The sequence below is a fragment of the Desulfosporomusa polytropa genome (assembly GCF_055380075.1).
The window spans coordinates 349,577-407,247 of the sequence record NZ_AP042400.1 but is presented as its reverse complement, the minus strand read 5'-3'; the positions used below and the strand labels follow the sequence as shown (position 1 = coordinate 407,247).

At 41.7% G+C, this 57,671-nt stretch carries 45 protein-coding genes (2 of these 45 running past the window's edge); 14 read left to right on the top strand and 31 right to left on the bottom strand.

What is annotated here, in order from left to right; all coding sequences use genetic code 11:
- The 5 genes from ACZ449_RS03480 to ACZ449_RS03460 all read right to left on the bottom strand — a co-directional run.
- Nucleotides 1-420 carry the 5' portion of a cobalamin B12-binding domain-containing protein gene (locus ACZ449_RS03480; protein WP_464259676.1) on the bottom strand. Its footprint begins 210 nt before the window's first position, so the window shows 420 of its 630 coding nt (coding positions 1-420); it begins with the start codon at nucleotides 418-420; its stop codon lies off the left edge, out of view.
- A gap of 56 nt (nucleotides 421-476) precedes the next feature.
- On the bottom strand, nucleotides 477-1,280 hold the full coding sequence (locus ACZ449_RS03475; protein ID WP_464259675.1) for a methyltetrahydrofolate cobalamin methyltransferase: 804 nt from the start codon (nucleotides 1,278-1,280) through the stop codon (nucleotides 477-479).
- An 83-nt stretch (nucleotides 1,281-1,363) separates the two neighbouring features.
- Nucleotides 1,364-2,785, bottom strand: a complete 1,422-nt coding sequence (locus tag ACZ449_RS03470) for an S-layer homology domain-containing protein (RefSeq protein WP_464259674.1) — start codon at nucleotides 2,783-2,785, stop codon at nucleotides 1,364-1,366.
- Between the two features lie 169 nt (nucleotides 2,786-2,954).
- On the bottom strand, nucleotides 2,955-4,271 hold the full coding sequence (locus ACZ449_RS03465) for an MFS transporter (protein ID WP_464259673.1): 1,317 nt from the start codon (nucleotides 4,269-4,271) through the stop codon (nucleotides 2,955-2,957).
- A 64-nt stretch (nucleotides 4,272-4,335) separates the two neighbouring features.
- Nucleotides 4,336-5,442: a uroporphyrinogen decarboxylase family protein gene (locus ACZ449_RS03460; protein WP_464259672.1), complete on the bottom strand. Its 1,107-nt coding sequence runs from the start codon at nucleotides 5,440-5,442 to the stop codon at nucleotides 4,336-4,338.
- A 294-nt stretch (nucleotides 5,443-5,736) separates the two neighbouring features.
- Between ACZ449_RS03460 and ACZ449_RS03455 the strand changes: the two genes are divergently transcribed.
- The gene (locus ACZ449_RS03455; RefSeq protein ID WP_464259671.1) at nucleotides 5,737-6,636 is read left to right on the top strand and encodes a LysR family transcriptional regulator; all 900 of its coding nucleotides are present in this window, start codon (nucleotides 5,737-5,739) and stop codon (nucleotides 6,634-6,636) included.
- Nucleotides 6,637-7,141: 505 nt separating this feature from the next.
- Here ACZ449_RS03455 and ACZ449_RS03450 read toward each other — a convergent pair.
- Nucleotides 7,142-8,035 (bottom strand): LysR family transcriptional regulator, encoded by an 894-nt coding sequence (locus tag ACZ449_RS03450; RefSeq protein ID WP_464259670.1) that lies wholly within the window; start codon nucleotides 8,033-8,035, stop codon nucleotides 7,142-7,144.
- 388 nt (nucleotides 8,036-8,423) lie between these two features.
- Between ACZ449_RS03450 and ACZ449_RS03445 the strand changes: the two genes are divergently transcribed.
- Together ACZ449_RS03445 and ACZ449_RS03440 are read left to right on the top strand one after the other, a co-directional pair.
- On the top strand, nucleotides 8,424-9,773 hold the full coding sequence (locus ACZ449_RS03445; RefSeq protein WP_464259669.1) for a hypothetical protein: 1,350 nt from the start codon (nucleotides 8,424-8,426) through the stop codon (nucleotides 9,771-9,773).
- A gap of 113 nt (nucleotides 9,774-9,886) precedes the next feature.
- Nucleotides 9,887-11,458 carry an L-lactate permease gene (locus tag ACZ449_RS03440; protein ID WP_464259668.1) on the top strand — a complete coding sequence of 524 codons (1,572 nt, stop codon included), beginning with the start codon at nucleotides 9,887-9,889 and terminating at the stop codon, nucleotides 11,456-11,458.
- Nucleotides 11,459-11,610: 152 nt separating this feature from the next.
- Here ACZ449_RS03440 and ACZ449_RS03435 read toward each other — a convergent pair whose 3' ends face one another.
- Entirely contained in the window at nucleotides 11,611-11,949 is a 339-nt protein-coding gene (locus ACZ449_RS03435) for a hypothetical protein (protein WP_464261802.1), read from the bottom strand.
- An 871-nt stretch (nucleotides 11,950-12,820) separates the two neighbouring features.
- Here ACZ449_RS03435 and ACZ449_RS03430 point away from each other — a divergent pair.
- On the top strand, nucleotides 12,821-13,447 hold the full coding sequence (locus tag ACZ449_RS03430) for a HutD/Ves family protein (RefSeq protein WP_464259667.1): 627 nt from the start codon (nucleotides 12,821-12,823) through the stop codon (nucleotides 13,445-13,447).
- A 74-nt stretch (nucleotides 13,448-13,521) separates the two neighbouring features.
- On the opposite strand, the gene nifJ is transcribed toward ACZ449_RS03430, so the two are convergent.
- Nucleotides 13,522-17,058: a pyruvate:ferredoxin (flavodoxin) oxidoreductase gene (gene nifJ / locus ACZ449_RS03425; RefSeq protein ID WP_464259666.1), complete on the bottom strand. Its 3,537-nt coding sequence runs from the start codon at nucleotides 17,056-17,058 to the stop codon at nucleotides 13,522-13,524.
- A 469-nt stretch (nucleotides 17,059-17,527) separates the two neighbouring features.
- Between nifJ and ACZ449_RS03420 the strand changes: the two genes are divergently transcribed.
- Nucleotides 17,528-18,622, top strand: a complete 1,095-nt coding sequence (locus ACZ449_RS03420; RefSeq protein ID WP_464259665.1) for a sugar diacid recognition domain-containing protein — start codon at nucleotides 17,528-17,530, stop codon at nucleotides 18,620-18,622.
- Between the two features lie 9 nt (nucleotides 18,623-18,631).
- On the opposite strand, the gene ACZ449_RS03415 is transcribed toward ACZ449_RS03420, so the two are convergent.
- The 3 genes from ACZ449_RS03415 to ACZ449_RS03405 form a co-directional block, all read right to left on the bottom strand.
- On the bottom strand, nucleotides 18,632-19,927 hold the full coding sequence (locus ACZ449_RS03415; RefSeq protein ID WP_464259664.1) for a (Fe-S)-binding protein: 1,296 nt from the start codon (nucleotides 19,925-19,927) through the stop codon (nucleotides 18,632-18,634).
- Nucleotides 19,928-19,929: 2 nt separating this feature from the next.
- Nucleotides 19,930-21,312 (bottom strand): FAD-binding oxidoreductase, encoded by a 1,383-nt coding sequence (locus ACZ449_RS03410; RefSeq protein WP_464259663.1) that lies wholly within the window; start codon nucleotides 21,310-21,312, stop codon nucleotides 19,930-19,932.
- 222 nt (nucleotides 21,313-21,534) lie between these two features.
- A complete protein-coding gene (locus ACZ449_RS03405) occupies nucleotides 21,535-22,191 on the bottom strand; it encodes a response regulator (RefSeq protein ID WP_464259662.1) in 657 nt (218 codons plus the stop codon).
- 441 nt (nucleotides 22,192-22,632) lie between these two features.
- On the opposite strand from ACZ449_RS03405, the gene ACZ449_RS03400 reads away from it, so the two are divergent.
- Nucleotides 22,633-24,288, top strand: coding sequence for an L-lactate permease (locus ACZ449_RS03400; RefSeq protein ID WP_464259661.1), 1,656 nt, complete (start codon nucleotides 22,633-22,635; stop codon nucleotides 24,286-24,288).
- A 180-nt stretch (nucleotides 24,289-24,468) separates the two neighbouring features.
- Here ACZ449_RS03400 and mutY read toward each other — a convergent pair whose 3' ends face one another.
- Nucleotides 24,469-25,524, bottom strand: a complete 1,056-nt coding sequence (mutY, locus tag ACZ449_RS03395; RefSeq protein WP_464259660.1) for an A/G-specific adenine glycosylase — start codon at nucleotides 25,522-25,524, stop codon at nucleotides 24,469-24,471.
- A 171-nt stretch (nucleotides 25,525-25,695) separates the two neighbouring features.
- Here mutY and ACZ449_RS03390 point away from each other — a divergent pair, with 171 nt between their 5' ends.
- Together ACZ449_RS03390 and ACZ449_RS03385 are read left to right on the top strand one after the other, a co-directional pair.
- The gene (locus tag ACZ449_RS03390; protein ID WP_464259659.1) at nucleotides 25,696-26,601 is read left to right on the top strand and encodes an RluA family pseudouridine synthase; all 906 of its coding nucleotides are present in this window, start codon (nucleotides 25,696-25,698) and stop codon (nucleotides 26,599-26,601) included.
- A 113-nt stretch (nucleotides 26,602-26,714) separates the two neighbouring features.
- Complete coding sequence (locus ACZ449_RS03385; RefSeq protein WP_464259658.1) at nucleotides 26,715-27,815, top strand: glycerol dehydrogenase; 1,101 nt, start codon at nucleotides 26,715-26,717, stop codon at nucleotides 27,813-27,815.
- Between the two features lie 105 nt (nucleotides 27,816-27,920).
- Here the strand turns inward: ACZ449_RS03385 and ACZ449_RS03380 are convergent, their stop codons facing one another.
- The 3 genes from ACZ449_RS03380 to ACZ449_RS03370 all read right to left on the bottom strand — a co-directional run bounded on the left by ACZ449_RS03380 (nucleotide 27,921) and on the right by ACZ449_RS03370 (nucleotide 31,961).
- Nucleotides 27,921-28,754 carry a methyl-accepting chemotaxis protein gene (locus ACZ449_RS03380; RefSeq protein ID WP_464259657.1) on the bottom strand — a complete coding sequence of 278 codons (834 nt, stop codon included), beginning with the start codon at nucleotides 28,752-28,754 and terminating at the stop codon, nucleotides 27,921-27,923.
- A gap of 123 nt (nucleotides 28,755-28,877) precedes the next feature.
- Nucleotides 28,878-30,209, bottom strand: a complete 1,332-nt coding sequence (locus ACZ449_RS03375) for a short-chain fatty acid transporter (RefSeq protein WP_464259656.1) — start codon at nucleotides 30,207-30,209, stop codon at nucleotides 28,878-28,880.
- Between the two features lie 216 nt (nucleotides 30,210-30,425).
- On the bottom strand, nucleotides 30,426-31,961 hold the full coding sequence (locus tag ACZ449_RS03370; protein WP_464259655.1) for a sigma-54 interaction domain-containing protein: 1,536 nt from the start codon (nucleotides 31,959-31,961) through the stop codon (nucleotides 30,426-30,428).
- A gap of 269 nt (nucleotides 31,962-32,230) precedes the next feature.
- Between ACZ449_RS03370 and ACZ449_RS03365 the strand changes: the two genes are divergently transcribed.
- A complete protein-coding gene (locus ACZ449_RS03365; RefSeq protein ID WP_464259654.1) occupies nucleotides 32,231-33,055 on the top strand; it encodes a beta-keto acid cleavage family enzyme in 825 nt (274 codons plus the stop codon).
- Nucleotides 33,056-33,068: 13 nt separating this feature from the next.
- Nucleotides 33,069-34,019: a 3-hydroxyacyl-CoA dehydrogenase family protein gene (locus ACZ449_RS03360; protein ID WP_464259653.1), complete on the top strand. Its 951-nt coding sequence runs from the start codon at nucleotides 33,069-33,071 to the stop codon at nucleotides 34,017-34,019.
- 217 nt (nucleotides 34,020-34,236) lie between these two features.
- Here the strand turns inward: ACZ449_RS03360 and ACZ449_RS03355 are convergent, their stop codons facing one another.
- The 13 genes from ACZ449_RS03355 to ACZ449_RS03295 form a co-directional block, all read right to left on the bottom strand.
- The gene (locus tag ACZ449_RS03355) at nucleotides 34,237-34,389 is read right to left on the bottom strand and encodes a hypothetical protein (protein ID WP_464259652.1); all 153 of its coding nucleotides are present in this window, start codon (nucleotides 34,387-34,389) and stop codon (nucleotides 34,237-34,239) included.
- A gap of 140 nt (nucleotides 34,390-34,529) precedes the next feature.
- A complete protein-coding gene (locus ACZ449_RS03350) occupies nucleotides 34,530-35,315 on the bottom strand; it encodes a short-chain-enoyl-CoA hydratase (RefSeq protein ID WP_464259651.1) in 786 nt (261 codons plus the stop codon).
- A gap of 36 nt (nucleotides 35,316-35,351) precedes the next feature.
- Nucleotides 35,352-36,548 carry an FAD-binding protein gene (locus ACZ449_RS03345; protein ID WP_464259650.1) on the bottom strand — a complete coding sequence of 399 codons (1,197 nt, stop codon included), beginning with the start codon at nucleotides 36,546-36,548 and terminating at the stop codon, nucleotides 35,352-35,354.
- 13 nt (nucleotides 36,549-36,561) lie between these two features.
- Nucleotides 36,562-37,347, bottom strand: a complete 786-nt coding sequence (locus ACZ449_RS03340; protein ID WP_464259649.1) for an electron transfer flavoprotein subunit beta/FixA family protein — start codon at nucleotides 37,345-37,347, stop codon at nucleotides 36,562-36,564.
- A gap of 19 nt (nucleotides 37,348-37,366) precedes the next feature.
- Entirely contained in the window at nucleotides 37,367-38,506 is a 1,140-nt protein-coding gene (locus tag ACZ449_RS03335; protein WP_464259648.1) for an acyl-CoA dehydrogenase, read from the bottom strand.
- A 228-nt stretch (nucleotides 38,507-38,734) separates the two neighbouring features.
- On the bottom strand, nucleotides 38,735-40,702 hold the full coding sequence (locus ACZ449_RS03330; protein WP_464259647.1) for a methyl-accepting chemotaxis protein: 1,968 nt from the start codon (nucleotides 40,700-40,702) through the stop codon (nucleotides 38,735-38,737).
- Between the two features lie 73 nt (nucleotides 40,703-40,775).
- Nucleotides 40,776-42,527, bottom strand: coding sequence for an NADH-dependent [FeFe] hydrogenase, group A6 (locus tag ACZ449_RS03325; protein ID WP_464259646.1), 1,752 nt, complete (start codon nucleotides 42,525-42,527; stop codon nucleotides 40,776-40,778).
- Between the two features lie 2 nt (nucleotides 42,528-42,529).
- Nucleotides 42,530-43,831 (bottom strand): complex I 51 kDa subunit family protein, encoded by a 1,302-nt coding sequence (locus ACZ449_RS03320; protein ID WP_464259645.1) that lies wholly within the window; start codon nucleotides 43,829-43,831, stop codon nucleotides 42,530-42,532.
- A complete protein-coding gene (locus ACZ449_RS03315; protein ID WP_464259644.1) occupies nucleotides 43,819-44,340 on the bottom strand; it encodes an NADH-quinone oxidoreductase subunit NuoE family protein in 522 nt (173 codons plus the stop codon). Before ACZ449_RS03315 ends, ACZ449_RS03320 begins: the two co-directional genes overlap by 13 nt.
- Nucleotides 44,341-44,477: 137 nt before the next feature.
- Nucleotides 44,478-45,431, bottom strand: a complete 954-nt coding sequence (locus tag ACZ449_RS03310; RefSeq protein WP_464259643.1) for a 3-hydroxyacyl-CoA dehydrogenase family protein — start codon at nucleotides 45,429-45,431, stop codon at nucleotides 44,478-44,480.
- 154 nt (nucleotides 45,432-45,585) lie between these two features.
- Nucleotides 45,586-46,908, bottom strand: coding sequence for a TIGR00366 family protein (locus ACZ449_RS03305; protein WP_464259642.1), 1,323 nt, complete (start codon nucleotides 46,906-46,908; stop codon nucleotides 45,586-45,588).
- 427 nt (nucleotides 46,909-47,335) lie between these two features.
- Entirely contained in the window at nucleotides 47,336-48,736 is a 1,401-nt protein-coding gene (locus ACZ449_RS03300) for a sigma-54-dependent transcriptional regulator (RefSeq protein ID WP_464259641.1), read from the bottom strand.
- Between the two features lie 5 nt (nucleotides 48,737-48,741).
- Complete coding sequence (locus ACZ449_RS03295; RefSeq protein ID WP_464259640.1) at nucleotides 48,742-50,217, bottom strand: ATP-binding protein; 1,476 nt, start codon at nucleotides 50,215-50,217, stop codon at nucleotides 48,742-48,744.
- A 399-nt stretch (nucleotides 50,218-50,616) separates the two neighbouring features.
- Here ACZ449_RS03295 and ACZ449_RS03290 point away from each other — a divergent pair, with 399 nt between their 5' ends.
- The 4 genes from ACZ449_RS03290 to ACZ449_RS03275 all read left to right on the top strand — a co-directional run bounded on the left by ACZ449_RS03290 (nucleotide 50,617) and on the right by ACZ449_RS03275 (nucleotide 55,101).
- A complete protein-coding gene (locus ACZ449_RS03290) occupies nucleotides 50,617-52,167 on the top strand; it encodes an acyl CoA:acetate/3-ketoacid CoA transferase (protein WP_464259639.1) in 1,551 nt (516 codons plus the stop codon).
- A 31-nt stretch (nucleotides 52,168-52,198) separates the two neighbouring features.
- Nucleotides 52,199-53,380, top strand: coding sequence for an acetyl-CoA C-acetyltransferase (locus ACZ449_RS03285; protein ID WP_464259638.1), 1,182 nt, complete (start codon nucleotides 52,199-52,201; stop codon nucleotides 53,378-53,380).
- A gap of 32 nt (nucleotides 53,381-53,412) precedes the next feature.
- A complete protein-coding gene (locus tag ACZ449_RS03280) occupies nucleotides 53,413-54,270 on the top strand; it encodes a 3-hydroxybutyryl-CoA dehydrogenase (protein ID WP_464259637.1) in 858 nt (285 codons plus the stop codon).
- Between the two features lie 201 nt (nucleotides 54,271-54,471).
- Nucleotides 54,472-55,101, top strand: coding sequence for a YigZ family protein (locus ACZ449_RS03275; RefSeq protein WP_464259636.1), 630 nt, complete (start codon nucleotides 54,472-54,474; stop codon nucleotides 55,099-55,101).
- 29 nt (nucleotides 55,102-55,130) lie between these two features.
- On the opposite strand, the gene ACZ449_RS03270 is transcribed toward ACZ449_RS03275, so the two are convergent.
- From ACZ449_RS03270 to ACZ449_RS03260, 3 genes are all read right to left on the bottom strand, one after another.
- Complete coding sequence (locus ACZ449_RS03270) at nucleotides 55,131-56,285, bottom strand: HD-GYP domain-containing protein (protein ID WP_464259635.1); 1,155 nt, start codon at nucleotides 56,283-56,285, stop codon at nucleotides 55,131-55,133.
- Nucleotides 56,286-56,560: 275 nt separating this feature from the next.
- Nucleotides 56,561-57,505 (bottom strand): magnesium transporter CorA family protein, encoded by a 945-nt coding sequence (locus tag ACZ449_RS03265; protein WP_464259634.1) that lies wholly within the window; start codon nucleotides 57,503-57,505, stop codon nucleotides 56,561-56,563.
- Between the two features lie 9 nt (nucleotides 57,506-57,514).
- Nucleotides 57,515-57,671: the 3' portion of a EutN/CcmL family microcompartment protein gene (locus ACZ449_RS03260; protein WP_094605010.1), read on the bottom strand. Its footprint extends 146 nt past the window's final position; only the last 157 of its 303 coding nucleotides appear in the window; its start codon lies off the right edge, out of view; it ends in the stop codon at nucleotides 57,515-57,517.

Genomic DNA, 57,671 nt, shown 5'->3' with positions numbered 1-57,671 from the left:
GTCCGGATTGTGAGTTTTTACTGCTTCAATAAAGTTTTCGATCGGGGCATCTACACCAATATCAACTACTTTAAAGCCGTTGCAGCTAAGAATTGTTGATACAATATTTTTTCCAATATCATGGATATCATCTTTAACAGTGCCCAATATAACAGTACCGAGTGTTTTACTGTCTCCACCCTCATTGAGGGAAGAGCCAAGTTGAGCGGCTGCGTTAGAAAATATCTCAGCAGACATGATCAACTCTGATAGGTAATACTCCCCTGCCTCATAAAGCTTACCTACGCCTTCCATACCCTCTTGCAATTGAGCAAGCACTTCGATAGCTGGCACTCCCGCCTCCATTTGTTCTTTAACACCCTCATGCACCAAATCTTCTTCTAATTCGGTTACGGCCTTTGCAAGATCTACTTTTGACATACGATCTCCTCCCAATTCATAAAATAATTTATATAACGGTTCTTCGAGTTCACTCATTATTCATAAAGACCTTTTCTATGAGCTTTAAGATAGTTTTTACAAAATCTATCATTGCCTAACAAAGCTTGTCCTGCGTATACCACGCCCATCATAGCTTTATCTGTTGGGTTAAGAATATAGCCATCCATTCCTACAGTCATGGTTTGAACTACGAATAAGCGATTGAGAACAGCCCGATTAGGAAAACCGTAGGAGATATTGCTCAAACCACAAGTCAGGTGTACTGCGGGATATTTTAGCTTAATAGCATAAATAGCATCCAATACCGATTTGCCATATTTATCGTTAGTGCTTAATGGTTTAATCAACGGATCAAGGTAGATATCATCTTGCTGAATTCCTTCTTTCTCCATATCGTCAACCAGCTTGCTGGCAATCCGCAAACGGTCTTCAGCAGTTTCCGGCATACCGGCATCTTCAATACAAAGAGCAACAATTTTAGCGTTGAACTCTTTTACCAGTGGGATAACTGCTTGGTAGCGTTTTTCTTCGGCAGTTGTGGAATTGATCATTCTTTTTCCATTAGTAGTTTTTGCCAGAAGCAAACCCGCTCTCAAAGCATTTTCATCAGGACTATCAATGCAAAGCGGCATATCGGTTACCTCTTGGATGGTGTTTACCAGCCACTCCATGCATTCAATCTCCTGACCAACCATTGTTCCACAGTTTACATCCAGGTAATTTGCACCAGCAGCCTCTTGTTGTTTAGCCACTTCTTGAATATAGGCTGCATTTTTTGTTTCAACAGCTTCGCGAATAGCTTTGCGGCTGGTGTTAATGAGTTCTCCAATTATTAGCATTTAATTTTTTTCCTCCCATCTACATGGTAGGATGTAAATCATACACCCACGTAGAAGATTCATAATACTAGAGTTAATTTATCCTAGTAGAAGAACTCTAGCTTAGTCATGTAGGTTTTGCCCAGGTCGTTAGAAGATAAACCGGTTATGTTTCTATTTTTTATTTTTAGGTCCTGACCTTCAATCGTCCAAATTACATTCTTACTTATCGTACTTTGCAAAGCAACAAATAGTCCTTTGATATTATCAGTTCCTTTAGCTGCTGTTGAGTAAGGATCTGTTCCATAACTCATCGCTTGAGCGTCAAAGCCACCTACACCGGACGGAACTGCACCTGCATCTAGGCTCCGATAGGAAACAGACCAGCCGAATTGCCCCTTAACCTTGGGATCTACGAGATTTTTTTGTCCATAGAATGAAGTCGGTGATTTTGTAGCGTTAGTTAATTCTACAGCCCATCCTTTTGGTGACTTGGGAAGATTGCTCGCACCTTTAAGGCTTGTAGAAACATAATCAGCGATTAATAGGCAGTCGCCCACTTTTGCATCTATGCCAACTGTCCAACCATCAGATTGTGTAAACGAACCAATATTGGTATTCATTGAACCTTTTCCTTCAGCAGTACTGCTACCCGGAACATCAGACCAGTAATAACCCGCTTTCCACCCCAGGTTATCACCTGCTTTGCCTGATATTTGAGCAGTTGTAAGAGTGTTAGCATTACCACTGTTTTCGGTACCGGTACCTTGGTCAGCCACTGAAAGTGACTTAACATTGTTTACTGAACCTGTGAACAATACCTTCCCCATAGTTTTATCCAATCGAATACCATCTACCCCTATCGGTTTTCCGAATAAGCCATGCGTAAATGGATCAAAAGGGAACCGACCTATACGAACCTTGTCCAATCCAATAACATCTTTGGCTGTTACTGCAAACATATCAAATGAGGCATTACTGCCGTCATTACCGTTGTTATAATTACCGGCTTTACCTGTTGCTTGAGCGCGCGCCACCCAAGAAATATCCTCGTTAATAGTTCCTTGAAACTTTACACGCTGCCTAAAATCAAACCTGTCTGACCCTTTCAACTCATGACCGCCAGCTTTAGGATCATTGCCCATGTACCGAAATCGAGTCTCCCCGCTCACCCAAGTATTGGTTTTAGCTTCTACCTTAGCTACCCGCACACCCATTGTATTTAGTTCTTTAGCAAACTCTGCCGAAAGTTTATCAATAACTTGTTTAGTATTATCATCGGCTTTTTCATATTGATCAATGGCTTTGGCTACAATGATTGCCACCTCATAACGGGTGAGATTTTTATCGCCCTTATAGCTTCCATCCCCATAGCCGTCAATAATTCCAGCTACAGCAAGCTTTTTTACAGCATCATATGCCCAATGTTTTTCCGGTACGTCACTCAAAGAGGTTGCAGCATATGCATTTACTGAGAAGGCCATCGCTATCGCTGTGGTTAATATCCCTTTGGCTTTTTGACGCATTTTTACTCTCCTTCATCCCAGTATTAAGGCTTATAATGTCAACATTCCCTAATATGAAACAGGTCTAATTCAAACATATTTTTTATTTGCACACGAGAGATGTCCCAGATAAAATAATCAGCCACACTTGTAATGTCTATGCTTATTGACTGTTAAAAGAAATAGATGCTTAACTTCCCACCTGAGCACTGGACGCAGATTTTTTTAAATATCTGCTTAAGTATATTGCACAAATGAAGCTAACAACTAGAGTAACTGCCTGAACCCACATGGCAACTTCAAAAGCCTCTACTGGATACGGTGTAACACCCTTGGAAACATTTTTAATAATAATGCCCCAAACCTGCTGGAAAAGCCCTGCTCCTGCCATCCAAGTAAGGGTATTTGCAAACCCAACTGCAAAGCCTACGTTCGCGGCGGGAACTGACATTCTTACAACGGTAAATCCGGCAACTACTCCATACATTTGAACAAAGCCAATTATGCCAAAAATCACTTTAAGCTCTATGATACTGAGATTACGAATGTTAATTGTCATATAAAGCCAAGTCACCAAGAATAGAATAGCTGCAGACAACATTACCCCTGAACTTCCTATCCGCTTGTTGAGCCATCCTGCTGCGACACTCCCAACTACAAGACATACCGCTGCTATCGTCAAAATCTCAGTAATAACAGGCTTACTTAATGCGTATGCATTTGCAAGGTATACGCCCCCCCAAAGAGACACCATAACTTGACCACTGGCATTTAACCCTATAAAGTATAGAGCTATTAGCCAAATGACAGGCATTTTTACGATTTGCTTTACTGCTTCCCAGGAACTTCCTTCTGCCACGGTCGGCGCTTTATTGATTACTTCACCCGCGATCTCATCAGGTGAATCGAGTCCGACATCTGCAGGGCGCGACCGCACGATGATGTAAGACAGTACCGCGAAAACAATGCATGCAGCAGCGATTAAAGCAAAGGAATAACGCCAACCAAGATTACTCATCATGAATTGCAGAGGGGCCGTGGCAAATACTCCACCTAATGCACCTAAGCCCATCCACAAACCATATAGTTCGGGAAACTGTTTCGTTGTAAACCAGGCTGTTATTGTTTTTATCCCAGCAATCGTCATGCCCGCTGCTCCAACGGCAACAATCATACGGCCTATTATTAATGGAGTTATTGACCCTGCAAAACTAAAAATACTACAACCAACTGCAATAAGCACTAGATTAAATGCAAGACCCAGCCTTGTACCAATTTTATCCATGAGTATTCCTATTGGAGCATTAGCTAGAGCATATGTCCAAAAAAAAGTTAAACCCATGAGACCGAATTGCGCAGCATCCAACCTTAAATCTCGGACCAATTCTGGTCCCATGATTGCGGGTGCCCCTCGAGAAAACGGAGTCAACAGATAGGCAACCACCATCACGATATATATAGGCCATTGATATTTTTTCAGCTTGTTACGCACAGCTTCTTTATCCATAGCAATACCGACCTCCATTATTTATAGAGATACTTATATAAATATCATTTCGGCATTACCTATACTATGCCAGATGAACAGATTCTACCATTGCCCGGACATTTTCAATCTTAGCGTTAACTGGAATATCACAGCCTTGAGCAAGGATAAACCCGGATGGGCCAATCTCCCGTATAAGACGCTTGCAATATTCTGATACATCCTTGGCGTCTCCTATGGTCAATAACCCCGCTGGTACGTCACCCATGATGCACATGTGATCTCCGAGGACCTCTTTAGCCTTAAAAATATCCGTCGCTCCATCAAGTGCCAAAACACATTTAGCTTTAGGGTATAAATCCTTCATGAGGTGCAAATCTCTGCCCCAGTCTGAATCAAAGTGAAATACCGGTACAACATTTTCTTCTATACAAACCTCAACCATTTTTTTCAGGTAAGGATACACAAAGCGATTTGAAATCTTGGGCGATAATAATTCTGGAGCAGAACGCCAGCCACCAACCCATGCCCCAAATGGTTTTAATCGTCTGAAACTTTGGCGGGTATTTTCTACTATATCAATCATTGCTACGTCCATTGCTTCTTGCACTTTATCTGGAATTCTCCGCAAATCCATAACAAATTCTTTTAACGAGCGGCCACCGCAAAAATATTCAAAGGGTATAACAGCAGATCCAGGACACATAGGTAATATTCCGGCATCTTCCCAGTCTTTGATAGCTTGCGGCATAGTTGCTTGGGTATCTTTTATTTTAGAAGCCACATCGCCTAACCGATTTTTCCAATATCCGGCAACAAAGTTATTAAAGCCTTTGGAAAGAACCTCATCATAGTCTTCTTTTTTCATTATTTCTGCTTCTGCAACTTGATACAGAGCATCTTCAGGCAAATCAATACCTGGGAGCTTTAATTTAGATAGCCACATCGCACTCAAACTGTAAACATTAAAATTCAGACGTTGATGACCATCAATTTCACCGATTTGGGCCCAACAATCAATCATCGCTCTGTTGGTTCCCTCTCCGTAAATAAATTTTGTCATCGGAATCCCCAGTACAGTAGCAGCATAAACGTCAGATAGCGGTACTACGGGTACCCGATCTGGCTTTTCAAGGCTAATCGCAGCCTTAATCCTGTTAGTACGTTCTTGCAATAATTTAACTTTATCCACAAAACTTCCCCCTTTAAAACTTTTCTCGAATAGTCACCATAATTAAACTTTTTATAAATCACCTCTACTTTCTTAAAGTAGCTTTTTGCCAATGATTTAAATATTAGGTGTTTGACTATTTTAATTATTAACCTTTTTTTGAAAATTGTGAAATACTCATATCCTATACAGCTATAAGTAAATCCAATAGCCCAATCGTCAGATTATTAGGAATATAGTTGATAATCTTTTCATAGCCTTATATAATATGTATAGATATATAAATCAACAATGTTCTGTACGACAGGAGGAACTATGGATATTCGTCAGTTACGATATTTTATAGCTGTAGCCGAGTGTCTAAGTTTCACTCAAGCAGCCAAGCAACTGTTTATTAGTCAACCTTCACTCAGTCAACAGATCGCAGATTTAGAACGTCATATAGGGGTTAGTCTATTAATACGCAAACACAATGGCATCTCCTTAACCAATGCAGGTAAAGCATTGTTGAAAGATGCCAAAATTATTGTTACAAAATGTAGTGAACTTATCCAACATGCAAACGAAGCCGAAACTGGTATTGTTGGTGATTTGAAAATTGGAATTTTAGGTTATACCGAAAAACAAATCCTCCCTAATATTGTCATGAATTTTCGTCAAAAGTATCCACGAGTTAATTTATCATTTGAGCAATTTAGTTTAGGATCCTTAGATACAGCACTAGTACGTAATGATATAGATATCGGATTTACCGCTATATGGGAACAACACTACCTTCCGAACGTAGCATATAAGAAAATATATAAAGACAGTCTCTGTGTCGTTTTACCTTCCAATCATGCATTAGCCCGTGAATCGGGGTTTGAGCTATCATCGATCATTGATGAGCCTATTGTTTTTCAAAAGAAGGATAATTCCCCGCGCGGTTACAATAATTTATTTCGTATTTGCATTAATAGAGATTTCTATCCTAAAACCACATCAATGTCAGACATGTGGGCTGTATTATTAGGCGTTGAATGCGGCATCGGTATTTCCATATTACCTTCTGTTATTCCAAAGTCATATAATAGTTCTAGAATTACTTGTTTCAATATTTCTGGCAAAGATTCACAAATTGATATAGCCGTCGCGTGGAATCAAACCAATTTTAATCCGTCAATCCCGCTATTTGTTGATGAGCTTAACAATAACAATGTGCAAACGATAGGTTAGCAGCTCAAACATATCAAAACGGGCTGCACAAATTAAATCGAGTAACCACTATAAAAAATCAATATAAAACGATTGGCTGTTTTTAGGCACAACTAATAAAATTTGCCGGCGAGAATTTTGAAACAATTACGCCAAAGACGTATGTAAGCAAAGGGATGTCCGTCCGTGTGAAAAACATCATTAATATTTCATTGTAAACAGTGTTTTCAACAGCAAAATTAAAAATTATTTGTCAATTAATGATAAGGAAGTATAAGAAAGAAGAGAACTAGCCTTGTTATGTTAAGGCTAGTTCTCTTCTTTCCTGCAGTCTTTTAAGAATTTCTTTCGGTCCTAATATATTTATGGCTCGCCTAAATGCCTTGATCAAGATAACCCGGTACGATACAGTCTTCGCGCCGGGTTTATAATCACTTGAATATTTCTTATCCTTTCAGTGGTTAACCTAGGAATTTCACCATTTGCTCCAGTTAACCATTACAAATTTCTGGATTCGTTCAACTATTCATTTGTGGAGTGGCATTTTGAAGTTGTTACAACATTCCAAAAAAAGTGAAATTGCTTTGTTCTTATTATCTTTTCGATAGATAATAGTTCGCGTAAAAAACAAATCATCTTCTTCAAGATCGATATAGCACATACGAGATTGAACCTCTCCTTTAATACTCCTTGAAGTTATGCCGATCCCCTGATTAAACTGAACGGAAAGTAGAAAATCTTCATACGTTGGTACAAGAGTACCTGGTTTAAAAGACAAACTATATTTTTTTACTTGCTTATTAAAATGATTAAAATAACCATAAAAGTAGTTGTCATTGATATTAACAAAATTTTCCTCTCGAACTTCTGCAATGCTAATACACTTTTTATGCGCCAAAGGATGATCTAAACCAACTACTATCCCCATCGGCTCATTATATAAATTAAAAGTGCTTAAAACGTCATCTGCGTTGTCTATAACATTCATTACGCATCCAATATCAACGGAACGATCCAACACCGCGTTTATAATTTCATTTGGCGTTCGAACCCAATAATGATGCTTAATATGGGGGAATCTTTGGGTAAATTTTAAAACAGTTGGTGTTATTATAAACTTTGTATAATACAGCATACCTATACCAAGATTTCCAGTGTATCCTCCGTCTATACGCTTAGCTTTATCTAAAACCGAGTCAAGTTCTGCAAGAATAGGTTTAACCCCTTTCAGGAAATATTCTCCCGCTTTTGTTAATTGCATTGGGTTTGTATGTGATATTAACTTGAACCCAATTTCTTCTTCTAAACAAAACATATGTTTGCTCAGTACTGGTTGAGAAATATATAGAAGGTTTGCTGTTTTGGTAAAATTTCGAGTCTGTGCAAGAAAAACAAATTCTCTAAAGTATTGAATTTTCATAATATTGGCACACCACCCATCATTCTCATGAATACACACTGTGATTTAGTATAACAAGAATACATCCCATTTGCCATTGTATTGCACGTTAATTAAATTAATTGTTTTGGAAGGAATAACTCTTCCTGATGTTTCGTTAGGAAATATAAACGGCAATATGGATATATGATGAACGCTATTCTTATTGCCTCTGAAACTACTATATTTCTATCCGATTAAGCAGTAACTCATAATGTGCAAGATAAAAAGATTATAATTTTATGGAATAGCATCATAATTTATTTGAATTTCATTTATATTATATTTAATGGTAGAGTGATTTCAGAGGCCTCTAATACTAAACTAATTCTTAAAATTCTAAAAAACAGATGTTAAGGAGAAATTTATTATGAATGATGCAGAAAAATTTTTAAATCACTCACCATTTGTCCCTTATGATGAGAAAGTTGGCCTATATGTAACAATGCCATGGAGAAATTATGCTATCCCTTATGAGTATACGGGATGGCGTGATGAAACGATGGCTTGGAAAACAGCATGCTATCTCCACGGAAACTTAAATCCATCTCCAAGTTACAGAATAAAAGGGCCAGATGCATTTAGGTTTCTTTCAGAAAATCTCGTTAATGGCTTTTCTAATTTTCCTGTTGGCTCTGGAAGGCATGGCATTATGGTTAATAAAGATGGACTCCTTGTAAGCGACGGTGTTCTGTTGCGTACGGGTGACGATGAATTCATGACTTACTGGATGGCCCCTTACATTGCATACAAACTTGAAACTGGAAACTATAATGCGGAAGGGGAAACTCTTACAAATAAAGTATATTTTTTTCAGCTAGCCGGCCCATACTCTCTACAAATACTGGAGTCAGTTACAGGTGATAATCTTCATGATATCAAATTTATGCACCATAAGATGTCCCGAATTAATGGAATGGACATCCGTATTCTTCGTCTAGGTATGGCAGGAACACTAAGTTATGAAATTCATGGAGATATTAAGGACGCACATGCTGTATATAACGCGCTATTTAAAGCCGGTGAGCCATACGGCATAAGGAAACTTGGTTATCATTCCTATATGATGAATCATACGGAAGATGGATTTCCTCAGGCCTACTACCACTTCCCTTATGCATGGGAAGAAGATCAAGGCTTTCAAGATTATATGAACGCAAAAGGTGTGAAGCAGGGTGCAAAACCTGTTTTCTTAGGCAGCATGGGACCTGATGTAAACCTGCGGTACCGCAATCCAGTGGAGTTAGGCTGGGAAAAACCCATTAAGTTTAATCATGATTTCGTCGGGCGCGAAGCGCTTGAGAAACTGGTTGCCAAGCCTAACCGTAAGATGGTTACCCTGGTATGGAACAAAGAAGATATTTTCGATATTTATAAATCTCAGTTTGAGTTGGGCGAGCCATATCCGAATATGGATGAGCCAAATCACTTCTTATATGACTATGGCAAACAAGTACTTTATGCAGATCAAGTGCTTAAAAATGGCAAGCAGATTGGAATCAGTTCCGGTCGCGCCTATAGCTACCAATATAAAGAAATGATTTCTCTATGTTCAATTGATACCGAATTTAGCGAATTAGGAACGGAAGTAAGCGTAATTTGGGGTAATTTAGGGACTCGTCAAAAAGAAGTTAGAGCCGTTGTATCCCGTTTCCCGTTCCTTAACGAAGGCAGAAACGAAGAATTTGATGTAAATACTATCCCTTATTTAGCAAAATAGCGATTCGACTTACCGTATGGGAGACCAATAAATCCATTTGAAAGTTAAAAGGTAAGTTGAATCATATTCTGCTGCCTTTTAACTTTCATTAATTATTGACGGAGGTTTATCTTATGGATTTATCACAATTATTGGTTCTAATACCAATAATTGTGATTCTTTTGTTGTTCGTCCTGACAAAGATACCTACGCATTTCGTGTCCGTTATTGGATGGCTGCTGATGATTATTATTGCTTACGCCTTCTTCAATACGTCAATCGAAGTCAGCCTTATTTGCACCGTGGCCGGAATTATTCAATCCTTTCCAGTTACCTTGATGACCATTATAGCGACGATTATGGTCACCCTTATGGAAGCTACCGGCGCGATACAAAGAATTTCTGTATTTTTCAAAACCCTGGCAGCTCAGAGCAAAACAGCACAGTTGATGACCATGAATATAGGGGCGGGTACGGTATTTGTAACGACCGGTGCTTTTCCCAATGTCGTCTTGCCTCCGATCATGAAAAAAATGGGGTATTCTAACCGGGAAAGTATTGCATTGCCGTGCATGGGATTTGATCCGCTTGCCGTTTTTGGACTTTTAGGTGCACCAATAGTTGTATTCGCGGATATGACAGGCATTTCCTTAGTCGAAATTACCAAGGGTATCTCCTTGTTCTTACCTCTATCAACCACTTTAATCGCATTTTCAATGTTGTATGTTATTGGGAGAGCAAAACTAATGAAGGAAGGCTTTGTTCCGGCTCTGATTGCCGGATTGGTGAGCGGTTTTACCCCAATGCTCTTTGCCTTCGTCCCTACATTAAACGGCGGGATTCCGTTAACCGGAATATTCGCAGGTCTGTTCGTAGCCATAGCCATGTTGCTTTACATTAAATTATCCGGCAAGAGTATCATTGACAGAAGCTATTTAAGCGAAGAAGATATTGCCATCGAAAATCAAATGGGAGTTTTCAGGGCATTCTCTCCCTGGATTATTTTAATAATATTGCTATTATTGACCAACTTACACAAACCTTTATATACATTTTTAGCGGTTAATTTCGCCATGCCAATTGAAATAATTCCCGGGCAAATCATTAAAACGCGCATGCTTTGGAATGCCTATACTTGGACATTAATCAGCACGATCTTGTCTCTTATCTTTCTCAAACCGACAAAAGCGCAACTAAGTGAGTCTGTATTAACCGGCTTAGAGCGGTCTTTTGTTCCGGTGGTAACGTTGGCCTCATTCTTTGCGATTGCCTATGTTATGAATAATTCCGGTGTTGACACTTCCGGGCCGGCCTGGAAAATAATCGAACCAAACAACAATATGACGACGGTTCTGGCAATGCAATCAGCGAATATTTTCGGAGCTGTGTATACTTTTATTTCAGCACCTTTGGGATTATTCGGCGGATTTGTCGGCTCCACTGTGACAGCGGCAGTAGCGATGTTCGCCAAATATCTCGTAATAACAGCTAAAGAACTGCATCTTAATGTATTGCTCCTTTTAGGCGCAACCAGCGTCGGATCTGGACTGGCCACTATGATTTCGCCGGGAAAACTTGCCTGCGCCTCTGCGGTTCTTGACGCCTTGGGCGAAGAGAAGAAGGTAGCAAAGCAACTTCTTCCGATATCAATTATCATTGGACTGGCAGTGGGAATTCTATGTTTTATTCTGACGATGTTCATCTAGGGTAAGAAAGGTCGCTCTTTTGCTTACTTTTACTCACTCCTTAAAAATAACACTTAGATGAATCCTTGCTCCCTAGCAAATTGTCGTTGTGTTACTCCTACGATTTCTTTAATTTGTTTGATAATTTTATTACGTTGTTCAATAAGCGTACTTTACAAAATTCTAATCGGTTGCTCATTCAGCAGTTTTCCCCATCCAGTATTCAGATCGATCAGCTGCATGACAACCATTGTGCTCCCAAGATCAGCTACATAAGCAAAATTCTTATCTGAAGTATTTCCCCTCTCAAGGTTTACAATTTCCCAGGCAAAACCTTTTTGTACCAAGGTAACTGTGAGCTTCCAGTCAAAATCCCGCAGCAGCTTATAGGACAATTTAATGGTTTCAATAGAAATCTGAACCTCTCCATACTCCGGTTTTAAAGCTTGAAGGATTCTGTCAATGTCGGCCACAGAATCTCCGTTACCCGGCGTTCTCAATTCAAGGTATATTTTTTACAAATTACATTCTTCATAAGTCTTCCTCTTTATGCGTGTTATTTAAAAATTACCATCTTTCATTACTGAAAACAAATCACGAGAATATCTTACTTCAACAACTAACCAACTATAACTAAAAATAATTCTATCACAAATTAAGTCAGTGCACTACATAGCGGCATTAATGTTACTATTATCACATTAGGGATTGGAATAATTTACTTGTTACCTTTAACATCACAAAAAATGACTATCGCCTAGACGTAACGTCTAGGCGAACATAAAGTGCAACACGTTTCTAAGTGAAAAGCTTAGGCATTGGCGCTATTGCCAAGAGAACTAATATCTTGATGAATCAAATGATGGGGTAACGCCTTGAAGGGTTTACTTTAATACTCTGACTGGCGTCGATATAGGTAAGTACTGAAACGTCAGAAGCTCGGTGAAGTCGCGTGAGAACTGCCCAGGAAACTGGCGCGGTCTATAGCGCCTATAAAATATCACGAACATACCATCTCTCATTTAAATATTTATATGATTTTATTCATAGAATACTATCGGCCCATATTATTACGGGCCGAAGCCTTTTAAACATTTTTCCAAGCATTAAACTATCGTCACATCAAAATCAACCCATTTAGTCTATGTTCGAACACACTTAGGGGGGGCGCTTTTTCAACCCCCAACGTATGTTCGCCACGTTTGAACGTCTATGCAAACATAAAAACACACATTTGAAATTCACAAAAATCCACAACCCCTTTGAAATCAGGCTATTTCGGCTCTATCACGGCTACGCACTCAACATGCCATTTCTGTAATAACATACAAACCAATTATGTTATAATAAAGTGAGACTTAGCTTGTAGATTGGAGGATACTTATGCCCTATATGTTTGAATTAATCCGAAAGGCTGATCAGACTACCAGTGACTGGTCTGGCGGCACAACAACGCAAATTGCCATTTATCCTAAACAGGCCGTTTATGCTGAGCGCAATTTTACTTGGCGTATTAGCTCGGCCCGAGTTGACTTGGAAGAATCGACTTTCACTTCTCTACCTGGAATCTGGCGACTAATCATGGTGCTGGAAGGCGAAATGAGACTTGAGCATACAGACCAGCATAGCTGCTATTTAAAGCCCTTTGAACAAGACAGCTTTAGCGGTGATTGGGCAACCAAAAGCTTCGGGAAAGTACGTGACTTCAATTTGATGCTGGCAGAAGGCGCTTCCGGGAAATTGACCGCAGTTACTTTAGCAGCGAACGAGACCAATACTCTGGATATACATAACCCGTATCCTGACCGTTTTCCTCAAATGACCTCGGCATTTTATTGTTTTGATGGAGCACTAACTATCACTATTCCCAATAGAGAAATATACAAGCTAACCGCTGGAGATATGTTGCTAGTAACTACCGAACAACCAACAGAGAACCTGCCTGCCACCTTGACTACTACGACAAATAACCAAGCCCACATAATTAGAGCAGACATACATTACCTTTAAAATTAAGAAAGCACTATTTGCCTTTAGCAGACAAATAGTGCTTTCTTGTAATTATCGTTTAGGCTACAGACGGATTATTCTTTAGTAGCTGCGGCTTGCGCAACAGCCTCGCCATCTCTGGCCAGACGCTTATAAGATTCCCGTCTTTCAGCAGCGTCTTTTGCTGTTTTCTCAAAGAGAGCTTCAGCATGTTCAGGAAATTGCTTTTTGAGTGAAGCATAACGAACTTCGCCCATTAAGAATTGTTTGAAGTCAGCTGTCGGTTCTTTGGAATCCAGGCTAAATGCATTTTTACCAGCTTCTTTAAGTGCTGGGTTGTAACGATACATATCCCAGTAACCTGCATCAACCGCTTTTTTGGCTTCAAGCTGGCTGTTGCTCATATTGATACCATGGTTGATACAAGGTGCATAGGCAATGATGAGGGACGGACCAGGATAAGCCTCAGCCTCAGCAATGGCTTTAAGGGTTTGGGCTTTATCAGCACCCATCGAGATTTGTGCTACATAAACATAGCCATAGCTCATGGCTATCATGCCAAGGTCTTTTTTCTTGGTAGTTTTACCGCTGGCAGCAAATTTTGCAATAGCTGCAGTCGGAGTGGATTTTGATGCTTGACCACCAGTATTAGAATATACCTCGGTATCAAATACCAGAACATTAACGTCTTCGTTGCTGGCCAGTACATGATCAAGACCACCGAAACCAATGTCATAAGCCCAGCCGTCGCCACCAAAGATCCACTGTGAACGTTTTACGAAGAAGTCTTGATTATCATAGATATCATTTAACAGCGCATTATCGCCTTTTTCAGCAGCCAACAAACCAATCAGCTTATCAGCGCGTTCGCGGGTACCGTTACCATTATCTTTATTAGCCAGCCAATCTTCCATAGCAGCCTTAAGAGCAGCATTACTAGTAAGTTTGGCAGCTTCTTCGATTTTAGCGGCTAAGGTATCACGAACTTTTTTGGCACCAAAGTACATGCCCAAACCAAATTCGGCATTGTCCTCGAATAAGGAGTTTGCCCAAGCTGGGCCATGACCACGATGGTTTTTACAGTATGGCATGGAAGGTGCGCTGGCGCCCCAGATAGAGGAACAACCAGTAGCATTAGCCACCATCATACGATCACCGAACAGTTGCGTAACAAGCTTAGCGTACGGAGTTTCACCACAACCAGCACAAGCACCAGAGTACTCTAGCAGCGGCTGTTCAAACTGACTGCCTTTAACTGTCAGTTTATTCATAGGATTAGCTTTTGTCGATACTGTCATTGCATAATCCCATAGAGAGATTTGATCATGCTGGCTCTCCTGCGGCTTCATGATCAGCGCTTTTTCTTTAGCCGGGCACACTTGAGCACAGTTACCGCAACCAGTGCAGTCCAGCGGCGAAACAGCTATACGGAAATTCAGGTCGTTAATGCCTTTACCAGTCTTAACAGTAAAGCCAACCGGCGCTGCTTTGATTTCTTCCTCATTTACTAGGATGGGGCGAATGGCAGCATGCGGACAAACATAAGAGCACTGGTTACATTGGATACAGTTATCCATTTGCCATTCTGGAACATCAATGGCAATACCGCGTTTTTCATAAGCTGCGGTACCTGTTGGGAAAGTGCCGTCTGCCATGTCAACAAAGGCACTGACTGGTAGGTTGTCGCCTTCCTGACGGTTCATCGGAATAAGGATCTTCTCAATGAACTCAGGAACTTCGCTAGCAGCAGCAGCTTCGTCCTTAGCTTGTTTCCAAGCAGCAGGTACATTAATCTTAACAACAGCATTAACGCCTTTATCAATGGCGGCATTATTCATATCAATAACTTTTTGGCCTTTGTTGCCGTAAGAATCAACAACAGCCTGCTTAAGATACTTTACAGCCTCTTCCAGCGGAATGATGTTAGCCAGCTTAAAGAAGGCTGACTGCATAATCATGTTGATCCGTCCACCCAAGCCAATTCCCTGAGCAATGCCCACAGCATCAACGGTGTAGAACTGTATGTCATTTTTAGCAATAAACTGTTTCATAACGGCAGGCAGTTTCTCGTCAACTTCCTGCTCATTCCAAACGCAGTTTAAGAGGAATACTCCGCCTGGTTTCAAGCCGTCAAGTACATTATATTTATAAACATAAGATTGGTTATGACAGGCAACAAAATTAGCTTTATTAATAAGATATGGCGATTTAATCGGTTTCTTACCAAATCTGAGGTGAGATACAGTTATGCCGCCAGACTTCTTGGAATCATAAGAGAAATAGCCTTGCGCATACATATCGGTATGGTCGCCGATAATCTTGATAGCGCTTTTATTAGCACCAACCGTACCATCAGAGCCTAAGCCCCAGAATTTGCAACCAGTAGTGCCTGCAGGCGTAGTATCGATATCATAGCTAAGAGCAGGTAACGAGGTGTTGGTAACATCGTCAACTATACTTACAGTAAAGCCGTCTTTGGGCTTGTCAAGACGAAGATTTTCAAACACAGGAACAATATGCGCCGGAACAGGGTCTTTTGAGCCTAAGCCGTAGCGACCGCCAACAATAACCGGTTGGAAATCTTTGCCATAGTATGCATTCTTAACATCAAGATATAATGGTTCAGCAAGGCAGCCTGGCTCTTTAGTCCGGTCAAGAACCGCAATTTTCTTAACTGTTTTAGGAATATATTTGAAGAAATGATCCAGTGAGAATGGACGGTACAGATGTACAGTCAGAAGACCGACCTTTTCACCTTTAGCATTTAGGTAGTCAACTGTTTCTTCAATTGCTTCACAGGCTGAACCCATAGCAATAATCATGCGGTCAGCATCGGGAGCGCCATAGTAGTTGAACAGATGGTAGTCGCGCCCAGTTAATTTGTTGATTTCTGCCATATAGTCTTCGACAATAGCAGGTAGATCTTCGTAGTACTTATTCGATACTTCTCTCTCTTGGAAGTAAATATCAGGGTTCTGTGCGGTACCCCTTACTACCGGATGATCCGGATTGAGTGCATGACGACGGAATGCAGTAACAGCATCCATATCCACAAGTTTTGCTAAATCGGCATAATCCATTACCTCAATTTTTTGTACTTCATGAGAGGTACGGAAGCCATCAAAGAAGTTAACAAATGGGACTTTCCCTTTAAGTGCGGACAGATGAGCTACGGCACCTAAATCCATAACTTGTTGAACACTGCTTTCAGCCAGCAGCGCAAAACCAGTCGCACGAGCGGCCATAACGTCTTGGTGGTCACCAAAGATATTTAAAGAGTTTGCTGCAAGTGCCCTGGCGCTAACATGAAATACGCAAGGCAAAAGTTCACCAGCAATTTTATACATATTGGGAATCATGAGCAGTAAACCTTGTGATGCGGTATATGTAGTAGTCAATGCACCAGCTTGTAAGGAACCATGGACTGCTCCAGCAGCGCCACCCTCAGATTGCATTTCTACCACTTTTACAGGCTGCCCAAAAATGTTCTTTCTCCCTTCCGCAACCCACTCATCAACATGCTCAGCCATTGGCGAGGACGGTGTAATCGGGTAGATAGCGGCAACTTCGGTAAATGCATAAGAAATATGAGCTGCTGCAGTATTACCATCCATAGTTTTCATTTTTACCATAGGGATCCCTTCCTTCTCATGTATATAATAGAATTAGCAATTATTAGTTCTTAATGGCCTAATAACCACCAATAAACCACGCAAAATTGGAATTCTTAACATTACTGTTTTATACATTCTTTTTAAAAAAGCAGAATCCTGCTTTTAAATGTACTTTTTTGTGCAAAAACACTATTTTTTTTCGTTTTTCAGCGCCTCACAATTGCAAATGTTCCTTGAATTCATAATTTAGATATGATACAATTAATTCTGATTATTTGAAATTAGTATTACTTCTTTTTATGTGAAATTTTTCTTTTTTGTACCCCTCTCACATTCCACCCTAATGGCTATTACCAACTATATTAATTCTCTTAGATATCCTTAGAATACCCTTGCTAGCAAGCCCCTTCATAGCTTGCTAGCAAGTTTTTATCCTTTGATTTACAGCATGGTGCTGCTACGGAAGCAACAAGGAGGAACTCTGGCATTGAAAAAAGATAACTATCATGTTCTTGATTCAACCTTTGCTCAATCGCTTACCAATATTATTGCTGCCGAACTTAACCAAAACATAATTATTTGCGACCACCACGGCGTAATTATTGCAGCCTTTGACAGAAAACGCATATCCCAGGTGCATGAAGGTGCCGCTAATATGTTAAGTTCAGGTAATATCCGTGAATTTTCGATTAGCGCTACTGATGAAAGGCTCTTAAAAAATGTACGTAGAGGATATGACGTGCCGATTGTAGTTGAAGGACGCTGCATTGGTGTTATCGGGGTCACTGGTGAGCCAAATAATGTGGCAATCTATGCCAGGCTGGCGGCTCGTTTTGTACAAGCAACCTTAGAATCCAACTCCCGCCAGCAAAAGTTAGTCCAGGCTCTAAAAGACAAAGAAGAATTGCAGTCAATTTTGCTATATAAAATGATCGATGTCCAGGAAGAAGAGCGCAAAAAGATTTCTCGCGAACTGCATGATGAGATTAGCCAGTCGCTTACCTCAATTATCGTTGGTCTCAGAGTACTTTCTGAGCAGGTCTGTGGCTCCAAGGAACAAAAATTCGTACTGGAGATGCGAGATCTTGTATCCAAAACACTAGATAATACACACCGGCTGGCGGTAGAGTTGCGTCCAGCACTACTTGACGACCTCGGGCTGGTTGCTGCAGCACAACGTTATATTGGAAATTATTCCCATCAATATGGTATTACGACAGATATCAATTTTTCCGGGTTGTCTCGCGAACGGTTTAGGCCTGAAATTGAGATTACGCTATACCGGATTTTGCAGGAAACGTTGACTAATATTGCCAAGCATGCTCAAGCTACCAACGTGAAGGTAAGTCTGAAAAAAACGCGCCGGGAGATCCATTTTAGTATTACTGATGACGGCATCGGCTTTACTCCTAAGTCCTTACGAACAGCCTGTGAAAACAGCAGTCTCGGAATATACGGCATGCGTGAGCGAGTCGCTTTACTTGCCGGTAAGTTCACCATTCAATCATCAGAAGGGGCCGGAACGACCGTTACAGTTGTGATTCCACTCAAAGACACAAGAGACAATACCATCAGCAGCTAACACTTTACATTAGTTAGTAGTGTTAGCACCAGCTTGATAGGCTTTATCCAATAATTGCACCACATGGAAACACTCTTGGTTCATGCTGTTTTGAACCAGTCCATCAGTAATGTGCATCCGGCAAGAACCGCAGCTGGTGGCAACGGTATCAGCATTAGTGGTCCTAATATCAGCAATTTTTCGATCATTAATTTTTCGGGAAATTTCATAATTTGCTAGACTGAACGAACCACCGGCCCCACAACAACGGGCCGGTTCTTTCATTTCCACGAGTGTTAGGCCGGGGATGGCCTTCAGAATTTCCCGTGGCTGCCTGGTAACCTTCAGGCCTCTTGCCATATGGCAGGGATCATGCACAGTTACGGTGGAGTTGACAGCTCCCAGGTTGTCTGTACGAAAATGAAGTACATCAGTAAGGAATTCACTGATCTCATAGGTTTTAGCCGCTAAGTTTTTGGATTGTTCATACACGGCCGGATCGTCATGAAACATTTCAGGATATTCGAGCTTGAACGCTTCGGCACAGGAACCACAGGCAGCTACGATATAGTCCGCGCCGGTTTGCGCGAAAGTCTCAATGTTATGCTTGGCAAAGGCTCTCGCCATTTCTACATCGCCTGCCATATAAACCGGTGTTCCGCAACAGTGCTGCAAGGCGGGCAATATAACCTCCACATCATTAGCTTTGAGAACATTAATGACAGATTGTCCAATATCGGTATAGACATAATTTATGGTACAACCGGCAAAAAAAGCCACTTTCATTTTGGGATTAGCTACTTTTACCGTTGTGGGAAACTGCCCCAGGAGCGGCGTAGCAGCAAAGGGAGCTAAGACACGCTTTCGGTCAAGGCCAGGCACTGGAAAGCGAGCTATAACAGCCATCCGCCTAGGTAATTTTTTCATCTGTAATGGACCGAATAACCCTGCCATACGCAAAGTGAAGTCAAATAGTTTTCGGTTAGATAGTAACTTGAATATATTTTTTTTGATCGGGTGCAAACCGCGCGCTTTTACAGCAGCCTGACGGCCACGCAAGATTAATTCGTCAGCTTTGACACCACAAGGACACTTATCGGCACAGGCTTTACAAGACAAGCACATCGCCATGCGTTTATCAAAACCTTCTGTAATATCAGCCTTACCTGTTAAGACCGCCTCTATAAGAGCCAGTTTCCCCCGAGCTACTTGTGACTCAAGGTTGAGCTCCTTGTAGACAGGACACACTTCCATGCAGTTGCCGCACTTCATACAGTTGGCAAGGGCATCTTGAATATCTGTCAGTAATTCTTTATTCTCAGTCATCGCTAACACTCCCCGACAAGTTTTCCAGGATTAAGGATGCAATTGGGATCAAGTGCCTTTTTGATGGCTCGCATCACACTCATACCTACAGCTCCAAACTGGTCTTCCATGTACGGAAGTTTACCAAGGCCGATTCCGTGCTCACCGCTCAATGTACCACCAAGAGCTATCGCAGCAGCAAAGATATCATCCATGGCCTTATGAACACGTATCATTTCTTCTTGGTTTCGCAAATCACAGACAATGGTCGGGTGCATATTACCATCTCCGGCATGGCCGAAGGTGCCAATGGTTACCTTATGTTTGGCAGCAGCAGTGTTTACTGCCCTAATCATATCAGGCACTTTGCTGCGTGGAACAGTAGCATCCTCAACGAAAGTAGTTGGTCTCAGTTTAGCCAGCGCCGGAAGAGCAGCACGGCGGGCAGCCCATATTTTGTCACGTTGGGCGGCATCCTTTGCAACCTGAATATCGTCAGCTTTATTGGCTTTTAGTACTTCAATAACTTTTGCAGCTTCCTTTTCCACTACTTCGGCAATTCCATCGACTTCAATAAGAAGCACGGCTTCTGCCTTAAGAGGAAGACCAACATGGGCGTAGTCTTCTACTGTGCGAATAGTAGCGTTATCCATAATTTCCAACGTAGCCGGGATGATCTTGCTGGCAATAATTGCTGATATGGCGCTGCCAGCATTATCGAGATTAGAAAAAATCGCCATCATTGCTTTTTTAGTCTCAGGAGCTGGAACCAGTTTGACAATGATTTTAGTAATAACCCCCAATGTCCCTTCTGCACCAGTGAACAATTTCGTCAGATCATAACCAGCTACGTCTTTGACATTTTTACCACCGCAATTAAAAATTCTACCGTCGGCAAGAACAACTTCCAATCCCATGACATAATGTTTTGAAACGCCATACTTAAGACCACGTAGCCCGCCTGCATTCTCAGACACTGTACCACCAAGGGTAGCGGTAGCCACTGTGCCCGGATCTGGTGGATAAATAAGGCCAAATTCTTCCACAGCCTTGTTCAAATAGCTGACCACTACTCCCGGCTCAACCACTGCCACTAGGTTGGCAGCATCAATTTCGATAATGTTCTGAAAGCGAGTCATAAGCAGGACTATACCGCCCTTCATGGGAACAGTACCGCCGCTCAGGTTAGTACCTGAACCACGGGGATAAACCGGAATTTTTTCAGTGTTGGCCAAAGCCAACACGTTAGAAACCTCCTCTGTGTTACCTGGAGATATGACCACATCCGGCATATGCGAATAACCAGGGGTTGCATCATATGAATAGCATAACAGATCTTCCTTGGCTGTAAGAACATGTTCGGCACCAACAATTTTTTTAAAAGCAACGATAAGTTGATTTTGCATTATTTCTCCCCTTTTCTAAAGATCGAAAATACTGAAATCCCAGAAAATATTGAAATTCCTAAAAACTCTGATCTGTTTATTATTATTGCCTCGAAACCGCCTTGCTGTAAATCAGGCGAAAACAGTAAAAAAACTGTAGGAATATCCCCACTATGCTGAGGGATAAATTCCTACAGTTTGCAAAAAATTTCACAAAAAGGTTGCACATACATAAAATGGAATTTATGTATTAATTAGTTTATACTTTATCGCATAATTCACAAGCTCCGATTTACGGCGTACCTTTAGCTTATCCATAATGCGCGAGCGGTAGGTGTCAATCGTTTTGGGGCTGAGTGAAAGCCTTTCACCAATTTCACCATTGGTGTATCCTCGGGCCAGGTACCGGATAACTTCCCGTTCGCGACTGCTGAGAAGAATATAGGGATCTTGATGGTCTGGACCTTCGTCCGAAGCCCGCAGAAGGTTTTCCATCAATATTTCCGACAGATTTTCATTCAGAAATTTCTTGCCAGAATGAACTCTGAGAATGCCTTCAATAAGCTCAGTGTCTGCCGATCTCTTTAATATATATCCATCTGCTCCTGCCCGCATGACTTCTTTGACGTACTCCTCATCATCATACATGGTTAAGACCAATATCCGGCAAGAAATACCGCGATGGCGAATTTCCTTGATACATTCAACCCCACCCATTACCGGCATTGCTAAATCAAGAATGAGCACATTGGGATGGCACTTTTCCAACATATCTAGAGTTTCCAGGCCATTGCCGGCCTCACCGACGACCTCAAACCGGGGATGATAGTTCAGCATTGCTTTAAGACCAGATCGTAAAACAGTATGGTCATCAGCAATGGCAATACGAATTTTATCCATACTCTTCTCCTTACACTACGAGCTGTTGTTTTTTATTCGGCCATTACGACTCTTGTAACGCCAGCAAATTCTACCATGTTTAATAAAAATATCATAATTTTCTTAATTAGTAAATCCGAATTTTGTGAAATCATCAGAAGGCTGTCTAAAATGATAAATTAACCCATTATTGTATATTTGTTGTGAAATTTTCCACGAATTGTAAGAAATATCCTACAAAATTAGTAGGATATTTCTTACGTTATTTTTACTGTATATACCTGATTTACAATTACCAGGTTTTAACGCCATAATTTGGTATGACTAGTCTAATATTTCTTAATATTCTGCAGAAGTGTATTGTTACTGTTCATTGTTGCCTATAAATTACAACTTGAAGGGGGGATCTACTACCAGTGGGGTCACTATATAAAGGCAAAATAATTAGAGGAGTGTGTGTACATGACATGGATTCAAGATTATAATCCTTTGGGAAACATTGGTCTCTCGGCACTTATTGCCGCTATCCCACTATTCATCTTACTATACATGCTAGGTATCAAGCGTTCAAAAGGTCATAATGCCGCTTTTTTTGGTCTACTTTCAGCAATTGTAACGGCTATTATTGTCTTTAAAATGCCAGCAGCCCTAGCATTTAGTGCTACTCTTAATGGTGCCTTAGTGGGTATTTTCCCAATAATATGGATTGTTATAACCGCCATCTGGGTCTATAATATGACGGTTGAGTCTGGCGAATTTGAAATTATTAAGAATTCTCTTGCTTCCATCACCGATGATCGCCGATTGCAAGCAATCTTTATTGCCTTTGCTTTCGGCTCGTTTATTGAAGGTACAGCCGGTTTCGGTACTCCGGTGGCCATCACGGCTGCCATGTTAGTAGGTCTCGGCTTTAACCCGGTATATGCAGCCGGTATATGTCTTGTTGCGAATACCGCTCCAGTTGCCTTTGGTGCCATCGGTATCCCGGTAGTCGTACTTGGACAAGTTTCCGGTATCGAACCAATGACCCTGAGCAAAATTATTGGTCGTCAACTACCTTTCCTCTCTTTTATTGTTCCCTTGTGGGTAGTTGTGTTGATGTGCGGCTGGAAACGGGCTATGGAAGTGCTACCAGCAGTCCTGGTAGCAGGTATCTGTTTTGCCGGTACCCAGTTTTTCACTTCAAACTATGTCAGCGTATACTTGCCAGATATAACCTCTGCCGCTGTCACTATCATTGGCCTGCTGATTTTCCTCAAGCTATGGAAACCATCTAAAGTCTGGCATTTCCCCGACGAAATACCCTCCGCTGACGGAAAAGTCCAATTAAAGTACTCCGGCCTAGAAGTTATACGTGCTTGGGCTCCTTACATTATTTTAGCCGTCTTGGTCTTCATGTGGGCTGATGATAAATTTTTCGGCTTTAAGAACATTCTGGTAGGTTGGGAAAACTCTTTAGGTTTGACATTCTTTGCTTGGCCTGGCCTGCACAATCTCGTTATTAAAGCGGCTCCAGTTGTAGCGAAAAATACTCCGTACGCAGCCAGTTATACCATCAACTTCCTGTCTGCCGCCGGAACTGCTATCTTCCTTGCTGGTATCTTGTCGCTGTTTATCATCCCTAACTATGGCCCTGGACGCGCAACCTCATGTTTCTTCAAAACAATTAAAATGCTCATGTACCCAATTTTCACCATTGCCATGATTCTTGGTTTAGCCTATATTATGAACTACTCTGGCATGAGTTCAACATTAGGTCTAGCATTTACTGCCACCGGCTCGGCTTACCCATTCTTTGCACCATTTCTCGGCTGGCTGGGAGTGCTTCTTACCGGTTCAGACACTTCGGCCAATGCTTTATTTGGCTCAATGCAGAAGACAGCAGCCCAGCAGATTGGTATTGACCCTAACCTTATTGTAGCTTCCAACTCGTCTGGCGGTGTTTGCGGTAAGATGATTTCTCCGCAAAGTATTTCGGTTGCTACTGCTGCTACTGGCTTGGTAGGACAAGAATCAACCATCTTTCGTTTCGCGCTACCCAGTAGTATTGCCATGATTATTCTCATAGGCATTCTAACTTATCTCCAGTCAACTGTATTACATTGGATGTTGCCATAGCGAATAACTTCACTATTTTAGGGGCATCCTACCTCCTAAATGATTTTGGAGGTGATGGGTATGGGTGATAAGAAACCTGGCCGCGGCCCTAAGAAAAGTGATAAAAAATCTTCATTAGTCAGTTCCCAGGAAAATGTTGCCAAAAAGTAACGATATAACCTACTAAAAACACTCCCAACCTCACAGGTTGGGAGTGTTTTTGTGGGCCAGAACAACCTTATGATGCGGCCCCGCCCAAGGCACACTCGATAATTCTAATGAACTCAGCCAGCAAGCAGCCGTTGGTAACTTATCACCGGCTAGCCACTCACACTGATAAAAGGAAATATCCCATTTACGATGACTAAAAGTATGAATATAATGAAATGCACTTTCTCCAACACGTACATCCTGCCTGAAGTCTCGCGCTAACCCGGCCTGCAAACGTTCAACAGCACCTTCACCCTCAACCAATTCCACCGTAGGAAACTCCCACATCCTGGCCAACATCCCTGTTGCTGGCCGCTGATGCACCAAGTAGCTACCCTCCTTACATACTAATCCTGCCGCAAGTCTGACCAGAAGTGGTACCTTTTTAGTTGGCCGCACTGGCAAGGTATCTTGTACCTCGCGCACATAAGCTTCACACAGATTGGCTACCGGACAGATCTCACACCGAGGCCGTCCGGGAATACACACCATCGCTCCTAAATCCATTAATGCCTGATTAAAATCGCCTGGATACTGAATAGGCATGTGCGTACATACCAGTCGCTTTACCTCCTGTTTGGTTGCCTGCTTGGTAATGTCTCCCTCCAAGCAAAACAGACGGCTGAAAATCCGAAGGACATTACCATCAATAGCCGGCACCGGGCGGTTATAAGCAATACTAGCAATCGCACCTGCCGTATATTCACCCACGCCCGGCAAACTCTGTATTGCAGCTTGGTCATCTGGTACTTTTCCTCCATAAGCCGCACATACCTCTCTAACACCTGCTAACAAGTTACGAGCCCGACTATAATAGCCTAACCCCTGCCAATAGTTAAGCACTTCTTGTTCTGAAGCCTCCGCCAAAACCGCCGTGGTAGGAAACCGTTTTATCCACCGCGTATAGTAATCCTTTACCGCCTCAACCCGTGTTTGCTGAAGCATAATTTCTGAAACCCATATCTTATAAGCATCTTTATCTTTACGCCAAGGCAATTCTCTGGCACTTTGGCAATACCAATTCAGCAATTGCGCCGCCAATGTCATATTGTTCTTCCTTTCCTCTTTAGAAACAATTATTTATTAAACAACTAAAATTATTTCATTTAATTATAATCCATAATCGAAGCCTCGTGCCCTCGCAAAATTTGCCAAATGGATATTTTTCATTTATATTAAGTTCATAAATGAGACCAATCAGGAAAGAAGGTTGCCTTTATGAAATCTTTTCAGACCTATAAAATCCCCTCTGAACAAGCTGGGCTAACTGTCGAAAACTATCTGAAGCAAATCCTCCATCAATCTGGGAGAAAAATACAAAAGTTAACTCGCCAAAAAGGCATCTTTCTAAATGGCAAACCTGTTTTTCTGCAAAGACAACTTAAGGCAAATGACAGCTTACGTGTCCTGGTTTTGGAAGATGAATCTTATGGCGTTCAGCCTGAACCAGGTATTATTGAAATTCTTTATGAAGATGCCTATCTGCTTGTCTTAAATAAGCCACCCTACCAGCTTGTCCATCCTACAGGCCAAACAACAAGCGGCACCTTAGCCAATCATTTGGCTTATCATTTAGCTGAGCAAGGCGTAGTAAGCACGGTTCGTGCTGTGCATCGGTTAGACCGGGAAACATCAGGCTGTGTGATCTTCGCTAAAGATGCGCGTAGCCAGACTCTGCTTGAACAGCAATTGAAAGACAGAACACTCAAACGCCGCTACCAAGCATTAGTCAATGGTACAGTTGAACCGCCGTCCGGAACCATTGACGCCCCTATCGGCCCACACCCACGTTTACCTAATCGCCGCGCCATAAACCCGCAAGGCGAGGTAGCCATTACACATTACCAAACTATCCGCAGTTTTTCAGATACATCGTTGCTAGAGCTTACACTCGATACTGGCCGAACCCATCAAATCCGAGTACACTTAGCTCATCTTGGTTATCCTATTCTTGGCGACAAAATGTATGGAGTACGCTCCCCGCTCATCTCTAGACAAGCATTACATGCCGCATCAGTAAGCTTTGATCATTTAGGCAATAAACAGTCAGTGACCGTTACTGCCCCACTGCCTACAGACTTTGCACGAATGATTGCTTTTAGCGATAGCAACGAACTCAACTAAAGCAAAAATGTACCTTATTATAGCAATTTTACAAGCAGGTAATCACTCTAAAATGACAAATTGCTTAAGAAGTAGTATATAGCCTTTTATAGGCTGCAAGGGAGGGGTTTCACATGAATAAAATTATGATTTCTCCAAGCCGTTATGTGCAAGGCGCTGGTGCACTTAACGACATTGGCAAACATGTCGCCAGCCTGGCAACAAAAGCTTTAGTCCTTGGTGGCAACCGCGGCCTTGATGCAATCAAAAGCCAGCTGGAAGCCAGCTTTAAGGAACACCAGGTGGACTATGTTATTGAGAACTTTGGCGGAGAATGTTCACGCCCTGAAATTGACCGAATCGTTGCTATCGTTAAACAAAACAATATAAATATTATTATTGGCGTAGGCGGTGGCAAAGCCCTTGATACCGCCAAAGCAGCCGCTCATTCTGCTAAAATTCCGGTTGCCATTGTGCCAACAATAGCAGCTACCGATGCTCCTTGTAGTGCTTTATCTGTCATTTACTCTCCAGAGGGAGTTTTTGATTCTTATCTGGTGTTACCGAAAAATCCTGATTTAGTCCTTGTAGATACTGCCATCATTGCCCAAGCTCCTGCACGGTTGTTTGTATCCGGTATGGGCGATGCGCTGGCTACCTGGTTTGAAGCTGATGCCTGTGCCAAAGCCTTTGCCGGTAATCTTCCCGGCGGGCTATCCACTTCAGCCGCACTATGTCTGGCAAAACTTTGTTACGATATTTTAATGGAATACGGTTTACACGCCAAATTAGCACTGGAACAAGGTGTCGCCACTGAAGCCGTGGAAAAAGTAGTAGAAGCCAATACACTATTAAGCGGTCTTGGCTTTGAAAGTTCCGGCCTCGCAGCCGCACATGCTGTTCACAATGGCTTAACCGTATTAGCAGAAACCCACCATGCCTACCATGGTGAAAAAGTTTCTTTTGGCACACTTGTTCAATTAGTTCTCGAAAATCGTACAACAGCCGAACTTGAGAAAGTACTAGGCTTCTGTAAATCGGTTGGTCTGCCAATTACCCTTAAAGAAATTGGCGTCGCCCATGTGACACCTGATAAAATCCGCCAAGTAGCCGAAGCAACTTGTGTCCCTGGCGAAACTATTCATAACCAGCCGTTTACTGTTACTGCCGATGCTGTATATGCCGCCATTATAGCAGCTGATGCCATTGGCAACGCATATCTAAAGCAGCATTAGCACCCATAACGTCAGACACTAAATCAAAAGCACGATTTGTCCGCGTTCACGACAAATCGTGCTTTTAGTTTTTGATATCGCATTACCAAAATTGAGCAACAGCTACTACTCCTGAAATAACCTTTCCGCCATCTGATCAAGTTCTTCAGCCATCAAATTGACCCGTTCGACTTCCCTAGCCACTTCAGTTATAGCTGCTGCTACCTGCCCAATCATGTTTTCAATATTGATAACTTGACGATAGTTTTCCTCACTGCCGACTTGTATCATCTTAACCACTGTATCAACCTTCTTTACTGACTCTCCACAAGAAGTCGCAAGATTCCGGATTTCCGAAGCAACTACAGCAAAGGTCCGTCCTTGTTCGCCTAATCTAGCCGCCTCAATTGCAGCATTTAGACCTAGAAGATTGGTTTGTGTTGATATGTTTTTTATTAGTTCTAATACTTTCTCAGTTTCGCTAACATAGGTCATTGAGTCAGCCACTCTTTGCGCAGACTTATTACCAATCGCTGCAATTTCTTGTGCTTGGGCTGATATTTCTTCAGAAGTACTCGCCAACACACTAATACTACTGGACAAGTTATCAGCCATTTCTTTTAAACTTTCTTGTCGGTCGACCGGTTCTGCCACAGATATGCACCCAATGACCTCATCTACTTCATTTAGAATTGGATGAGCATAAGCAATATACGGGATGCCAAAAAGTGATTTATCACCCTTAACAATAATTCTACGTTTTTCTGCCATTGCCATAAACACGGATGTTCCAGACTTTAACAATGTACCCGGAGAAATATTTAAATTAATTTTTTTACTTGGTTTTGCCAACAAATACTTTTCCTTATCAGTTACGGCAACACAATAATCATTTGGCAACAACTCTGTTAACATGGGAGCTACATACTGAAAGTAGTTTAGAAGTTCTTTGTCTGTCATATAGTGTAGTTCCTTTCTGTTACTAACTCATTTTAGCTATGTGGTAAATAGAAGATCCTCCAATTGGAGGATCTTCTATTTTGATCTTATCGAACTCAACTTTATATCCGATCAGGTATCCTTTTAATGAGGTATTAAAAAGATACCTGTTATCGCAACTATATTTCCAATGATGAATAATAGAACGGAAAATCCCATCAAGTCTCGAATATTCATGTTTGCAATGGCTAGCAATGGTAAAGCCCAGAACGGACAAACAATATTCCAAATGCTCTCACCCCATGCCACGCCCATAGCTACTTTCCATGGCTCTACACCTAAAGTTGCCGCAGCGGGTAACATAAATGGTGCCTGAACAACCCAGTGGCCACCAGCCGAAGGAACAAATATGCTAATGATAAGAGAAGAGAAATAACATGCCACTTCAAAAGTATCATAGGTAGCAACACTCAATAGCAAGTTAGATATAACGTGAACTAGTCCGCTACCGTGCATAATCCCCATAATTCCTGCATAAAAGGGGAATTGCAAAATGATCCCACTGGCGGTTGCAGTGCCTTTGCTTATCGCCCTAGCATAATTAACCAAGGTGCCGTGAGCCAATATTCCTAGTACAATAAACATAAAAATTAAAATATTTACGTTAAGATTAAACCCGTTTTTCAGGAAGTAAGCAATAAGATAAACAAGCCCTGCTAATCCTAGTGAGTAGTTGAGAAAACGGCTGTTGTCCATTTTATCTGCCAACTGTAGTTCAGCAGTAGAAGCAGCTGTTTCCAATAATGTTTCATCTTCAAACAAAGTAGGATCAGCTATAACTATATCTTCTTTTTTAGGTAGCATTAGAACACAAACAATAGGAATTACAATTGCTAGAGTAATCGTAATAAACAAAGCTTGTGGATGAAAAATTGTTTGAGTTAAAGGAACGAGCCCTATTTGCCCTTCCAGAAAATGTCCTTTAGTGTTGATTACTAACGGCACAGAAGCCGATAACCCACCATGTGTAATAATGATTCCGGAAAACACGGCGGTTACTAACACGCGGAAATCAGTATCAGTATGTTGTTTGGCAGCCTCCCGAGCTAGAAAACCGCCTGCTATCAAACCCAATCCCCAGTTAAGATAATAAAGCCCCATTGAGACAAGACCAATAAAAAGTATTGTTTGTTTCGGAGTACGCGGTATCAATACAATCTTCTGAAGTAACCGGCGTACAACTTTCGCAGAGGCTAAGGCATAGCCAGTTATTAAGACTAGTGACATCTGCATAGCAAAAGCTAAGATATCAAAGAAGCCTTTACCCCAGTACTCAACAACTGCCATAGGCGACGTATGGGTTATAAATACAGCCATTGCACCTACAAACAAAGTAATAACCCATACAATTGTAAACGGATCCGGTAAATATTTTTGCATCAAATTTACAAAGAACATGAGCACGCGATTTATCATTTTCACACATCCATTTCTTTCATATTACACTTTAGCCATCAACGCCCACGCTCAATTTAATAAGCAATAATCGTGCCAATACTCAAATCGCCATTGGGTTGTTATAAAATTCAGTCCATTCAATTTCTTTGATGATATTTGTCATCAATCTTATTTAACAAGCTCAGCTCTTACCTTGCTGCAACAGCTATTTTTGAAAGATGAAAAGATGCATCACTAATGATGCATCTTTTCATCTTTCAATCCAATTCCAAGCCGCTTAGCTTTTTTTACGATGGTCGATTGGTCAATCTTTAAAATTTGAGCGGCTTTTCTCGTACTCCCACATTGAGCCAATACCCTCTCGATTGTTTTTTTCTCAATATTGTTAACGATTTCTTTTAGCCCCATTTCCTCTACAACAAGCTCGGACATATAGGATGGGGTTATATTTAACAAAGCTCCTAATTGTTCGTTACTGATGTTTCCGCTCTGTTCTGATATAATAACCAGTCTCTCAAGTATATTTTGCAGTTCGCGAATGTTCCCGGGCCACGAATACTGTTGCAACATTTCAAATCCCATTTTATCTATTATTACGTTCTTTACATATTTGGAATTATAGACTCCGAGGAAATGCCGGGCTAACACTTCAATATCTTCCCTTCGCGAACGCAGCGGTGGAATATGAATAGGAAATACGTTTAGCCGGTAGTACAAATCCTCTCGAAATCGCCCTTGCTTCACAAGATCCTTTAAATAGCAATTTGTTGCTGACAGAATTCTCACATCTAGCTTAATTGGTTTAGTTCCTCCAATACGGGTTATCTCTTTATGTTGGATTACCCTTAGCAGTTTAGATTGCAATTCCATTGGCATGTCCCCGATTTCATCAAGCAAGATTGTCCCTTTATCAGCTAATTCGAATAGACCAATTTTACCGGAACTAATCGCGCCAGTAAATGCCCCCTTGGCATATCCAAAAAGCTCTGCTTCCAAAAGATTCGCGGGGATAGCCGCACAATTAACCTTTATGTAAGGCCCATCTCTCCTAGCACTATTTGCATATATTTCAGTTGACACTACCTCTTTGCCTGAACCCGTTTCCCCGGTTATCAATACCGTAACATCAAGACCGGCAACTTGCTGGATTAACTTCATGACTTTTTGGGTCTCAAGACTTTTTCCGATCATATTTTCATTCAACTGTAGTTTTCTAAGATGTTCCACTTCCATGGCATTCTTTACCTTGTCTTTTTCCACTGCTTTTATTTTTTTTTGCGAAGCATCTAGGTCATCTTTCATTTGCATCAATTCCGTAATTTCTCTATCAATAGTCACGACTTTCTTTACATTACCCTTTGCATCCAAGACCGGTATTCCAGTAATTAGCATTTTAGTCCTGTTCTTTAAACTTTCCCCCATGGCATTTACTTGTTTTTTGCATTTAATTACTTCCGGAGTTACCGCATTTAGGTAAACTCCCTCTGCCAGCAGCTCATCAACATACTTTCCTACTACTTCAGCAGAATGAATACCGGTGATTCTAGTATATGCTTTGTTCACATACAATGTCTTGCCTTTACCATCGGTAATATAAATTCCATCATATAGATAATCACCGATATCTCTAAGGGTAGAAAGCTCACTAAAGACTTTCTGTAAACCGGCGATAATCTCTCGACAAGATGCAGTATCTAAATTACTTTTTTCAATTTTTGTTATTAATCCTTGCAAAAAGATAGCTTCACTGCTTTCTATTCTATCTTTCAATGTCATCCCCCCCTAATTCGCCATTCGCTAAAACTGATGCTAACTAGTTATTATTAACAAATGATAACCAATCTAAATCAGAATGTAAACTATCGAGATATTTCCCGCCTTTTTCTTTTGGCACAGAAATTGCATTGTATTTTTAACGAGCCTTTCAACGCCCCACAAGGAGAACAGCCATAAAAGAAATCGTTATCGCCGCTGCACTTGCACGGCCACCCACCGCTACTATTGTAGAAAAATTAAAATAATTTATGAGGTGAATTATCATGGAAAAAACAATTATCACAGTTGCAACAACAGGTGCTTTCCCAACCAAAAAGCACAATCCTAACATTCCTCTAACGCCAAAGGAAATTGCTAACGATGTGTATGAATGCTGGCAGGCAGGCGCCGCTGTAGCCCATCTGCACATGCGGGACGATGAAGGCAAAGGCACTATGTCCAAAGAAAAATTTCGTGAAACGGTCGAGCTTATTAGAAGCAATTGCGACATTGTCCTTAATTTGACCACCTCTGGAGATTTGCTTGCAACTGATGAAACTAGAATGGCCCACTTTATTGAACTTAAACCTGAAATGGCTTCTTATGATGCTGGTTCTATGAACTGGATGCACAGTAGCTTATTCCTTAATCCACCACAGTTCCTTGAAAACCTTGGTAAAACCATGATTGAAAACGGAGTAAAACCAGAAATCGAAGTTTTCGATGCTGGCATGATATACAACTCGCTCTACTATATGAAAAAGGGCGTTATTGCGCAGCCAGCCCACTTCCAGTTTGTTTTAGGAGCCGCAGGAGGTACTGCTGCCACTGTAGAGAATCTGGTATACCTTAAAAGCTTGTTACCACAAGGATCGACTTGGTCAGCCTTTGGTATCGGTAAAGGACACGTGCCTATTATGTTAGCTACCATTGCCCTGGACGGTCATATCCGCGTAGGCATGGAAGACAATGTGTACTATGCCAAAAATCAATTAGCAACTTCAAATGCACAATTTGTTGAACGTGCTGCCAGAGTAGTCAAAGAAGCCAACAAAGAAATTGCCACTCCCGATGAGGCCAGGGAAATCTTGGGTCTAAAAAAGAAATAAGCAGGTGAGCTAAATGATAAAAAATATTGGTGTTATCGGCGCAGGCACTATGGGGCATGGTATTGCCCTATCCTTCGCTATGTACGGCTATAACGTAAACTTATATGATGCTTACGAAAACCAGCTAAAAAAGGCACTCGTTGAGATTGCGGACGAACTTGCCCTCTTAGCGGAAGAGCATTTCATTGAGCCTAACGCTGTTCAAGCCACCCTAGATAGAATTAAAGTTTATAGTGACTTACAGCAAGCTGTTAAGGACAGAGATTATGTTATTGAAGCTACTCCAGAAATATTAGAGCTTAAACAAAAACTGTTTACTCAACTAGATGAATTCTGTCCTAACCATACAGTTCTAGCCAGTAATACCTCCAGCCTTCAACTAACTGCCATGATGGCTCTGGTTTCCCCAGAACGCAAAAAACATATGATTGTCAATCACTGGTACAACCCTGCTCATTTAATGCCTGTCGTTGAACTTTCCTGTTTTGGCAATATGCCTGAAGATATTTACAAAGAAGTCGAAGCTTTATTTGCTACCGCAAAAAAACAAACTGTCAAAGTTCTTAAAGACGTTCCCGGTTTAGTTGCTAACCGCATTCAGCAGGGTGTTGCCCGCGAAGTTTTCTCCCTTATCGAAATGGGCGTCGCAGAACCTGCTGATATTGATAAAGCACTTAAATTCGGCCCTGCTTTCCGTTATGCCACCACCGGTCAGTTAGAAGTAGCTGATTTTGGAGGCCTTGATATCTGGAGTATCGTCGGCGATAATCTATTAAAAGAGATGGACAATCGTCAAGGTGCCAATGACCTTCTGAAACAAAAAGTCGCTGAGGGCAAGCTCGGCATTAAATCAGGTGAAGGTTTCTATAAATATGAAGAATCTAAGATTCCTGGTATTAAGAAAGAATTTATGAAAAAGTTAATTCATCAACTAAAAGCTTCAGAATACTATACACAGAAGTAATATTAGAAGTATAAAACAGGTGTCTACTATGAGGTGGACACCTGTTTTTTGTGAGTCAAGACCACTGCCCGCTGAGCGGACGATGGTCTACCCTGAACAAGCCTTTTAAGTAGTGCTATATTCTTCCCCCACACCTAAGTGGTAGTTTTTCATAAAGAAAGTTTTCTGTTAGGGCAAAGAAAAATTGCACCCATACGGGTGCAATTATCAAAAGATGTCAGTCAGTTTCCAGGAGTTCTTCGGCCTCTTTTAATAGCTGAATATCACCACACATTGGAACTTCACCGCAAGCCTCACTCATCGGACATTTACTGCAAATTGAATCAGCCAGAAGAGCAAGGCGGGCAGTTACTACTTGATTTTGAAGCATACTACCACCTCCTACCGTCAGTATACTACCTCGTATCAGCCGAGACAATTACCAAACAATGGATTTAGCAGCACCTATTTAGCCCTCTTGCCAATATTCTGGTACATAGTAGATGATGTCACTAATTTTGAGATTCGAAATTACCTCCCAGAAAAATCCGGCTTACGCTTCCCAATAAAAGCGGTCATGCCTTCTTTCTGATCGGCAGTTGCAAAACACAATCCGAAAACTTCCGCCTCATAGGCAATACCTGACTCCAAATCCATGTCCATTCCAGTATTTACTGCCGCTTTACACAGCTGAACAGCTACATTCGCACGCGATAAAATCTTTTCAGCCAACGCTTTGGCTGCACTAATCAATTCATCAGCAGGTGTGATTTTATTAACTAGGCCGAGCCGATAAGCCTCTTGTGCATCAACTATCTCAGCAGTATACAGCAATTCTTTAGCTCGACCTTTACCAATCAAACGTGCCAAGCGTTGTGTTCCGCCAAACCCTGGAACAATGCCTAAACTCACCTCTGGCTGACCAAATTTAGCCTTTTCCGAAGCAATTCGAATGTCGCATGCCATAGCCAGTTCACAACCGCCACCCAGTGCAAAACCATTGACAGCTGCGATAACAGGCTGCGGCATATTTTCCAGTTTACTGAAGATAGCCTGTCCATATTTTCCAAAAGTCCGCCCAGCCATTGCAGACATACTTTGCATTTCCGAAATATCGGCTCCCGCCACAAATGCCTTATCACCGCTTCCGGTAATTATTACTACTTTAACACTATCATCTTGCACAATCTCATCCAAAAGACTATCCAATTCCTTCAGGAGCTCAGAGTTTAAGGCATTTAACGCTTTCGGCCTGTTTAACGTAATCGTCCCAATCCCATTGTCAATTTGATACAGTACGTTATTATATGTAGTCAATCTTGACACCTCCCAAACGTTTCCTAATTTAAAAAGCTAGCATGCCTTTGCTTTTTTGAATTCTTCAATCAGAGCAGGCAATACTTCCATTACATCGCCAACTATACCGTAATCTGCAACTTTAAAGATTGGCGCATCAGCATCTTTATTGATGGCAATAACCACATCTGACGACGACATGCCGGCAACATGTTGAATAGCCCCAGAAATGCCACAAGCAAAATACACTTTGGGACCAACAGTTTTCCCGGTTTGTCCTACCTGATGGAAATGCGGCTTCCAACCAGCATCTACAACTGCCCTTGATGCCCCGACAACACCGCCCAGCACATCAGCCAGTCCTTCAATTAATGCAAAGTTTTCTGGCTTGCACATTCCCCGTCCACCAGAAACAATAATTTCGGCTTCTTCCAAGTTGCAAGAGGTTGTACAAACCTTTACAAGATCGACGAGTTTGGTACGAATATCTTGGCTTTTTATCTTACTTGCTACCCGCACTATTTCGCCAGTACGTGAAAAATCTTGTTCAGGACGTTTAAATACTTTCGGCCTTACAGTCCCCATCTGCGGACGATGCTCAGGACACAGTATAGTAGCCATAATATTACCGCCAAAGGCCGGGCGAGTCCATGCCACAAGCCCAGTTTGCTCATCTATTCCAAGGTTGGTACAGTCAGCTGTCAGACCCGTACCAACTCGACAGGCAACTCTCGGACCAAGATCTCGGCCGTCATTTGTCGCTCCAATGAGAATTACCGACGGTTTGTAAGTATTAATCAAATCGGTAAGTACTGCCGTGTAGCCATCAGTACTATAGTTTTTAAACTCAGGCCCTTCAATTAAATATACCTTGTCCGCACCGCTAGCAAATACTTCTTTAGCGAACGATTCTACTCCATCGCCAATTATTACACCCGCTAGTTTCTGTCCTTTTGCATCAGCCAATTTCCGGCCTTCACCCAACAACTCATGACTTACATTTCTGATTTGTCCTTCAACCTGCTCAATGAATACCCACACATCTTTATAGGAATCTTTATCTATTTTTACCGAACTTTTTTCAATTTCTTTAGTGATTGCACCTACAGGACATGCATCAACACATGCTCCACACACTGTGCACGCGTCGGTAATGCAGGCCTTGTCAGCCTCCATAACCATCGCGCCAAAGGGACAGGTATTTATACATGCACTGCAGCCAACGCATTCTTCTTTATTAATTATTACCGCCATGTTAATGCCTCCGTTACACAATCTTTGCTTCTAATAATTTACTAGCAAGTTTGGACGCTGCTTCTCGCGCCGAATCAGCCTTGATGATCTCGCCTTGTACCCGCTGTTGCGGTGTGAAGATACGACGTACTTGAGTCGGCGACCCTTTAAGCCCAAGCTGCTCGGGATTAACATCCATATCACCAGCAGTCCAGGTAGAAATTTCTTTACGATTAGCTTTCATTGTACCTTTAATTGTCGGGAATCGAGGCTCGTTAATTGACTTAAGCACAGTAAGTAATACAGGAGTCTGCGTTTCAATTATCTCATAACCTTCTTCATGTTCCCGTTCAACCTTGATAGAATTGCCTTCCACCTCAATTTTCGAGACACAGGTCACCTGTGCCAAGTCAAGATGTTCAGCAATCTCTGGACCCACTTGAGCAGTATCACCGTCGATAGCCTGTTTGCCGCAGATAATCATATCCACATTACCCAGTTTTTTAATAGCACAGGCTATCGTATAGCTAGTGGCTAAGGTATCGGCCCCACCAAAAGCCCTGTCACTAATTAGGAGTGCCTCATCGGCACCCATGGCCAGACATTCTTTCAGCGCGTCTTTAGCTTGAGGCGGCCCCATGCTAATAACAGTCACTTTTCCACCATGTTTTTCTTTTAACTGCAGCGCTGCTTCGACAGCATTTTTATCAAAAGGGTTAACTATACTCGGTACTCCTTGGCGAATAAGTGTATTTGTAACTGGATCAATTTTAACTTCTGTGGTGTCAGGCACTTGCTTGACACAAACAACTATTTCCATTCCTTAGACCCTCCTATTTCTACCTCAGCAAGCTGCCGGAGATGACCATGCGTTGAACTTGATTAGTTCCTTCATAGATCTGAGTAATCTTAGCATCGCGCATCAGACGCTCTACTGGATATTCCCGACTGTAGCCATAGCCGCCGAAAATCTGTACTGCATCTGTCGAAACTTCCATAGCAATATCGGAAGCATACATCTTAGCCATGGCAGCTTCTTTAGAATATGGCAAACCTTGATCTTTAAAAGATGCGGCACGATAAACCAGCATACGAGCAGCATCAACTTTTGTTGCCATATCGGCCAGCATAAAACCGATCGCCTGGTTAGCAGCGATAGATTTGCCAAATTGTACACGTTCCTTGGAGTACTTTACGGCATTTTCAAGTGCTGCCTGAGCTATCCCCAACGCTTGGGCTGCAACTCCGATACGTCCGCCATCAAGAGTAGCCATAGCGATTTTAAACCCTTGGCCCTCTTTACCCAGCATGTTTTCCTTCGGCACTTTTACATCTTGGAATATCAATTCATTCGTCATGGAAGAATGAATGCCCATTTTATGCTCTTTTTTACCAAAAGTGAAGCCCGGCATGCCTTTTTCCAAAATAAATGCTGTGATTCCTTTAACACCCTTGGATTTGTCAGTCATAGCAAACACAACATATACCTCGGCTTCACCAGCATTAGTGATAAATATCTTGCTGCCATTTATAACATAGTTATCACCATCTAAAACTGCTACAGTTTGTTGCGATGCTGCATCTGTCCCAGCATTAGGTTCAGTTAGACCAAAGGCTCCTTGTTTTGTACCTTCTGTTAGCGGAACAAGGTATTTTTGCTTTTGTTCTTCAGTTCCAAAATTAAAGATAGGCCAAGCACATAACGAAACAGTAGCAGATAAGGTAATACCTACTCCAGCATCAGCCCGAGAGAGCTCTTCCACAGCTAAAATGTAGCTTAGAACATCGGCATCAGCACCGCCATATTTTTCAGGAAAACAAATACCGGCAAAACCCATTTCTCCCATTGCATCGGCAATCTCCCGAGAAAATTCTTCCTTTTCATCACGCTCGGCTGCCCCTGGTGCCACTTCTTTTTCAGCAAAATCACGGACTAACTTTTGCATGGTCTTTTGTTCCTCTGTAAGTTGAAACTGCATAGAAATCCATCCCCTTTTATATAATAATCTTATGAACATACCTAACATACTATTGCAATAATTATGCCAATGTAAAATCAGCAATTGAATGTTAGGTAAAATCACCCTTTTTGTCTGTTGATGAAACTCTTCATCACAAGCACGGAAATTGCCGGAAAAATGGCACTTTCCCCTGATGAAAATTATCGCCTAAGTGATGCAAAAAATCATCAATACTTCACCATCGTTTTATACCTTAAACTGTTCGACATTCTTCTGCAACGCCTCTGCCATTCGTGCTAATGCTTGGCTAGAAGCAGCTATCTCTTCCATCGAGGCCGATTGTTCCTGAGTTGCAGCTGAGACACTTTGTGTCTGCCCTAACGTTTCTCCACTAATTTTTTCAATATCTTGCACAGCCGAAACTAATTCCTGGCTTCCTTTTGCCATCTGGTCTACAGCTGCGGTAATTCCATGAACTTGTAACGATACCTGATCAATTAGTCTGACAATCTCCCTAAATGCCTGTCCTGCCGAATTGACAACTTCAGCTCCCACCTTCACCTCGTGAGTACCTGCATCCATGGATGAAATGGCTTTACCGGTATCTTCCTGTATTTCTCCAATTAACTGTGCGATTTGTTTAGCGGCATTTTGTGATTGTTCTGCCAGTTTTCTTACCTCTTCGGCAACTACAGCAAAACCTCTGCCTTGCTCACCTGCGCGAGCGGCTTCAATAGCAGCATTAAGTGCTAATAAGTTGGTCTGCCCTGCAATACCGGAAATAGCATCAACGATCTGTCCGATTTCTGTTGATCGCGTTCCTAATTTGCCAACTACCTGAGCGGCATTTTCTACGGCAACCTCGATTTGTTTCATTTGACTTACAGTCGTATGTACTGCCCTGTCACCTTCTTGGGCTGCATTAGTAGCCTGATCAGCAACAGTAGCAACATCTTTCGCGCTTCCCGTCACCTGCTGGATACTGGACAACATTCTTTCTACCACATCGTTTGCCTTATTCACGGCTCTTGCTTGTATCTCCGCCCCTTGAGCTACCTCATTTATAACCCCGGCAACCTGACTGGCCGCTTGAGCGGATTGTTCCGCACTTGTAGTGAGTTGTTCTGATGATGATGCCACCTGCAGCGACGAATTCCTAATATGTCCAATCAGTTTTTGAATATTAACTGTCATTTCCCTGAAAGAATTAGCCAGATTCCCAATTTCATTTTTCTCATGAACATCAATTGTAGTGGTGCAGTCTCCATGTGCGATTCTCTCAGCAACACCTTGTAATTTATCTAGTGGTTTTATGATTCGCCGTGTTAATAAGGCAACAATGAATGCCGCCAGAATTACCATTCCCACTGCAGAAGAAGTTGACCACAGTCCTATTGAACGCAACGGTCCTTTAAATTCATCTGTAAATGCCGTAGAAACAATAGCCCACTTTACACCTTTTAAAGGTGTATATGCAACATATTCATCCCTATCATTTTCTTTAATAGCTTGAATTCCTGTTTCAGCATTTTGAACTTTTCGCATAATACCAGCAAGAGAACTCCCCTCATCCTGGAACGCATTATACTTCAAAATTTTCTTTTCATCTTTATCTGCTACAACGGTACCGTCAATTTGATATAAGGTCGCATATCCTGACTGTCCAATTTGGATGGATGATACAACTTGAATTAATTCATCTATTTTTACATTACCACCCAATATTCCAACTAGCTGACCATTGTTCATTATTGGAACTGCGACTACAACAGCCATTTTCCCATCGGCTTTACCAATTAAGGGATCTGAGATAACCGTCTTACCTGTTGCTATCAAATCTTTAAAATAAGCCCGTTCACTAATGCTTCCCGAAGTTCCTGAAGGTGAATACCATGTTCCCTTGGAATCAGATACCCAGAAACTACTATATAACGGCATACGTTTGCTTTCCAATAATAAATACGTGATAATAGCTTGCTTATCACCGCCTGTTACTACTGGAGAATTTGCTATGGCCTCCATCTCAGCCTTTCGTATTTGCAGCCAAAAACTAATCTCATTTGCCGCGACCTTTGTTGTATCTGTTAGACTTTGTTCTACGCCTTGAATAATTACGGCCTGGGTTTTTGTATAGTTTACAACTGTTAGGATTCCTGATGTTATCACCAACACAATAATGGTCAGTAAAACAAAAATCGATCGAATACTTCTCATGTTTTTTCCCCCTTGATTATTGAATTAAATCAGGGGCTGAACTTTTTTAGATAGCTTGCTATTTAAGCTATCTTCATTTGCAGTTGTCCCGGGGATGATAATGGGTATGAAGCAGTTCATGGGATTTGTGACCAAGTGGTTTGCCCAGGAACTCGTCATATAATGCTTTAACTGCCGGATTCTTATGCGACTGGCGAATTGCTTTGTCGCTGTCTGCCTGATAAAGACCAGCCATACGTGCTTCCTTTGTAGCTGTGGTAGTACCCCAAGGTTGACCGCCGCCACCAATACAGCCGCCAGGACAGCACATAATTTCTACAAATTGATAGTCACACTCGCCTGCTTTGATTTTATCAAGGATAACACGCGCATTCTTCAGGCCGTTAGCAATAGCAACTTTGACTTTTGTACCATCAAGGTCTACTTCTGCTTCTTTTATGCCTGTTAAGCCGCGGATATCTTTAAACTCAACATTGGCAAGTTCTTTGCCTGTAACAACTTCGTACACCGTACGCAGGGCAGCTTCCATTACGCCACCGGACGTTCCGAAGATTACAGCTGCACCGGTGGAAATACCCATCGGGTCATCAAACTCTTCATTATCAAGCTTAGTAAAATCAAAACCTGATTGTTTTATCATCCGCGCCAATTCGCGAGTAGTCAACACAACGTCAACATCGCGATAGCCGCTGTCATTCATTTCAGGACGGGCGCTTTCCCGTTTTTTGGCCACACATGGCATGATCGATACAGAAACTATTTTACTCGCATCAATGCCAGCTTTTTGTGGGTAGTAGGTTTTGACTAATGCACCAAACATTTGCTGCGGTGATTTGCAGGTCGATACATTTGGCAACAGTTCAGGGTAGAAGCCTTCAACAAAGTTAACCCACCCTGGGCTGCAGGAGGTAATGAGTGGCAAGACACCACCCTGGCTCATTCTCTCTAACAGTTCGCTGCCTTCTTCCATAATGGTTACGTCTGCAGAGAAGTCAGTATCAAATACCTTGTCAAATCCTAACCGCCGTAGAGCGGCTACCATTTTCCCGGTAGTAATACTGCCAGGGTCCATACCAAACTCTTCGCCTAAAGCTACCCTTACGGCCGGAGCTACTTGAACAACTACATGCTTCTCCTGATTACCAAGAGCTTGCCATACTTTTTCTGTTTCATCTTTCTCATATAATGCGCCTACTGGGCAAACAGAAATACATTGTCCGCAATATACACAAGTGGTATCTTGCAATGGCCGATTAAACGCAGTAGTTACTTCATATTCAATGGAACGGTGGGCTGTATTAATAGCACCAACGGTCTGTACCTCTTGGCACATTTCTACACAACGCCCGCATTTTACACACTTAGCCATGTCACGAACAATTGCGCCGTTGGAATCTTCAATTGGTAACGCTTTAGGCTCATTCTTAAACAGTGGTTTACTAATGCCAAAATCGCGAGCTAATTTTTGCAATTCGCAGTTTGTACTTCTTACGCATTGTAAGCAATCCTGCGGATGCTCAGCCAGGATAAGCTCAAGTACATCTTTTCTGGCTTGACGGACAGCTGGGCTGTTGGTGATAAATTCCGCACCGTCCCACACTTCATTACCGCAGGCTGTCTTAAGTTTTCTCTGACCCTTAACCTCAACTACGCATACCCGACAGGTAGCGCGTACTTTAAGGTCAGGATGGTAGCATAAAACTGGGATGTCTATGCCAATCAGCTTAGCGGCATCCAGGATAAGGGTGGTTTCAGGGCATGATACAGGAATGCCGTCAATGGTAACATTTACTATTTTATTAGGATCTGATGCATGATGACCCATCACTACTCACCTCTTTCCTGTTCAGTAAAGCAGACTTTCGCCGGACATTTTTTGTTCAGGTGATCTGCAAATTCATCTTTGAAGAGTTTCCAGCAGGTATTTAATGCCACTGCCGCCGATTGTCCCAGACCGCAGAAAGAAGCATTGGTCATAGTACTAATCAGGCGCTTAAGGACAACCATATCGTCCTGGGTGGCTTCGCCTGTTGAAAGTTTGCACAATATGGCATAGATCTGCTTGTTGCCTTCCCGGCAGGGAGTGCATTTACCGCAGGATTCATGGATAAAGAACTCAGTTACACCTTTTAGGTAATCAATCACACAGACATCTTCGTCCATAACTACTACTGCGCCTGAGCCAACGGTCAAACCAGCGTTTCTAAGCGTTTTGTAGCAATACGGCGTGTCCAGCTGTGCTTCATTGCCAATAGGCCCAGACTGCCCGCCTAAATGGTAGAATTTAAGCTTCTTGCCATTAGGAATACCGCCGCCCAGTTCAGGGTCATATATGCAATCTTTCAGGCTTACACCAAAGGGAATTTCATATACGCCACGGTTAACCACATTACCAGACAAACAAATTAGCTTAGTACCGCCGCTATCGTTAGTGCCATAGCTTAGATACTTTTCGCCGCCCTCTAAAACAATGGTTGGAATGGTCGCAATGGTCTCAACATTGTTAACTAATGTTGGCAGTAAGAACAAGCCAACTTCTGCTAAATGAGGTGGTTTAATACGAGGACGACCAGCTTTGCCTTCAATCGAATTCAAAAGAGCTGAATTTTCACCGCATACATAAGCACCAGCACCGGTCATAATATGAATATTGAATTCAAAATTGGTGCCCTGAATATTTTTGCCAAGATAGCCTGCTTTTACAGCATTATCAATGGCGCTTTGGAACACCTTTTGAATGGCTCGATACTCACCCCGGATATAAATGTAGCCGTCATGGGAGTTAAATACATAACCAGCAATGGCCATGCCTTCAATTACTCTGAGCGGGTCTTGGCCTAACAGAATTTTATCTTTAAATGTACCAGGTTCGCCTTCGTCAGCATTAATTACAATATATTTAGGAAACTCAGGAATTTCCAAGAGTTGTTCCCATTTAGAACCAGCCGGATAGGCAGCACCGCCGCGACCTAACAGCTTAGCTTTCTTAACTTCACCAATGATTTCTTCCGGTTTCATAGTAAACGCTTTTTTGAGACCTTGGAAGCCGCCTGCTTTCACATATTCTTCAACAGAATCAGGACTAATTACGCCACAATTAGTCGAAACTAGTTTCTTTATTTTTGACATGAGGACACCCCCCGGTAACTATTAACAATTTCAGCTACCTTGGCTGCTGTCAGGTTACCATAGACCTCTTCGCCAATTTTGGCTACCGGGCCAATGTCGCAAGCGCCAACGCAATTAGTGTGCATCAACGTGAAGAGGTTGTCTGGTGTAGTCTGGCCGAGGCCAATACCTAATACATCCTCAAACATTTTAACAATTGCATCCGCTTTTGTTACATGGCAGGGCGTACTCTTACAAATTTCAATAACATACTTTCCTTGTGGTTCAATACTAAACATAGCGTAGAAAGTTAATACATCATGGACTTTGCTTATTGGTAATTCTAACTCACGAGCTACCACTTCAGCCCATTCTTCGGCTACATAATTTTCGCCGGAGGCGCATTGAATATCCAATAAAATCGATAACAACTGTTCTTTTTGCTTATTATATTTATTGATAATTTCCATGACTTGCTCATACTGTTTAACAAGTTCTAATGCTTGATCTTTTGTGATTTTTAAGCCCATACTTTTTATTGCACCTTCCTTTGACCGTCCGACACTTTGAAATAACTTGATTCTTTAGTCTGCAGTCCTCACCTTAAAACGGTTGAACTGCAGACTCTAGAATGTATTAAAATTCTTATTAACCATGAGAATTTACATTAAAAGTCCATCTCTTTATCTTTAAGAAGCCATTCTAGTAAGATTTTTTCTCTTGTTTTCTTAATCTTGGCTAGTGCCTCGGGAGTCCACCTATATAAGCCTTCTCCTGTTTTGGCCCCTAGCATACCTTTATCCACAGCTGCTTTGAGTAGTGGCGATATCTTTGTCTCATTACATAAATCTTCCAGTAGGTAACTAGAGATATTATAGAATATATCGAGACCTCCTAGATCAGTGCTTTCAAGGGGGCCAGTTGTGGATAAGCGCCGTCCCAAACTATATTTCACAGTGGTATCAACCGCTTCTTTACTGGCAATACCGGACTCCACTATATACAAGGCTTCACGCAACAGGGCAAGTTGTAGACGATTTCCAATAAAGCCTAAGGCCTCACGGTTCAGGGCTACTGGCTTTTTCCCGATTTTCTCCATTAATTTCCACGTTGTGTCTACGGTTTCTTGCGCAGTATACTTGCCAGGCACCACTTCCACTAGAGGAACTATATGTGGGGGATTCCAGAAGTGTGCAACAACAAATTTATCCTTACGGCCAATTGCTTCGGCAATCTTTGTCGGGCTTAGTCCAGATGTATTAGTAGCAAAAATAGTATGGGCCGGGCATATTTTATCTAGTTTCGCAAAAACTTCTTGCTTAATTTGTATTTCCTCTGCGATGGATTCAATAACAAAATCAGCATCGCCTGCTGCTTCCTCCAATGTAGTAACACCTTTAATCCGTCCAATAATTGCTGGAATATCCTTTTCCTTAACAAGACCATTCTCTTGATATATTGCAAGAGCGGCTTTCACCCCGTCCAATCCCCTGGTAATACTCTTATCAGAACGGCCATACATTTTCACATTATAGCCAGCCATAGCAAACATAACTGCAGTGCCAAAGCCCATAGTCCCAGTTCCCAGATTGCAGATATTTTTAATGGTTTCGACTTTCATCTAATTCCCCTCCTAATTGTCTAGTATGTCTATCCTTTGTAACCTTTTAATGCAAAATTCATGCCAATATACAACATTTTTTAATCTGGCTATTATTAACCAGATTAAAAAATGTTCAAATATTAGAGATCGCAAAACGTTCCTATCTTTATATTTATAAGAAATATAATCCAATGAGGAAGATTGGCAAAGTCCAGATTAGAGCAGTAACGCAATAGCCCATGATGTCACGTACGCCTAATCCAGCAATAGCCAGTGCGGGTAGAGCCCAGAACGGTTGAGCCATGTTCATCCATTCTTCACCATAAGCAATCGCCATAGCAGCCTTACCCAGATCAGTTCCAAGGGCTTGAGCAGCCGGCATAACAAACGGTCCTTGAACAACCCAGTGACCACCGCCGGACGGAACCGCTAAGTTAACTAAACCTGAACTAAAGAACGCAAGAACCGCGAAAGTATCTTTTGTAGATATATTGACAAACCAGTTGGTAATAATTCCGCCTAGACCGGAATGCTCCATCATTACTTGAATGGCTGCATACAGGGGAAACTGAACCAAAATACCTGCAGTACCACGGGCGGCATTAATAACTGCCCGCATATAGGACATTGGTGTTTTATGCAGCATGATACCCGCTGTGAAGAAAATCAGATTTACTGTATTAACGTTAATATTAAATCCATTCTTAGCAAAATACATTGCTAGATAAATACATCCAAACGCACCAACCAACATAGCCAAGAACGTACTTTCCTCAACTTTTTCAGCCCAAGTAGCGTTGGGACCAACAACTTTCGAAGTGGGCGGCTCTTCTGCCAACAAGCTGGGATCTACAGCAATTACTTCCTCAGGTTTTGGCAGCATCGACTTACACAGGAAAGGAACAACGACGATAAGAGCAACAGTAATAAAAATATTGTACGGTGTAAATAAGGTTTGACTAATAGGGATAAGTCCAACCGTTGCTTCCATTGGATTGCCCTTGGTTGCAGCAACAAGCGGTACCGAACCAGATATACCACCATGCCAAGTAATGAATCCGATATAAGCACTAGCAATCAGCAGGCGGTAGTCAGACCCAGCTACTCTGCGAGCTACCTCACGAGCAAATAACGCACCAACAACCAACCCAAAGCCCCAGTTAAGTGCACTGCACACCGCCGACATGAATGCTACCAGCATTACGCCTTGAGCCGGAGTTTTAGCAACTTTAGCAAGGTTTCTCATGCCTCTACGCAGCAGTGGTGAACTCGCTAATGCATGTCCGGTTACTAGCACCATTGCCATCTGCATAGAAAACGCTAGTAAGTTCCAAAAGCCATCGCCCCACATTTTTACCATTGCCAACGGACCACTCGGCGTTATGGCAATACCTAAGACAAATACTATTATCGTTAGGAATATTGCAAAAACAAGTGGGTCAGGCAAATAACGCTGTACCATTAAGGTAAGAAAACGTGAAATAGTTTTGATCATAATCCTCATCTCCTCCAATATTTTATTTGTCAATATACCACTCGATCTTGCCGTCATCATAACAACATGGGATTTCACATGTACTAAAAGTTGCACCTCCTCAACGATATGGCATGGATCAAGCTCTATTCTTATTAATTGCAAGTAGTGTGCCAAACAAATCGAATACTTTAATTTGTTGTAAACATCGCATTTTTCAGCATATTATACAAACTTCTTTCAAATTACGTTCTCTCTTTTAAGTAGTTATTGCGCAAAATATTGCGCAAGTGACTACTTTTTTGCATACTATTAATACCTGATCAAATACCCCCAAAACACAAATAAGAGATAATACCCAGGATAAATCTCCAGGTATTATCTCTTATTTTTCTGTGAATCGAGATCAGTTCAACGTAGTGTTCATTCTTTTCACAGTCGAGCCTTATTACTCACCTTCTTGAGTTTCTGCTTGAGATTTCTTACTTAAACCATGCTCTACTATTTTATAGAGAAGGGCACGGCGGCTTATATCAAGTGCCTGAGCCGTTTTCACCTTGTTTCCGTTATGTTGCTTCAGCATATTGGCTATAATTTGCTTTTCTACTCGTCGCATACTATCTTTTAGGGTATTTGTTTCAGAAACAGAAACAACAGATTGCTCATTCGAAGGCAATAGTCCAGGAAGATCGGGAACATCAACAATTCCTTGTGACAATATAACAGCACGTTCCAGTACATTAGCCAATTCCCTTACATTCCCTGGCCAAGAATATTGACAAAGCAGATTCATTGCTTCAGATGTAATCAGCGGCACTTCCAAATGAGCTTCGAAAGCAAATTGTCGGATAAAATGGTCAACGAACAAAGGAATATCCTCTGCACGTTGCCGTAGAGCAGGCACATGAATTGGCACAACTTTTAAACGATAATAAAGATCGTCGCGAAACTCTCCTTTACGAACCGACTCCTCCAAATTACGGTTTGTAGCGGCGATAATCCTTACGTCCACCTTAATTGTCTCGGTACCTCCGACTCTATCAAATTCCCTTTCTTGTAAAACGCGCAGTAGTTTCACCTGCATGAGGGATGGTAACTCTCCTATTTCATCCAGAAAAATAGTTCCTTTGTTAGCAAGTTCAAACCGCCCCAGTTTCCTAGCCGTTGCTCCGGTAAAAGCTCCTTTTTCATAGCCGAACAATTCGCTTTCGACTAGGCCTTCTGGCAATGCCCCGCAATTAACCTTGATAAATGGTCCATCCCGTTGAACACTGTTAGTGTGAATTGTCTTGGCAATCAGTTCTTTCCCACTACCACTCTCTCCGGTTATAAGAACAGTTGCATTTGTCTGTGCAACACGACCTACTATTTTATAAACATTCTGCATTGAGGCGCTTTTACCAATAATATTGTTAAGTTGATATTGATTTTTACGTTCACCTTTTAAAGCCAGTTCCTCATCTCTCATACATCGCATTTGTAGTGCTCGAGCTAACACATTGCGAATTTCGTCTACATTTGATGGTTTAACCAGATAGTCAAAGGCACCCATCTTCATCGCTTCAATAGCCGTATCAATCGTTCCATAGGCAGTCATGAGTATGATCGGTATTTCAGGATACTCTTGATGTATTATCTTAAAAGCTTCTAGTCCATCCATTCCGGGCATTTTTATATCCATTATAATGACTGAGGGCTTGTTGGTCCTTGTCAACTCCAACGCTTTCAAACCGTTTTCCGCCAGATAAGCTTGATACCCGGCTTTGGTCGCAACCTCGAAAATCAAGCGGCGTACAGTAAGCTTATCGTCCACTACTAATACAGAATTGTGACCCTGCGTTTCTGTCATTATCCTCACCCCTTTACTGCTGGAAAAATCAGAGTAAATGTACTTCCGTGATCAACTTTTGATTCAACTAAAATAACGCCGTTCCAACTTAGCATTAAATGATTGGCAACCGATAGACCAAGACCAGTTCCATTAGCCTTCGTGGTGAAGAAGGGATCAAATAGTTTTTTGATATCTTCCGGTTCAATTCCTGGTCCTGTATCAGTGAAACTTATGCGAACCCTGCCAGCAAGCTCCTCATAGCAAGAAGAAATGATAATATTCCCCTTCCTATCCATTGCCTGAATCGCGTTTATTAGCACATTCAAAAATACCTGTCTTAGCTGCTCTTCGTTTGCCATAACCTCTGGTAAATCCGACCCTAACTCTTTTTTAAATAACACATCTGTACCATTGGCTCTTATTTCAGCTAACACTAATGTGTTTTGTAAGACATCGTTCACATTTATACGGGTCACAAAATCCAGAATTGGTCGAGAAAATCCTAACAATTCTTCAATGAGATGGTTCATCCGATCTACTTCATGTATGATTATATCTATGTATTCTTGCCTCTCAACAAGAGTTATATCTTCATTCTGCAATTGCGTAAACCCTTTGATAGCCATTAATGGGTTCCGAATTTCGTGAGCCAGACCTGCAGCCATCTCACCTATTACCGCAAGACGATCAGTTCTCTGCACCTTCTCTTCCAGTATTTTCCTTTCCTCCAAACCATGAGCCATGTCATTTATAGCAGTGGCAATCTCACCAATTTCACCATTGGGAGGAAATATTCGATAAGACAGGTTTTCTTTAATTCTTATTAGGCCGCTTTTAATAGAATTAATATCTTTCATCAGCTGATTCAATAAAAATATTATGCCAGTAATGCCCACAATTACACTACCCGCGATCGCCCAATAAATATGCTTTATTATATCCTTAACTTGTGCTTCAACATTAACTGTCAGCTCATTTGCCCAGACGTAACCGATAATATTATTGTTGCGTATAACTGGTTGCATCGCATTCATGATTTCCCCTCGAATCAAATCGCCCTCCTGTACCCGAGGTATACCGGTTGTCATGACCATCCGACCTTCATGATTATTACTAATAGGCAGACCCACTTTACTATCATATATATCACTTGGACCATACGTAATAATCGCATCTAGTTCTCGACAATAATAACCCACCCCAATTCCTGGGTAGGCCCGCGCTATGTCGTTCGTATACGACCGTAACTCCTGATTGAGTATTTTAATCTTAGTAGCCTTGTCAGCGTTTTCAACGTGATTTTTTTGCAAAATGTCATCATACGTACCTACTAAGTAATAATCTAGCATTTTTGCCGCACCGAACAACTTCTGTTGCTTCTCCGCCATCATACCTTGCGTCACAGTTTTAGCAATATAATAACCAGACAAAAGAACCGGCAATCCAGCTACGATAATGACTAATATTAAAAGCCAACTCCTTAGACTTTTAGGAATCATCCCAAAACCTCCTACTATAATCGTACATATAACCTTAATTAAATAGAAGCAAGAACCATGCCATCAATAGACTAAATATATTGTCGATTCAGTTATTATCTTATCAGAAATTAGTGAATATCGCTCGTATTGTTCTTATTTTATTTGCTCATTCCATCTTTTTTATGCTACTAATAGGTATATCAGATTATTTAGAATAGGCAAATGAGCAAAAAGCAGTCGAAGTTGCGCAAAAAATTGCGCAACTTCGACTGCTTTTTTATGCCTTCTTTTATGATTATATGTATTCCAGCTATTATATATCCAATTTAAGTCACTCTTATTGTCACTTGGCACATTTTTTGCATTAGCTTTAAGTGCCAGTTGGAAAAAGAACTGCAATTAAGAGGAGTGATTAACTTGGCTAAAATACTCACAGCCGATGAAGCTGTAAAACTCATAAAAGATGGAGATACGATTGCCACAACCGGCTTTGTCGGCAGTGGACATCCCGAAGCCTTAACAGCCGCCCTTGAAAAACGGTTTCTCACTGAACAAGCCCCACGCAATCTTGGATTAATCTTTTGTGCCGGACAAGGTGATGGTAAGGATAGAGGCTTAAACCATTTAGCCCATGAAGGTCTTCTAAAACGAGCAATTGGCGGCCATTGGAACTTAGCTCCGAAGTTAGGCCAGTTAGTCGTTGAAAACAAAATTGAGGCCTACAACTTTCCACAAGGAACACTAATTCATTGGTTTAGAGAAATGGCCGGTCGAAAGCCTGGTGTTATTACTAAAGTTGGTCTAGATACCTTTGTCGATCCTCGCATTGAGGGTGGCAAGATCAGCAGCATAACCACAGAAGATCTAGTTGAAGTCATTCAATTAGGCGGTGAAGAATGGTTATGGTATAAACCCTTACCTGTTAACGTTGCATTAATACGCGGGACAAGTGCTGATGAAAAAGGCAATATTTCTATCGAACGCGAAGCCGTTTCCCCTGAATCCTTATCAATTGCCCAGGCAGTAAAAAGCAACGGCGGTATAGTAATTGCCCAGGTTGAAAGAATCGTAACCAACGGAACTATACATCCGATGATGGTAAAAGTGCCTTCTATTAGTGTAGACTACATTGTTGTCGCCAGTTCTGATGAACATATGCAGACTTTTGCCCAACAATATAACCCCGCTTACTCTGGCGAAACCCGTATACCATTATCATCGATATCTGCGCTGGCACTTACCGAACGTAAAATCATCGCCCGCAGAGCAGCAATGGAATTAATTCCTGATGCCAAAGTAAATTTAGGAATTGGGATACCTGAAGGGGTTTCCATGGTTGCAGCCGAGGAAGGTATTGGCAATACTATGACCTTAACAGTCGAATCCGGTCCCATAGGCGGCGTTCCAGCTGGCGGATTAGAATTTGGTGCAGCTGCCAATGCCGAGGCAATTCTCGATCAACCCTATCAATTTGATTTTTATGATGGTGGCGGACTTGATATCGCATTTCTTGGTCTTGCCGAAACCGATAAACAGGGTAATATCAATGTGAGCAAATTCAAAGGCCGAGTTGCCGGCTGTGGTGGGTTTATAAATATCACCCAAAACTCTAAAAAAGTAGTTTTCTGCGGAACCTTTACTGCCGGTGGGCTAAAAATTCAGGTTGGCAACGGTAAGCTTTCTATAGTAAACGAAGGTAGAGCAAAGAAGTTCTTAGAGAAGGTAGAACAAATTACTTTCAGCGGCGATTATGCCAGAAAAACCAAACAATCAGTCAAGTACATCACGGAGAGAGCTGTTCTTGAACTCCAACCGGAAGGCATGGTACTTACGGAAATAGCACCTGGCATAGATTTAGAAAAAGATGTGCTTGCTTATATGGATTTTAAACCAATTATCTCTCCCAACCTCAAACTCATGGACGAGCGTATTTTCCGTGATGAACCAATGAATTTAAAAATTAATTAACCAACTAAATCATAGAGGTGATACTAAATTTATGACTACTATTGTAATCGCAAGTGCAGTTCGGACAGCTCTTGGCAGTTTTAACGGTACTTTGGCTCCAATGTCAGCAATTAAACTAGGCTCTACAATTATAAGCGAAGCAGTGAACCGCGCTGGTATAGAGAAATCTTCTGTCGACGAGGTTGTTTTCGGAAATGTTCTGCAGGCTGGTTTAGGGCAAAACCCAGCCCGCCAATGTGCAGTGGGTGCCGGGATACCTGTTGAGGTTCCGGCCTACACGGTAAATCTGGTCTGCGGATCAGGTATGAAAACTGTGGCTTTAGCTGCTCAAACTATTAACAGCGGAGCCGCTGACATTGTCGTAGCCGGCGGTACTGAAAGCATGAGTAATGCACCCTTTGTTTTAAATAAGGCTCGCTGGGGATATCGCATGGGTAACGGTGCAATAACCGACGTCATGATAAACGATGGCCTATGGGATGCGTTTAATGACTATCACATGGGTATTACTGCTGAAAATGTTGCAGAAAAATATGGAATTACCCGCGAGGATCAAGATCAAGTTGCCTACGAATCACAAACCAAAGCAATCGCAGCCATACAATCAGGAGCTTTTAAAAATGAAATTTGTCCTGTCACTATCCCCAATAAAAAGGGAGACGTACTCTTTGATGTGGATGAGTTTCCGAGAGCCAACACTACCCTTGAAGGTCTAGGAAAACTAAAACCTGCATTCAAAAAAGATGGTACTGTCACTGCTGGAAATGCTTCTGGAATCAATGATGGTGCCGCAGCCCTTGTTCTTATGTCCGAAGACAAAGCCAAAGCACTAGGCATCAAACCTTTAGCACGTATTATCTCCTGTGCCACCGCCGGCGTCGACCCGAGCATAATGGGAATTGGCCCTATTCCTGCATCCATTAAAGCCCTTACACAGGCCGGCCTGTCAGTCAATGACATTGATCTTTTCGAAGCAAACGAAGCTTTTGCAGCCCAGTTTATTGCTGCCGGCAGAGAGCTCAAGTTGCCAAAAGAAAAAGTAAATATCAACGGCGGTGCAATTGCGTTGGGACATCCAATAGGTGCAAGCGGCGCTCGTATTCTCGTAACCCTTTTACATGCAATGGAACAAAGAAACGCTCGTCGTGGATTAGCTACACTCTGCATTGGCGGCGGTATGGGTATTGCCACAATCGTAGAAAGATACAAATAAACGTCGTAAAAACTTTATCAGGAGGGTTTTAGATGGATATAAAAAAAATCTTACTAATTGGAGCCGGCCAAATGGGCAGCGGCATTGCCCAAGTTATGGCACAAAGCGGCTTAAGCGTAATAATTCGTGATATTAAAGATGAGTTTGTCCAAAAAGGTATAAAAGGCATTGCCAAAAATTTGGACAGAGCAGTTGAAAAAGGCAAATTGACTACTACCGATAGAGATGCCATTATGGGGCGCATCTCAGGCGCAGTTGAGCTTAATTCTACAGTATGTAATGTTGACTTGGTAATTGAAGCTGCTGTCGAAAACATGACTATCAAAAAGAGTATCTTTGAACAATTAGATGAATTAACTCCGGCACATACTATTCTAGCAACCAATTCCTCTTCCTTGTCCATCACTGCGATAGGTGCCTTCACCAAACGTCCGGACCAAGTTATCGGCATGCATTTCTTTAATCCCGCTCCTGTTATGAAACTTGTTGAGATAATTAACGGGCTGGCAACAAGTGAAGACTCCTTCAATAGTGTAAAAGAACTCGCTTTAAAATTAGGGAAAAGTCCTGTAAAAGTATCTGATGCACCTGGTTTTGTAGGCAACCGCATCATGATTCCTATGATAAATGAAGCTATCTTCACCTTAGCAGAAGGAGTTGCTAGTGCAGAAGATATCGATACTGTAGCAAAACTTGGATTTAACCATCCTATTGGGCCACTTGCCCTTTCCGACCTTATTGGCAATGATACCGTCCTCTACATTATGGAAGTACTGTTTAAGGAATATGGTGACCCTAAATACCGTCCTTGTCCGCTTCTTAAGAAAATGGTTGAAGCCGGTTATTTAGGCCGTAAAACAGGAAAAGGTTTTTTTGAGTATACTAAATAACTTAGTCATGGAAGGTTTGGCAACGCGTATCTAAAGCAGAATTAGTACCATAACGTCAAACACTAAATCAAAAGCACGATTTGTCCGCGTTCACGACAAATCGTGCTTTTAATTTTGATCTCGCATTGCTAAAATTCTTCTGTACCTTTATAGTATTTTATAGAGTTAATCCACCAACTGTGGAAAGTATGAGGTGTATTTATGGTGTCTGCTTATCGCACAATAAAGCAAATCAGTGAGATCAAAATAGAAATTAATAAATCTCTGTTCATCGCCTATGCCAGCCCTGCCGAAACAGAAGCAGCAGCCCTTACCTTTATCCAAGATATAAAGAAACGTCATAAAGAGGCCAACCACAATTGCTCGGCTTACGTCATCGGTCAGCATGGTCAAACGCAAAAAGCCGATGATGACGGTGAACCTGGCGGAACAGCTGGCAGACCGATATTGGAAGTAATTAACAAGTCTGATGTCAAAAATGCTGTTATTGTAGTCACTCGATACTTTGGTGGCATCAAGTTAGGCACCGGCGGTCTCATTCGCGCCTACACCAAGGCAGCCGTCGATGGTCTTGATGCCGCCATCATTATCGAAAAACAACTGCATACCCGATTAGCCATCGAAATTAACTATCATTTGCTGGGAACAGTAGAAAACCAATTGCGGCTTAATCATTATCCTATTGAAAATAAAGAATTTAGCCATATCGTCAAAATTATCGCCCTAGCTCGTAAGGGCAGCGAAGACAAATTGCTGCAACTGCTTGCCGATTGCACAGCCGCGCAAGCAGCAGTACAACCAATCGGAGAAATATATCTAGATGTAAACTAATAACAACTTTCTTGCTGTTACTATTGTATTCAGCAAACCAACTTAGTAACCTTCAATTTATTTTGATTGCTAATATCAAGTACTTGACCATCAGCAAACCTAATCAAACAAGTTTCTTTCCCACTACGATTCCAAAACACAAGCTGTCCGGTACGACCATCGTTTAACGTTACATACCGACCAATAAGTGTTTGACACAACTCATGAAGAAAAGGTGTACTGAATTTAGCGGGAAATTTTCCCGAAAAAGAATCCGCTTGGATAGTATCAATTGCTGCAAATGGCGACACTTCTTTTCCATACACTTTTTTTGAGGTCATTGCATCATAAACATCAGCTATACCAAGCACTTTGGCAATCGGGTGATTCTTAGCACTCGCAGTATGTAGCGGATAACCGGAACCGTCATCACGTTCATGATGCTGGAGAACACCCAATCGGACACTTTCTGGAATCTCTTTGAAGTGACGGAAAAATTTAAAGGCAATGGCTGGATGCTGACGCACCAGATGTAATTCTTCTTCATCCAAACTGCCCTTCTTATATAAAACATGAACAGGTATCTCTAGCTTACCAATATCGTGCAGAATTCCAGCTAAAACCAAGTTTCTCTGTTGACTTGGCGTAAAGACCCCAGTTAAACTTCCGATAATATTTGCTAAAATACCAACATTTATAGAATGATGGAATAAATAATCTTCTGAACGGAGCGCGGTATGCAACAAAGCAGTCGCACCGATCCCCTGCGTGGAAAGGTTGAGTAAAGAATCGACGATAGAATATAGCAGATCACAATCCAAATGCTTTTCTAGTCGAACAAGTGTGAAACATTTTTTTAAATCTTTTACCGCGTTGCCATAAATACTTGTGAACTCACTTTCCTGTTCTGATACAACCGTCGACATATCTGATTCGCAGTATTCGTAGCTAACAATGACTTCTTCCTGTTCAGCGTTATCCAGCATCAGTTGGTCAGAAGAATCCATTCCAACACTTGACTGAATTTCCCGAACGCGAACGCCCTCAATTCCATAGTAAATAAGCCTTTCAATATGCTTTTCTGTTAGTATTGTGCCAGCATGCAGCAACACTTTTCCATCTGGGGAAAGTGCTGTTTCTCCAAGTTCCATACCAAGACGAAGCTGGTCAATAGAATATCTAGCAATACTGTAATTGTCAGACATATGCTTTCTCCCCTTTTGAATGTTGCTATCTGCAAATACTATAGCGTTTAGTAACATAATATCACCATAACTATACAACTGATTATATCATGACGGAATTTTCCAAACAAGAACCAAAACAAAGAATACATATAGAAGCCCTAGCGTTAGCTAGGGCTTCTATATGTATTCCCTACTATTATCAAATTTGGAACCGACTGACGCCATTTTGCAAGCCTTGCGCCAATCTATATACAACGTGTTAAAGATTTTTGCAGGTAGGTGGTGTACACCTGTCAGAGCATCCCTTTTTTCCGTAAAACTACCCCCGCCAGACTGCTTGCCAAAATAGATACCATAACAACCGTCCAAAACCCTACTTCTGTTCCTTGCATCGGGACTACCAGACTCATGCTCCAAAAACTTGATATCATCGTCGGAATCGATAGCAAGATCGTCACTGCAGCTAAAAATTTCATAATATAGTTTAAGTTATTTGAAATTACGGACGAAAATGCGTCCATCATACTACTTAAAATATCACTATAGGTCTGTACTAATTGAAGTGCCCGCTTGTTCTCGATGATGACGTTTTCTACAATATCTTCATCTTCCTCATGCATCGGCAATAGATGCCTTAACTGCGGATTAGACCTCAACCGGAGAATACTTTCCAGGACCATAATATTAGCCCTCAAAGCGGCAGTAAAATATGTTAACGCTTTTTCCAGGTTGAGCAATTTAAAAACTTCTTTATTATTTGTTGACTTGCGCAGAAAAACCTCTATTTCGTCTGTCCGTAAACGAATACGTTGAATATGCCGCAAAAAAATTGTACCTGCTTGATAAAGAATTTGAAAAAAGAATCGACTCCGTTTCCTTGTGTCGAATTCCGTCCCTCCGCTTTCAGGAATTATTTGGGTTAATTCCTTGCTTACCGTAATAGTCAACTCTGGAGTTAATATAATACTGAGAGGAATCGTGTCGTATTGCTCAGAACTACGGGCTATCGGCACATTAATAATAATAAGAATACAACGATCTCCTACTATAATTCGCGGGCAGCTATCTTCCTCAAAAGCAAATCGAAAAAATTTTTCTGGTACTTTAGCCGTTAGCGATAGTTGGGCGATTTCCTCTGCAGATAGGTTTACTGCCTTTATCCAGGTTCCCGCAAGCAACGAAGACTCGGCGGGAATTACCTGCAAGCCGTCATCTGTGCTTCGATATATTGTTAACATAATATGTAGTTACCCCTTTTGCACCCAGTATTGAGCCTTGGAAATTCCCTCTGTTTCAATATTTTCAACAATACCAACAATTGCGGCATCTACCGCACTATCCTCATTTTTCATGATGCGACGAGCCGAGCTGCCTGTCAGTACTAACACTGTTTCACCATTCCCC

Bases quoted from the DNA above. Each gene is read 5' to 3' on its own strand.
- ACZ449_RS03310 (WP_464259643.1), bottom strand. From the start codon at position 45,431: ATGAAAGTCGAAACCATTAAAAATATCTGCAATCTGGGAACTGGGACT.
- ACZ449_RS03275 (WP_464259636.1), top strand. From the start codon at position 54,472: ATGGTGTCTGCTTATCGCACAATAAAGCAAATCAGTGAGATCAAAATA.
- ACZ449_RS03300 (WP_464259641.1), bottom strand. From the start codon at position 48,736: ATGACAGAAACGCAGGGTCACAATTCTGTATTAGTAGTGGACGATAAG.
- ACZ449_RS03345 (WP_464259650.1), bottom strand. From the start codon at position 36,548: ATGGCGGTAATAATTAATAAAGAAGAATGCGTTGGCTGCAGTGCATGT.
- ACZ449_RS03315 (WP_464259644.1), bottom strand. From the start codon at position 44,340: ATGGGCTTAAAAATCACAAAAGATCAAGCATTAGAACTTGTTAAACAG.
- ACZ449_RS03360 (WP_464259653.1), top strand. From the start codon at position 33,069: ATGATAAAAAATATTGGTGTTATCGGCGCAGGCACTATGGGGCATGGT.
- ACZ449_RS03470 (WP_464259674.1), bottom strand. From the start codon at position 2,785: ATGCGTCAAAAAGCCAAAGGGATATTAACCACAGCGATAGCGATGGCC.
- ACZ449_RS03455 (WP_464259671.1), top strand. From the start codon at position 5,737: ATGGATATTCGTCAGTTACGATATTTTATAGCTGTAGCCGAGTGTCTA.
- ACZ449_RS03305 (WP_464259642.1), bottom strand. From the start codon at position 46,908: ATGATCAAAACTATTTCACGTTTTCTTACCTTAATGGTACAGCGTTAT.
- ACZ449_RS03445 (WP_464259669.1), top strand. From the start codon at position 8,424: ATGAATGATGCAGAAAAATTTTTAAATCACTCACCATTTGTCCCTTAT.
- ACZ449_RS03365 (WP_464259654.1), top strand. From the start codon at position 32,231: ATGGAAAAAACAATTATCACAGTTGCAACAACAGGTGCTTTCCCAACC.
- ACZ449_RS03375 (WP_464259656.1), bottom strand. From the start codon at position 30,209: ATGATAAATCGCGTGCTCATGTTCTTTGTAAATTTGATGCAAAAATAT.
- ACZ449_RS03465 (WP_464259673.1), bottom strand. From the start codon at position 4,271: ATGGATAAAGAAGCTGTGCGTAACAAGCTGAAAAAATATCAATGGCCT.
- ACZ449_RS03410 (WP_464259663.1), bottom strand. From the start codon at position 21,312: ATGCAAAATCAACTTATCGTTGCTTTTAAAAAAATTGTTGGTGCCGAA.
- ACZ449_RS03335 (WP_464259648.1), bottom strand. From the start codon at position 38,506: ATGCAGTTTCAACTTACAGAGGAACAAAAGACCATGCAAAAGTTAGTC.
- ACZ449_RS03280 (WP_464259637.1), top strand. From the start codon at position 53,413: ATGGATATAAAAAAAATCTTACTAATTGGAGCCGGCCAAATGGGCAGC.
- ACZ449_RS03400 (WP_464259661.1), top strand. From the start codon at position 22,633: ATGACATGGATTCAAGATTATAATCCTTTGGGAAACATTGGTCTCTCG.
- ACZ449_RS03285 (WP_464259638.1), top strand. From the start codon at position 52,199: ATGACTACTATTGTAATCGCAAGTGCAGTTCGGACAGCTCTTGGCAGT.
- ACZ449_RS03475 (WP_464259675.1), bottom strand. From the start codon at position 1,280: ATGCTAATAATTGGAGAACTCATTAACACCAGCCGCAAAGCTATTCGC.
- ACZ449_RS03385 (WP_464259658.1), top strand. From the start codon at position 26,715: ATGAATAAAATTATGATTTCTCCAAGCCGTTATGTGCAAGGCGCTGGT.
- mutY (WP_464259660.1), bottom strand. From the start codon at position 25,524: ATGACATTGGCGGCGCAATTGCTGAATTGGTATTGCCAAAGTGCCAGA.
- ACZ449_RS03440 (WP_464259668.1), top strand. From the start codon at position 9,887: ATGGATTTATCACAATTATTGGTTCTAATACCAATAATTGTGATTCTT.
- ACZ449_RS03390 (WP_464259659.1), top strand. From the start codon at position 25,696: ATGAAATCTTTTCAGACCTATAAAATCCCCTCTGAACAAGCTGGGCTA.
- ACZ449_RS03330 (WP_464259647.1), bottom strand. From the start codon at position 40,702: ATGAGAAGTATTCGATCGATTTTTGTTTTACTGACCATTATTGTGTTG.
- ACZ449_RS03320 (WP_464259645.1), bottom strand. From the start codon at position 43,831: ATGTCAAAAATAAAGAAACTAGTTTCGACTAATTGTGGCGTAATTAGT.
- nifJ (WP_464259666.1), bottom strand. From the start codon at position 17,058: ATGGTAAAAATGAAAACTATGGATGGTAATACTGCAGCAGCTCATATT.
- ACZ449_RS03415 (WP_464259664.1), bottom strand. From the start codon at position 19,927: ATGACTGAGAATAAAGAATTACTGACAGATATTCAAGATGCCCTTGCC.
- ACZ449_RS03380 (WP_464259657.1), bottom strand. From the start codon at position 28,754: ATGACAGACAAAGAACTTCTAAACTACTTTCAGTATGTAGCTCCCATG.
- ACZ449_RS03450 (WP_464259670.1), bottom strand. From the start codon at position 8,035: ATGAAAATTCAATACTTTAGAGAATTTGTTTTTCTTGCACAGACTCGA.
- ACZ449_RS03265 (WP_464259634.1), bottom strand. From the start codon at position 57,505: ATGTTAACAATATATCGAAGCACAGATGACGGCTTGCAGGTAATTCCC.
- ACZ449_RS03270 (WP_464259635.1), bottom strand. From the start codon at position 56,285: ATGTCTGACAATTACAGTATTGCTAGATATTCTATTGACCAGCTTCGT.
- ACZ449_RS03355 (WP_464259652.1), bottom strand. From the start codon at position 34,389: ATGCTTCAAAATCAAGTAGTAACTGCCCGCCTTGCTCTTCTGGCTGAT.
- ACZ449_RS03340 (WP_464259649.1), bottom strand. From the start codon at position 37,347: ATGGAAATAGTTGTTTGTGTCAAGCAAGTGCCTGACACCACAGAAGTT.
- ACZ449_RS03295 (WP_464259640.1), bottom strand. From the start codon at position 50,217: ATGATTCCTAAAAGTCTAAGGAGTTGGCTTTTAATATTAGTCATTATC.
- ACZ449_RS03405 (WP_464259662.1), bottom strand. From the start codon at position 22,191: ATGGATAAAATTCGTATTGCCATTGCTGATGACCATACTGTTTTACGA.
- ACZ449_RS03325 (WP_464259646.1), bottom strand. From the start codon at position 42,527: ATGGGTCATCATGCATCAGATCCTAATAAAATAGTAAATGTTACCATT.
- ACZ449_RS03430 (WP_464259667.1), top strand. From the start codon at position 12,821: ATGCCCTATATGTTTGAATTAATCCGAAAGGCTGATCAGACTACCAGT.